This is a genomic window from Mesorhizobium sp. LNJC394B00 (genome assembly GCF_000502555.1).
In the GTDB taxonomy this organism is placed as follows: Bacteria; Pseudomonadota; Alphaproteobacteria; order Rhizobiales; family Rhizobiaceae; genus Mesorhizobium.
Genome location: NZ_AYWH01000007.1, coordinates 461373 through 518675 on the forward strand (window position 1 = coordinate 461373; position 57303 = coordinate 518675).

General features: G+C 63.0%; 49 protein-coding genes and 4 pseudogenes (2 of these 53 running past the window's edge). 23 read left to right on the top strand and 30 right to left on the bottom strand.

Annotated elements, in window-relative coordinates; genetic code table 11:
• From X751_RS141490 to X751_RS141465, 6 genes are all read left to right on the top strand, one after another.
• Positions 1 to 176, top strand: partial view of a substrate-binding domain-containing protein gene (locus X751_RS141490; RefSeq protein ID WP_023692318.1) — the 3' portion only. 904 nt of this gene lie to the left of the window's left edge; 176 of the gene's 1080 nt are visible here — the last part of the coding sequence; its start codon lies off the left edge, out of view; the stop codon is at positions 174 to 176.
• A gap of 363 nt (positions 177 to 539) precedes the next feature.
• Positions 540 to 1532, top strand: coding sequence for a substrate-binding domain-containing protein (locus tag X751_RS141485; RefSeq protein WP_023704355.1), 993 nt, complete (start codon positions 540 to 542; stop codon positions 1530 to 1532).
• An 80-nt stretch (positions 1533 to 1612) separates the two neighbouring features.
• Positions 1613 to 3127 (top strand): sugar ABC transporter ATP-binding protein, encoded by a 1515-nt coding sequence (locus tag X751_RS141480; RefSeq protein ID WP_023704356.1) that lies wholly within the window; start codon positions 1613 to 1615, stop codon positions 3125 to 3127.
• A complete protein-coding gene (locus X751_RS141475; RefSeq protein WP_023745694.1) occupies positions 3120 to 4127 on the top strand; it encodes an ABC transporter permease in 1008 nt (335 codons plus the stop codon). Before X751_RS141480 ends, X751_RS141475 begins: the two co-directional genes overlap by 8 nt.
• Positions 4124 to 5149, top strand: a complete 1026-nt coding sequence (locus tag X751_RS141470) for an ABC transporter permease (RefSeq protein ID WP_023667740.1) — start codon at positions 4124 to 4126, stop codon at positions 5147 to 5149. The genes X751_RS141475 and X751_RS141470 overlap by 4 nt, the downstream gene beginning before the upstream one ends.
• Positions 5146 to 5997 carry a sugar phosphate isomerase/epimerase family protein gene (locus X751_RS141465; RefSeq protein ID WP_023704358.1) on the top strand — a complete coding sequence of 284 codons (852 nt, stop codon included), beginning with the start codon at positions 5146 to 5148 and terminating at the stop codon, positions 5995 to 5997. Before X751_RS141470 ends, X751_RS141465 begins: the two co-directional genes overlap by 4 nt.
• A gap of 204 nt (positions 5998 to 6201) precedes the next feature.
• Here the strand turns inward: X751_RS141465 and X751_RS141460 are convergent.
• Positions 6202 to 6483 (bottom strand): annotated as a pseudogene (locus tag X751_RS141460) (ABC transporter permease); the annotation flags it as partial.
• Between the two features lie 246 nt (positions 6484 to 6729).
• On the opposite strand from X751_RS141460, the gene X751_RS141455 reads away from it, so the two are divergent.
• Complete coding sequence (locus X751_RS141455; RefSeq protein ID WP_023745696.1) at positions 6730 to 8076, top strand: family 1 glycosylhydrolase; 1347 nt, start codon at positions 6730 to 6732, stop codon at positions 8074 to 8076.
• Positions 8077 to 8530: 454 nt separating this feature from the next.
• A pseudogene (locus X751_RS1000000165985) lies at positions 8531 to 8656 on the top strand (MucR family transcriptional regulator); the annotation flags it as partial.
• Between the two features lie 172 nt (positions 8657 to 8828).
• Here X751_RS1000000165985 and X751_RS141450 read toward each other — a convergent pair.
• From X751_RS141450 to X751_RS141425, 7 genes and pseudogenes are all read right to left on the bottom strand, one after another.
• The gene (locus tag X751_RS141450) at positions 8829 to 9377 is read right to left on the bottom strand and encodes a hypothetical protein (protein ID WP_023667727.1); all 549 of its coding nucleotides are present in this window, start codon (positions 9375 to 9377) and stop codon (positions 8829 to 8831) included.
• 234 nt (positions 9378 to 9611) lie between these two features.
• Positions 9612 to 9882: pseudogene (locus X751_RS1000000168055) on the bottom strand (Arm DNA-binding domain-containing protein); the annotation flags it as partial.
• Positions 9883 to 10106: 224 nt separating this feature from the next.
• Positions 10107 to 11669 (bottom strand): glutamine-hydrolyzing GMP synthase, encoded by a 1563-nt coding sequence (gene guaA, locus X751_RS141445; RefSeq protein ID WP_023732330.1) that lies wholly within the window; start codon positions 11667 to 11669, stop codon positions 10107 to 10109.
• A 55-nt stretch (positions 11670 to 11724) separates the two neighbouring features.
• Positions 11725 to 12390 carry a 5'-methylthioadenosine/S-adenosylhomocysteine nucleosidase gene (locus tag X751_RS141440; RefSeq protein WP_023745697.1) on the bottom strand — a complete coding sequence of 222 codons (666 nt, stop codon included), beginning with the start codon at positions 12388 to 12390 and terminating at the stop codon, positions 11725 to 11727.
• Positions 12390 to 12848, bottom strand: coding sequence for a PaaI family thioesterase (locus X751_RS141435; RefSeq protein ID WP_023686843.1), 459 nt, complete (start codon positions 12846 to 12848; stop codon positions 12390 to 12392). The genes X751_RS141440 and X751_RS141435 overlap by 1 nt, the downstream gene beginning before the upstream one ends.
• Positions 12849 to 12932: 84 nt before the next feature.
• Entirely contained in the window at positions 12933 to 13385 is a 453-nt protein-coding gene (locus X751_RS141430; RefSeq protein ID WP_023704461.1) for a TspO/MBR family protein, read from the bottom strand.
• A 72-nt stretch (positions 13386 to 13457) separates the two neighbouring features.
• Entirely contained in the window at positions 13458 to 14747 is a 1290-nt protein-coding gene (locus X751_RS141425; RefSeq protein ID WP_023745699.1) for an RsmB/NOP family class I SAM-dependent RNA methyltransferase, read from the bottom strand.
• A gap of 319 nt (positions 14748 to 15066) precedes the next feature.
• Between X751_RS141425 and X751_RS141420 the strand changes: the two genes are divergently transcribed.
• Positions 15067 to 15744, top strand: a complete 678-nt coding sequence (locus X751_RS141420) for an MIP family channel protein (protein ID WP_031247209.1) — start codon at positions 15067 to 15069, stop codon at positions 15742 to 15744.
• Positions 15745 to 15808: 64 nt separating this feature from the next.
• On the opposite strand, the gene katG is transcribed toward X751_RS141420, so the two are convergent.
• Entirely contained in the window at positions 15809 to 18004 is a 2196-nt protein-coding gene (gene katG, locus X751_RS141415) for a catalase/peroxidase HPI (protein ID WP_023745701.1), read from the bottom strand.
• Between the two features lie 140 nt (positions 18005 to 18144).
• Between katG and X751_RS141410 the strand changes: the two genes are divergently transcribed.
• A complete protein-coding gene (locus tag X751_RS141410; RefSeq protein ID WP_023667719.1) occupies positions 18145 to 19053 on the top strand; it encodes a hydrogen peroxide-inducible genes activator in 909 nt (302 codons plus the stop codon).
• Between the two features lie 107 nt (positions 19054 to 19160).
• Here X751_RS141410 and X751_RS141405 read toward each other — a convergent pair whose 3' ends face one another.
• From X751_RS141405 to hisS, 5 genes are all read right to left on the bottom strand, one after another.
• Positions 19161 to 20264 carry a calcium:proton antiporter gene (locus X751_RS141405; protein WP_031247210.1) on the bottom strand — a complete coding sequence of 368 codons (1104 nt, stop codon included), beginning with the start codon at positions 20262 to 20264 and terminating at the stop codon, positions 19161 to 19163.
• A 90-nt stretch (positions 20265 to 20354) separates the two neighbouring features.
• On the bottom strand, positions 20355 to 22115 hold the full coding sequence (locus X751_RS141400) for an AMP-binding protein (RefSeq protein ID WP_023745703.1): 1761 nt from the start codon (positions 22113 to 22115) through the stop codon (positions 20355 to 20357).
• A gap of 230 nt (positions 22116 to 22345) precedes the next feature.
• A complete protein-coding gene (gene hisG, locus X751_RS141395; RefSeq protein ID WP_023695113.1) occupies positions 22346 to 23047 on the bottom strand; it encodes an ATP phosphoribosyltransferase in 702 nt (233 codons plus the stop codon).
• Positions 23044 to 24165, bottom strand: coding sequence for an ATP phosphoribosyltransferase regulatory subunit (locus X751_RS141390; protein WP_023745704.1), 1122 nt, complete (start codon positions 24163 to 24165; stop codon positions 23044 to 23046). The genes hisG and X751_RS141390 overlap by 4 nt, the downstream gene beginning before the upstream one ends.
• Positions 24162 to 25682: a histidine--tRNA ligase gene (hisS, locus tag X751_RS141385; protein ID WP_023745705.1), complete on the bottom strand. Its 1521-nt coding sequence runs from the start codon at positions 25680 to 25682 to the stop codon at positions 24162 to 24164. The genes X751_RS141390 and hisS overlap by 4 nt, the downstream gene beginning before the upstream one ends.
• Before the next feature lie 203 nt (positions 25683 to 25885).
• On the opposite strand from hisS, the gene X751_RS141380 reads away from it, so the two are divergent.
• Complete coding sequence (locus X751_RS141380; RefSeq protein WP_023681830.1) at positions 25886 to 26128, top strand: hypothetical protein; 243 nt, start codon at positions 25886 to 25888, stop codon at positions 26126 to 26128.
• Between the two features lie 126 nt (positions 26129 to 26254).
• On the opposite strand, the gene X751_RS141375 is transcribed toward X751_RS141380, so the two are convergent.
• On the bottom strand, positions 26255 to 26893 hold the full coding sequence (locus X751_RS141375) for a DNA-3-methyladenine glycosylase I (RefSeq protein ID WP_023686832.1): 639 nt from the start codon (positions 26891 to 26893) through the stop codon (positions 26255 to 26257).
• Positions 26894 to 27102: 209 nt separating this feature from the next.
• On the opposite strand from X751_RS141375, the gene X751_RS141370 reads away from it, so the two are divergent.
• Together X751_RS141370 and X751_RS141365 are read left to right on the top strand one after the other, a co-directional pair.
• Positions 27103 to 27846 carry a L,D-transpeptidase gene (locus X751_RS141370; RefSeq protein WP_023686831.1) on the top strand — a complete coding sequence of 248 codons (744 nt, stop codon included), beginning with the start codon at positions 27103 to 27105 and terminating at the stop codon, positions 27844 to 27846.
• Positions 27847 to 28117: 271 nt separating this feature from the next.
• Positions 28118 to 29038, top strand: a complete 921-nt coding sequence (locus tag X751_RS141365; protein WP_023670547.1) for a bifunctional 5,10-methylenetetrahydrofolate dehydrogenase/5,10-methenyltetrahydrofolate cyclohydrolase — start codon at positions 28118 to 28120, stop codon at positions 29036 to 29038.
• Positions 29039 to 29042: 4 nt separating this feature from the next.
• On the opposite strand, the gene glcF is transcribed toward X751_RS141365, so the two are convergent.
• The 4 genes and pseudogenes from glcF to X751_RS01000000164090 form a co-directional block, all read right to left on the bottom strand.
• Complete coding sequence (gene glcF, locus X751_RS141360) at positions 29043 to 30368, bottom strand: glycolate oxidase subunit GlcF (protein ID WP_023745707.1); 1326 nt, start codon at positions 30366 to 30368, stop codon at positions 29043 to 29045.
• 4 nt (positions 30369 to 30372) lie between these two features.
• Positions 30373 to 31584 (bottom strand): FAD-binding protein, encoded by a 1212-nt coding sequence (locus X751_RS141355; RefSeq protein WP_023732344.1) that lies wholly within the window; start codon positions 31582 to 31584, stop codon positions 30373 to 30375.
• A gap of 235 nt (positions 31585 to 31819) precedes the next feature.
• Positions 31820 to 33316, bottom strand: coding sequence for an FAD-linked oxidase C-terminal domain-containing protein (locus X751_RS141350; RefSeq protein ID WP_023686828.1), 1497 nt, complete (start codon positions 33314 to 33316; stop codon positions 31820 to 31822).
• A 212-nt stretch (positions 33317 to 33528) separates the two neighbouring features.
• Positions 33529 to 34857 (bottom strand): annotated as a pseudogene (locus X751_RS01000000164090) (DUF3422 family protein).
• Positions 34858 to 34978: 121 nt separating this feature from the next.
• Between X751_RS01000000164090 and X751_RS141345 the strand changes: the two are divergent.
• From X751_RS141345 to X751_RS141335, 3 genes are read left to right on the top strand one after another with little or no spacing between them, the layout of a single operon-like run.
• On the top strand, positions 34979 to 35776 hold the full coding sequence (locus X751_RS141345; RefSeq protein ID WP_023692349.1) for an FCD domain-containing protein: 798 nt from the start codon (positions 34979 to 34981) through the stop codon (positions 35774 to 35776).
• Positions 35777 to 35788: 12 nt separating this feature from the next.
• Entirely contained in the window at positions 35789 to 36925 is a 1137-nt protein-coding gene (locus tag X751_RS141340; protein ID WP_023745710.1) for an alpha-hydroxy acid oxidase, read from the top strand.
• A 55-nt stretch (positions 36926 to 36980) separates the two neighbouring features.
• Complete coding sequence (locus tag X751_RS141335; RefSeq protein WP_023681837.1) at positions 36981 to 37748, top strand: metallophosphoesterase family protein; 768 nt, start codon at positions 36981 to 36983, stop codon at positions 37746 to 37748.
• On the opposite strand, the gene X751_RS1000000165995 is transcribed toward X751_RS141335, so the two are convergent.
• The gene (locus X751_RS1000000165995) at positions 37745 to 37885 is read right to left on the bottom strand and encodes a hypothetical protein (RefSeq protein WP_006206855.1); all 141 of its coding nucleotides are present in this window, start codon (positions 37883 to 37885) and stop codon (positions 37745 to 37747) included. The two genes, X751_RS141335 and X751_RS1000000165995, sit on opposite strands and share 4 nt — an antisense overlap.
• A gap of 371 nt (positions 37886 to 38256) precedes the next feature.
• Positions 38257 to 38955: a type 1 glutamine amidotransferase gene (locus tag X751_RS141330; RefSeq protein WP_023681838.1), complete on the bottom strand. Its 699-nt coding sequence runs from the start codon at positions 38953 to 38955 to the stop codon at positions 38257 to 38259.
• 86 nt (positions 38956 to 39041) lie between these two features.
• Between X751_RS141330 and X751_RS141325 the strand changes: the two genes are divergently transcribed.
• From X751_RS141325 to X751_RS141310, 4 genes are all read left to right on the top strand, one after another.
• Complete coding sequence (locus X751_RS141325) at positions 39042 to 39689, top strand: hypothetical protein (RefSeq protein WP_023692351.1); 648 nt, start codon at positions 39042 to 39044, stop codon at positions 39687 to 39689.
• Positions 39690 to 39720: 31 nt separating this feature from the next.
• Entirely contained in the window at positions 39721 to 40455 is a 735-nt protein-coding gene (locus X751_RS141320; protein ID WP_023745711.1) for a 16S rRNA (uracil(1498)-N(3))-methyltransferase, read from the top strand.
• Between the two features lie 114 nt (positions 40456 to 40569).
• Positions 40570 to 41943, top strand: coding sequence for a glutamate--cysteine ligase (locus X751_RS141315; RefSeq protein ID WP_023692353.1), 1374 nt, complete (start codon positions 40570 to 40572; stop codon positions 41941 to 41943).
• Between the two features lie 90 nt (positions 41944 to 42033).
• The gene (locus X751_RS141310; protein WP_023692354.1) at positions 42034 to 43095 is read left to right on the top strand and encodes a DUF937 domain-containing protein; all 1062 of its coding nucleotides are present in this window, start codon (positions 42034 to 42036) and stop codon (positions 43093 to 43095) included.
• Positions 43096 to 43327: 232 nt separating this feature from the next.
• On the opposite strand, the gene X751_RS141305 is transcribed toward X751_RS141310, so the two are convergent.
• Positions 43328 to 43618, bottom strand: coding sequence for a DUF1127 domain-containing protein (locus tag X751_RS141305; protein ID WP_023745712.1), 291 nt, complete (start codon positions 43616 to 43618; stop codon positions 43328 to 43330).
• A gap of 178 nt (positions 43619 to 43796) precedes the next feature.
• Here X751_RS141305 and X751_RS141300 point away from each other — a divergent pair, with 178 nt between their 5' ends.
• Positions 43797 to 44753 (top strand): LysR substrate-binding domain-containing protein, encoded by a 957-nt coding sequence (locus tag X751_RS141300; protein WP_023692356.1) that lies wholly within the window; start codon positions 43797 to 43799, stop codon positions 44751 to 44753.
• Positions 44754 to 44759: 6 nt separating this feature from the next.
• Here the strand turns inward: X751_RS141300 and X751_RS141295 are convergent, their stop codons facing one another.
• Positions 44760 to 46958, bottom strand: coding sequence for an EAL domain-containing protein (locus X751_RS141295; protein WP_023692357.1), 2199 nt, complete (start codon positions 46956 to 46958; stop codon positions 44760 to 44762).
• 91 nt (positions 46959 to 47049) lie between these two features.
• On the opposite strand from X751_RS141295, the gene xseA reads away from it, so the two are divergent.
• Both xseA and X751_RS141285 read left to right on the top strand, forming a co-directional pair.
• The gene (xseA, locus tag X751_RS141290) at positions 47050 to 48723 is read left to right on the top strand and encodes an exodeoxyribonuclease VII large subunit (protein ID WP_023715633.1); all 1674 of its coding nucleotides are present in this window, start codon (positions 47050 to 47052) and stop codon (positions 48721 to 48723) included.
• Between the two features lie 8 nt (positions 48724 to 48731).
• On the top strand, positions 48732 to 49850 hold the full coding sequence (locus X751_RS141285; RefSeq protein WP_023715632.1) for a P1 family peptidase: 1119 nt from the start codon (positions 48732 to 48734) through the stop codon (positions 49848 to 49850).
• 33 nt (positions 49851 to 49883) lie between these two features.
• On the opposite strand, the gene X751_RS141280 is transcribed toward X751_RS141285, so the two are convergent.
• From X751_RS141280 to X751_RS141250, 7 genes are all read right to left on the bottom strand, one after another.
• Complete coding sequence (locus X751_RS141280; protein ID WP_023670565.1) at positions 49884 to 50126, bottom strand: DUF768 domain-containing protein; 243 nt, start codon at positions 50124 to 50126, stop codon at positions 49884 to 49886.
• Positions 50127 to 50747: 621 nt separating this feature from the next.
• On the bottom strand, positions 50748 to 51641 hold the full coding sequence (locus X751_RS141275; RefSeq protein ID WP_023681847.1) for a sugar phosphate isomerase/epimerase: 894 nt from the start codon (positions 51639 to 51641) through the stop codon (positions 50748 to 50750).
• Positions 51642 to 51707: 66 nt separating this feature from the next.
• The gene (locus X751_RS141270) at positions 51708 to 52646 is read right to left on the bottom strand and encodes an ABC transporter substrate-binding protein (RefSeq protein WP_023670567.1); all 939 of its coding nucleotides are present in this window, start codon (positions 52644 to 52646) and stop codon (positions 51708 to 51710) included.
• Positions 52647 to 52722: 76 nt separating this feature from the next.
• Positions 52723 to 53715 carry a ribose ABC transporter permease gene (locus tag X751_RS141265; RefSeq protein ID WP_023745714.1) on the bottom strand — a complete coding sequence of 331 codons (993 nt, stop codon included), beginning with the start codon at positions 53713 to 53715 and terminating at the stop codon, positions 52723 to 52725.
• Complete coding sequence (locus tag X751_RS141260; RefSeq protein WP_050592391.1) at positions 53712 to 55208, bottom strand: sugar ABC transporter ATP-binding protein; 1497 nt, start codon at positions 55206 to 55208, stop codon at positions 53712 to 53714. Before X751_RS141260 ends, X751_RS141265 begins: the two co-directional genes overlap by 4 nt.
• Before the next feature lie 44 nt (positions 55209 to 55252).
• Positions 55253 to 56632, bottom strand: a complete 1380-nt coding sequence (locus X751_RS141255; RefSeq protein WP_023745716.1) for an FGGY-family carbohydrate kinase — start codon at positions 56630 to 56632, stop codon at positions 55253 to 55255.
• On the bottom strand, positions 56629 to 57303 hold the 3' portion of the coding sequence (locus tag X751_RS141250; protein WP_023701285.1) for a DeoR/GlpR family DNA-binding transcription regulator. Its footprint extends 108 nt past the window's final position; the window shows 675 of its 783 coding nt (coding positions 109-783); the start codon falls outside the window, past its right edge; its stop codon occupies positions 56629 to 56631. Before X751_RS141250 ends, X751_RS141255 begins: the two co-directional genes overlap by 4 nt.

A 57303-nucleotide genomic window follows, 5' to 3' on the forward strand; every position in this document is an offset into this window, starting at 1 on the left:
CCATGGTCCGACAGAATGTCGAGGTGATGATTGCTGAAGGATTTTCGCTTCTCGAGAATTATTCGATAGACCACTTTCCGCTGGTGACCGTACCGACCAGCTTTGGGCGAACCGGAGAGCATGACGGCGCCCAAGAAGATTGGGATTCGGCATCCAAATCGAGCATCGACCACTAGCAATTCTTTGTCACGAGACATCGTTGCAGAAGTTCAACTCCGTTCATCAGCACCTCGGATCTGGGTAGCACCGCCTCCACCCAAGGCTCGCGGGCGATCGCATGTCGTTCTACGGGTGCAGCCTGAGTGCGAAGGGCGGATCGTTTACATCAATCGAGAAATGTTTTTAGACGCTGGTGGCGTGACCGCCTTGCTAAATCTATTTAGCACCTTGACCGGCCGGCATTCAAAGTCTTTTATGGCGCGTTCTGGGAGTAATGCGGCGCCGAGTGCGTCAATGCCGTCGGGCACAAAGGGGTGGGCCAAACAAAGCCGACATGGGCAATAGGCAACTGAAAAACTCGTCAATCAGGGAGGAATTAAATGTTAGCAAAAACTATACTCGCGGCAGCGTTCGGCGCAGCCCTTTCGGTCGCCACAATGAATGCTGCGCTGGCAAAGGACGTCAAGGTTGGAGTTGTCGTGAAGATCGGCGGCATTCCCTGGTTCAATGCCATGGAAACGGGAATAAAGGAAAAGTCGAAAGAGCTTGGCGACGACGGCTTCATGGTCGGGCCGACCAGCGCCGACCCGGCACTTCAGGTCCGCGCGATCGAAGACCTGATAGCTCAGGGCGTCAGCGTAATTGGCGTCGTGCCGAATGATGCAAACGTTCTCGAGCCGGTTCTAAAAAAGGCGCGCGACACGGGCATCAAGGTCATAACCCATGAATCGCCAGACCAGGTGAACGCTGATTGGGACTTCGAAATGGTCTCGGCCGTTGGTTTCGGTGAGGCCCATGCCAAGCTATTTGCCGAGAAAATGGGCGGCAAAGGCAAGTACGTTGTGTACGTAGGTTCTCTTACTGTGCCCGCACACAATGCCTGGGCCGATGCTGCAATCGCCTACCTGAAGAAGAACTTTCCCGACATGCAGATGGTTGGCGACAGATATGGCGTCGCCGAGAGCGCCGATGACAGCCGAAAGACGGCTCTGGATGTGCTTGCCGCCAATCCTGACCTCGGCGGCTTCCTGACGTTCGGCAGTCAGGGACCGATCGGCGCCGGACGCGCGATCGAGGAGCAGAAGCTTGGTGACAAGGTGGTTCTTGTCGGTTCATTCTCGCCTAGCCAAGGCAGCGCAATGCTCAAATCCGGCATTATTGACGGCGGCTATATGTGGAATCCTCTGGAAGCGGGCAAAGTATTCGTAACGATGGCTGATTTTCTGGCGGGCGGCGGTGAAATCACCGACGGCATGACGATCGAAGGTCTGGGTGTCGTTCACCCTGACTTCAAAACCGGCACCATCATCGTGGACGCTGTGCAGCCTATCACGGTCGAAACGGTCGATGGTCTTGCAGCCCTAGGGCTTTAGATGGCGGACCATGGCTGGCGTGCCGGGGTGGCAAATCAATCCCGGCACGCCCCATCCTAGTCATTTCAGAAGGGCCCGCCGTGAACCTCGTCGCGTCTACGACGCAGGACCTCCCATCGGTTCTGTCGTTTAGCAACATAAGCGTCACATTTGGTGGCGTTAGAGCCCTCCAGGATGTCGCCTTCGAGGTTCTCCCGGGTGAAGTGCAATGCATCGCCGGTGAGAACGGCAGCGGCAAGAGCACCCTGATCAAGGTAATCACCGGCGTTTGTCAGCCGCTAGCCGGCGCAAACATGTCGATCGCCGGAAAGTCTGTCGACATCATGTCGCCGGCTGCGGCGCGCAGCGCCGGGGTGGAAGTCATCTGGCAGGACCTCGCACTGTTTCCTGAAATGACAGTCGCGGAAAATATCGGGATCAGAACTGTCCTCGGCAACATGCCTCGGCTCGTCGATCATTCGCGCATTCGCGAGGTGGCGCGAGGGCTGTTGGCGCGGCTTGGCGCCGACCTCGATGTCGACGCGCCTCTGCGTAGCTTTGCAATCGCCCAACGTCAGATCGTCGCCATCGCCCGGGCGCTCGCCGGCGATGCGAAGGTTATTTTCATGGACGAGCCCACATCGTCGCTTACTCAATCGGAAACAGACCGGTTGCTCGCGATCGTTCGAACACTCTCGAATGAAGGCATGGCCATCGTCTTCGTCAGCCATCGCCTTGCGGAAGTTCTGGAGATCTCAAGTCGCGTCACCGTTCTGCGCGACGGTAAGGTCGTTGGGGTGTTCCCGACCGCCGGAATGACCCAATCACGCCTCACCGAACTGATGACCGGCAAGACGTTCGACCAAACCGTGAGCACGAGAAACCTTAGTGGATCACCCGTCGTGTTGAAGATCGATCGATTGACCCGCGCAGGCGACTATGACGACGTTTCGCTGACAATACGGCGAGGTGAAACGCTTGGCCTGACCGGGCTACTCGGCGCCGGTCGCACAGAACTCGCGCTTTCTATTTTCGGCATGCTGCGCCCAGACCGCGGCAGCATCGCACTCAACGGGACGGTTCTTCATCTGAACTCCAACCGCGACGCAATCCGCGCGGGTATTGGATATCTCTCCGAAGACCGCTTGTCCCTTGGTCTCATACAAGCTCAGTCCATCGCCGACAACGCCGTTATCCCGGTGCTCGACAAGATCCTTGATCGAGGGCTGATCTCCTCGGAGAAGAAGGACGCGCTCGTCAATCATTGGATCGAGGAATTGGCGATAAAAGTCGGGCGGCAGACCGATGCGATTTCCACGCTCTCGGGCGGCAACCAGCAAAGGGTGGCCATCGCCAAATGGCTGGCGGTCGGCCTGAAACTGATCATTCTTGATTCGCCAACCGTGGGGGTGGACGTTGGCGCGCGGGCCGGCATCTTCGAGATTGTCGCCAAGCTCGCTGCCGAAGGCCTGGCGATTCTGCTGATATCCGATGAAGTGCCGGAAGTCTATTTCAACGCCGATCGTATCCTTCATATGGCTGCGGGCAAGATAGTCGCCGAATACGATCCGCACGCCATCCCGCTCGGCGACCTGGAAGCTGCCGTCTATGCGTAACCGCGGCAAGCTCTTCCGGGCTCATCCCACCGAGACATGGCTCGTTGTGGTTCTTCTCATCATGAGCGCAGGTCTCTCCGTTGCGAGCGACAAATTCTTCACCATTGCCAATCTCTTCAATCTGCTCAACACAAGCTCGACAAATCTGATCTTCGCGGTTGGGCTGCTGGTGGTGTTGATCGCTGGGGGCATCGACATCTCCTTCGCTGTGGCCGCGTCAGTGGTTCAATACGTTGTGGCGCTGGCTCTAGCCCAAATGGGAGGTGGTGATTGGTTCATCGGCCTCACCTTGGCGGCAATTGTCGGGATCGCCCTGGGTGCGGTGAACGCCGGCCTCATCTACTATTTCCAGATCATTTCAATCGTTGTCACCATCGCCACCTTCAATATTTTTTTCGGCCTTCTGATGTTCTTCACGCACGGTGTATCGATCTACAATCTGCCTGCATGGTGGACGCATCGCACTGTGCTTTTCGAGTTCCAACAGGCGAATGGCAATTGGGCCGAGCTAACACTGCCGGTTGCGATCATGGCGGTCTGCGTCGCCGCCACCTGGGGGCTTATCCGGTATACCACCACGGGACGGCAGCTATACGCTTTTGGCGATAACCCGGAGGGCGCCCGTCGCCTCGGTATCAACATCGCGGCGATGCACTTCATTGCCTTCGGCTGGCTTGGTTTGATGGCCGGGATCGCGGGACTTGTGCAGGTGCACTATTCCCAGGAAATCGTGCCCAACGCATTGGTGGGGCGCGAGCTGGACGTGCTGGCGGCTGTAGTGCTTGGCGGTGCCAGACTGGGTGGCGGGCGCGGCACCGTGCTCGGTTGCATCCTTGGCGTGTTTCTTGTGTCGGTGACGCAAAACGGGCTGAACCTCCTCGGCATCTCTCCCTATGCTTTCAAGATGATCGTCGGGGCGATCATCTTGATTGCCATCACGCTGTCCAACGCGCCGCTCGGGCATATCCTCGCGGGCTTGCGGCAGAGGCTGGGTACATGACGCAGCGCGTGCTCGAAACTGGAGCGCTACGGCACGGATTCTTGCGCCGTCTTGCCGGCACGTTGGGCGCCGAGAATATCGGGCTTTTGCTGGCATTGATTTTGGTGATTGCATTCTTCGGGTCCCTCTCGCCGCGGTTCCTGTCCAAAGCTACCTTTGAATCGGTGGCCTTCCAGTTGCCTGAACTTGGACTGCTTACGCTTGCGATGTTGATGCCGATCATCTCGGGCGGCATCAATCTCGCCGTGACGTTCACGGCCAATCTCTGTGGCCTCACGCTCGCCTGGGTTCTTCAGGCCAACGGAGGACCGGACGCAAGCATCTATGCCTTTCTACTCGGTTCCGTTCTTGCGGTCGGCGTTGGCACGGCAAGCGGCTTGGTCATGGGCCCGGTGATAGCCTATACCGGCGCGCACCCCATCCTCGTTTCGCTCTCGGTGATGATTTTCCTGCGCGGCCTTGGCGAGTTTCTGACCCGCGGCGCCGACATTTCGGGCTTTCCCGAATTCATCCAGCCCCTGGGCCACGGCAGCATCGTCGGCATTCCTGTCCCGCTGCTGATACTGCTCGGCGCAGTCATCGTCTGGCATGTCTTGATGACCCGAACCAGGCTTGGCTTTTCAAACTATATGGTCGGCTCCAACATCGAGGCGACGCGCTATTCCGGCATCTCGACGCGACGCGTGATCATTCTGATCTACGCGCTGTCTGGCGCCATGTGTGCGTTGGCCGGCATTATCATGATGGCACGATTCAATTCCGTCCGTGTCGGCCATGGCGAGTCCTATGTGCTGATTACGGTGCTTGCCTGCTTTTTGGGCGGGGTGAATCCGTTTGGCGGCTTCGGCAAGGTCGTTTCGGTCTTCCTAGCCCTCATCGTTTTGCAGTTGCTTTCTTCGGGACTGAATCTCTTGGGCGCCAGCCAGCACCTGGCCACAGCCATTTGGGGCATCATGCTGATCGGCGTCATGATCTTGCGGTGGGCTGCCGGGCAGCTCAATTTCATGAGGATAACACGATGAAGGGTTTTGGCGTTCATACGAGCATGTGGACGAGTGGTTGGTCCGTAGAGGGCGCCGAGCACACTGTAGCGGCGGTGAAAAAATACGATCTCGATTTCATTGAAATTTCGCTGGCCGATCCATTTTCTTGCGATGCCGATCACACCCGCAAGCTGCTGGCGGCAAATGGCATGCAGGCGGTGTGCTCGCTAGGGTTGCCCGAATATGCGTGGGCATCGCGCCACCCACAGGAGGCGATTGACTTTCTCAAGGTGGCTATCGACAAGACGGCCGACATCGGAGCCCAGGCGCTATGCGGCGTAATCTATGGCGGCATCGGCGAGCGTACTGGCGTGCCACCTACGCAGGACGAACTTGATAACATTGCGAAAGTGATGACGTCCGCCGCCGCGCAAGCCAAGTCTCGCGGCATCGAACTCGGTGTTGAAGCCGTGAACCGCTACGAGAACCACATCATCAACACCGCGGCTCAGGCGGTGGCACTAATCGAGAGAGTCGGCGCCGACAATATGTTCGTGCACCTTGATACCTATCACATGAACATAGAGGAGAAAGGTATGGGCAACGGTATTATCGTCGCCCGCGATTACCTCAAATATATCCACCTCTCCGAGTCTGATCGCGGCACCCCAGGCGAGGGCAATTGCAATTGGGATGAGACGTTCGCAACGCTGGCCGCGATCGGCTTCAAGGGCGGGCTCGCGATGGAGAGCTTCATCAACATGGATCCGCGTCTGGCGTTTGGCCTCAGCGTGTGGCGTCCGGTGGCCGAGAGTGAAGCGGTTGTAATGGGCAACGGTCTGCCGTTCTTGCGCAACAAGGCACGGCAGTACGGGCTGATCGCATAAGTTACATCGCCATGCGAGATCGAAACTCGGCACATCATGAGCCGACTGCATCGACATTGCGGCGACTGCCTTCGAAGCAGGAGCCGCTTGAGAGGCAATATTGCGGCGTTTTAGATCCCGGCCTTCGGCTGCCCCCCGGGCGCAAGCAGCCAACCGGTCGGCGATCGCAACTGCCGTGAACAATCTATTTCACCGGCTCGGGCATCACAGCCTACCTTCGGCGGTTGCGAGCCGGCCCCGCATCAATTCGCGGCGCTTTCGAAACTCTGTGTATTCCTGGTCGGCCAGTACCCCGATCAGGATCACCGATCCACTCACGGCAAAGTTGAGTGAGGAGGGAATGCCTAGAAGATTGACAAGGTTCTGAAGCACCTGCAGCAAGATCGTTCCAAGCACCACACCAATGATTGAGCCTTCCCCGCCCCGCAACGAGAACCCTCCAAGGACGGCGGCGGCGATCGCGTAGAGCTCGTAGAAATTGCCGTACCGCTTTCACTCGCAAAGACCCGTTTGACGCCAACTGGTCTGGCCCGAAGCCGACATCTCCGTCCAGCATAGTCCGACCATGTTCGGCGCAAGCTGCTCGCTTGAACCGTGGGATAGAATTCCGCCAATTTCAGGCACGTGGTTGTCAGGCGCCTACCGAACTTGACAAGCAGTCTTGCAGGAACTGCGTCGAGCACTGAACGTTTGACCAAGCGCGGGCATCTCCGCCTTGGCTAAGGACGATCAATGTTCACGTTCATGTTTGCCACCGGCATCGAGAACAGCACCCCCACCATTCGACAAGGCCGGGAGCGCGTCGACAAAATGGAAAAATGCCGCTTCTACGAACGATGGCGCACCGACTTCGAACTGGTCCAGGATCTCGGGGTGCATTTCCTCCGCTACGGACCTCCCATCCACAAAACATGGCTGGGTGACGGACGTTATGATTGGGCATTCGCCGATGAGACCTTCGCGGACCTGAAGGCGAAAGACATTCTTCCGATCGTCGACCTTTGCCATTTTGGCATGCCGGACTGGATTGGCAACTTCCAGAACCCGGACTTTCCGACACTATTCGAGCACTACGCCAGGGATTTCGCGATGCGCTATCCGTGGATCCAGCTCTTCACCCCAATAAATGAGATGTTCATCTGCGCCACCTTTTCGGCCCGCTGGGGATGGTGGAACGAACAACTGAGCAGCGACACTGCTTTCGTCACCGCCCTCAAGCACATCGTGAAGGCGAACGTGCTTGCCATGCGGGCGATTCTCGAGGTGCGGCCGGACGCCATCTTCATTCAGAGCGAATCCTCGGAATACTTCCACGCCGATTCTCCCGAGGCGGTCGGCAGAGCGGAACGGTTCAACAGCGAGCGTTTCCTGTCGCTTGACCTCAACTACGGTCATGACGTCGACGCGCACACCTATCGCTATCTTCTCGAAAACGGGATGACGGCCGAAGAATACAGTTTCTTCCTGGAAAGCCATCTGCGCAGGCATTGCGTGATGGGCACCGACTATTACCAGACCAACGAACATCGGGTTTGGGCAGACGGAACGACGTCCGGGTCCGGCGAGGTGTTTGGCTATGACGAGATCACGCGGCAGTACTTCAACCGCTACCGGCTTCCCGTAATGCATACGGAGACCAACATCAGCGAAGGCCCCAATGGAGACGAGGCCGTCTATTGGCTGTGGAAAGAGTGGGCCAACGTGCTGCGGATCCGCAACGATGGCATCCCCATCGTAGGCTTCACCTGGTACTCGCTGACGGATCAGGTGGACTGGGACAGTGCGCTTCGGGAGAACAACGGACGGATCAATCCGCTCGGCCTCTATGACCTCGACCGAAATCCGAGGGCGGTGGGGCGCGCTTTCAAGGCGCTGATCGCGAACTGGAACAAGCTGTTGGCCACACAAAGTGTCTGCCTTGCTTTGCCGGTCTTTCTTCCCTCACAGCAAGACGATGCCATTGTTCGCGCGCAACAGGATTATGCGCGCAGCCTGCTGAGCGTGGATCGGGTCGCTGAAGGCTGGACTGAACCACTTGCTGCTCCCCAGAAAGAGGTCGAACCCGATGCGCCTGGATAACAAGACTGCATTGTAACCGGTGCTGCAAGCGGCATTGGACTGGCCATCGCCATGCGGTTGGGCACCGAAGGTGCACGGGTGAGCCGACGTGGGTGGAGGCAAGGTCGAGAAGGCGCGCATCGGTTCGACAAGGGGCGCGCCGGGGAGGCCGCTATCACGGTGCTGTCGACTTGCGCTCACGCGTTCGGCAGGTTGGTAATAATCGTCAACAACGCGCCGGCCTGATAATCTTTAACCATTGAGGCATTCACTAGAGCGGGCTGGCTGAAGGTGCTGAGCGTCGACCTGCTGGGAGCAATTTATTTCGCCGGAAAGGCATTCGCTCATATGACATCTGGGGGGCGTCATCGTAAAACATATTGAGTGTGCGCGGTCGAGACGAGCTCCGCATGTCGAGCTATACGCCGCGGCAAAGGCCACCCTCCTGTCTCTAACCGAGACCCGACGCAGTTCGCACCTTGGCCGACTGGGCATGAATCCGGACGATTACCGAACCAAATGGAACCTGCCTCGCAATTACCCGATGGTGGCACCCAACTATTCGCGAAGCGTTCCGCATATCGCCTCTAACACCCAGTAGCGGACAGCTCTCGCCTGAGGCGTCAGTCGTCGTTGAAGCGCTCCGGCATCGCATTCGAGGCCAAGGCTGGTGCACAAGGATCATGACATCGAATTCCACTCTTTACAGGAACAAGTGCCTTTCCTCGGGATTAGGATTCGACGCCGCAACGGCGTCGAACCCCAAAGGAGACTCACATGAAACGTAAGATTTTGACAGCTACAGCGATCTCTCTCTGTCTCGCCACCGCGGCCTTGGCGCAGTCGTCGGGAACATCCAGCGGCACGAACGGAACGTCCGGCTCATCGGCCGGGTCCAGTATGAGCTCTACGTCCGGCTCCGGCCAAAGCGGTATCCCGAGCGGCTGGGACAGCAAGCTCTCCGGCTCATTCTTCAGCGACGCCAATTCGGGAAGACTTCTGTCGCAGGATGAGATCCGCAAGAACTGGTCGTCCCTGAGCTCTGAACAGCAGGCACAGGTTCGCTCCGACTGCTCGAGGATGACGGCCAGTAACGGCACTGGCTCTGGCACAATGACCGGCACGTCAGGTAGCTCGGCTTCGACCGGCAGTGATACAACGGCGAGTATCGGCACCGGCTCTGGCACAGCCACCGGCACTTCAGGCAGCTCTGGTTCGACCGGCAGTAACACCACGGCCAGCAACAGCACTGGTTCGGGTACAACCACCGGCACGTCGGGATCCTCGAATACAGCTGGCGATACGACCGCCAGCACCAGCACGGGTTCGGGCGCGAACTCGGCTGCTCAAATGGCTTCGATGCGGCAACTCTGCACTCAGGTTCAAGGGATGTGAGTGAATGCGGCGCTCCGGGCCGGCTTGGCCGGAATAAGAAGAGGCCTTGGAGGCCCGGGCATCGCTTTGGTTTGGTAGCCATTTCGGCGCTGAAGTCGGCCGGAGACCGGGGTGACAACTCGGCGCTTGTCGCGCTGCTTTTCTATCGCCGGCGACCGTCACTCGCCAATAGCGCGCTTCGCGTCGAGACACTTCTCCCGGCTGAGGCAAGCGAGATTCCGTCCCGTCCATACCTGCCAAGATAGACCGTCTCCTGGCGTCCGTTGAGCCTGTAGTCCAGCCGAACCAGATCGCACCACTGGGCATCGCGCGGACATACATGCCGTCACGGGCTGCAATCCTATAGATTTTCTCTTTTGGTTTCAGCGCCTTAAGGGCGGCATCCGTCTGAAAAGTACCGTCAGTACAATTTCGAGGCTCTTCGGCAGAAATTTTGTTTTATCTTCAATTCCTTAAGGCATAAAAAAGTACCGTCAGAGCCTCATTGGATCTGACGGTACTTCGAAAAATCTGAGCTAGCAATATGCGGAAGGTCCGTCAGCCGGTCCGTCAATCCAATCTCTGCGCACCGATTGTCGCCGAATGGGTTTATATGTGTTGTCAAATAGTTATGGCGTACAATGGCGTGTTTTCGGCGGCGTTTGAGTGGGCCTGAATCACTCCCACTCGATGGTGCCTGGCGGCTTTGACGTCACGTCGTAGACGACGCGGTTGATGCCGCGGACTTCGTTGATGATGCGGGTGGCCGCCGCGCCGAGGAAAGCCATGTCGTAGTGGTAGAAGTCGGCGGTCATGCCGTCGACGGACGTCACGGCGCGCAGGGCGCAGACGAATTCGTAGGTGCGGCCGTCGCCCATCACACCGACGGTCTGCACCGGAAGCAGCACGGCGAAAGCCTGCCAGATGGCGTCGTAGAGGCCGGCCTTGCGGATCTCGTCGAGATAGATGGCGTCGGCCTCGCGCAGGATTTCGAGCTTTTCGCGGGTGATACCGCCGGGGCAGCGGATGGCAAGGCCTGGTCCAGGGAACGGATGGCGGCCAATAAAACTTTCGGGCAGGCCGAGTTCCTTGCCCAGTGCCCTCACCTCGTCCTTGAACAGTTCGCGCAGCGGCTCGACCAGCTGCATGTTCATGCGCGCCGGCAGGCCGCCGACATTGTGGTGCGACTTGATGGTCACCGACGGGCCGCCGGTGAAGGAGACGCTCTCGATGACGTCGGGATAGAGCGTGCCTTGCGCCAGGAAATCGGCGCCGCCGAGTTTCTTGGCCTCTTCCTCGAACACTTCGATGAACAGCCGGCCGATGGTCTTGCGCTTCTTCTCGGGGTCGGACTCGCCTTCCAGCGCCGAGATGAATTTTTCCGACGCGTCGACCAGGATCAGCGGCAGATTGTAGTGCTGGCGGAACATCGCCACCACGCCGGCGGCCTCGTCCTTGCGCATCAGGCCATGGTCGACGAGGATGCAGGTCAGCTGGTCGCCGACCGCTTCGTGGATCAGCAAGGCAGCGACCGATGAATCCACGCCGCCCGACAGCGCGCAGATCACCTTGCCCTTGCCGACCTGTTTGCGAATTGTCTCGACCGCATGCTCGCGATAGGCGCGCATCGTCCAGTCGCCTTCGATGCCGGCGATGTTGTGCACGAAGTTTCTCAGCAGCCTGGCGCCATCCGGCGTATGCACAACTTCCGGGTGGAACATGATGCCGTACATCTTGCGCGCGACGTTGCCGAAGATGGCGAAAGGCGAGCCTTCCGACTTGCCGAAGACTTCGAACCCCTTGGGCAGCGAGATGACGCGGTCGCCATGGCTCATCCACACCTGGTGGCGCTGGCCTGGCGCCCACAGGCCCTCGAACAGCGGGCTGTCCTTTTCGATCTCGACGAAGGCGCGGCCGAATTCGCGATGGTTCGAGCTTTCGGCGACGCCGCCCATCTGCACGCACATGGCCATCTGGCCGTAGCAGATACCGAGCACAGGTACGCCGGCATCGAAGACGATCTGCGGCGCGCGCGGGCTGCCGATGTCCGATGTCGAGGCGGGACCGCCCGACAGGATCACGGCTTTCGGATTGATGCGCTTGAAGGCAGCTTCGGCCGATTGGAACGGCACGATCTCGGAAAACACGCCAGCCTCGCGGATGCGGCGGGCGATGAGTTGCGTAAACTGGCTGCCGAAATCGACAATCAGGACTGTATCGGGATGATTGGCTGTCGTCATGGCGAGCCTTTAGAGAAAGAAACGAGTCGGCGCAATGGGGTGCGCAACCCGACTTTCAGAGCGGCGCCGACTCTTGCCCAGGCTGCTCCTTGTGTAGCGTGCCGGAGCCGATGGCCTGTTCGAGCCGAGCGACCGCATCCGCCAGCTTCTCGTCGATGACATGCAGATATTCGGTCCAGTCGCCAACGTGGCGCAGATCGGCTGCACCGTCTGAAATGCCGCGCAGGCCGATAAGCGGGACATCGAACAACTGGCAGGCGCGCAGGCAGGCGAAGGTTTCCATGTCGACCATATCGGCGGCGATGGCGTCGTAGGCGGCGCCGGTGATGATGGCGCCGCCGGTCGACAGGCTGGCTTCTTTAATGCCCGGTATCCTGAATGATAGCGGGACGGTCACCGGCAGGTCGAGGAACGGCGTCGCGCCTTTTTCGAAGCCTAGCGGCGAAGCGTCGATGTCGCGATAGCTGACCGAGACCGCCTGGTAGATTTCCGTCTGCTCTAGTGTGCGGCTGCCGGCGGAGCCGAGCGAGACGACGAGATCGGGCAACGCCTTCTCGGATTTCAGCCATGACAGTTCGGCGCCGAGCCGCACACCTGCCTCTACCGGGCCGACGCCCGTCATCAGCGGCGTGAACAGTTTTTGCAGATGCGGACCGTACTCGGCCTGCGCCGCCATGACGAAGAGGACGTCCTTGCCACCAATTCGCGTAATTTTGGCCATCAGCCTGCTATCCCGTCACGGCCAACCACCGTCATCATCGTGCCGGTCATGGTCGCGATCAGCTTGGCCTCGCCATCGGCGGCAAAGGCGTAGGCCTGGCCGTCGGCGACGATGATGGTGCGGCCGGGCTTGGTCACCGAGCCGCGGAACAGGAAGCGTTCGCCCCGGCCGGGCGCCAGGAGATTGACCTTGAACTCGATGGTCAGCACGCCGGAATTTTCCGGCATCAGCGAGAACGCGGCGTAGCCGCAAGCCGAGTCCAGTGCGGTCGAAATCACGCCGGCATGCAGGAAACCATGCTGCTGCGTGAGTGCGGCCGAATAGGGCATTTCGATCTCGATGATGCCCGGCGTCACAAGCGTCAGTTCGGCGCCGATGGTCGCCATCGCCTGCTGGCGCGCGAACGACGCCCTGACGCGGTCCTCATAATCGGGTGCGGGTACGATCTTTGCTGCCATGGCCATCGCCCTGATTTATCTGCAAAGCTTATCGCAGACGCCTGAACGCCACGCAAATGCTTTTGCTGCACTGCAGCAAAGCACTCAGTTCAACAGGAGCAGCGACGCGTTGAGCAAGGTGGCGAAGGCTACCCACGCGGCATAGGGCGCAAACAGCCAGCCGGAAACCCGGTCGCGGTTCCACACCGTGGCTATGAACAGCGCAATGCTGGCGAGAAGAGCCAGGATCACGACCAGTGCCGGCCCCATCTGTTTGGCGCCGAAGAAAGTCGGCGACCACGCGAAGTTCAGAACAAGCTGGAGGGCCCAGATCTTCATCGCGGCGGCTGCTCGTTCCCGCTCCCATGTCCGCCAGCCGGCCACGGCGATCAGCACATAGAGGAGCGTCCAGGCCGGCGCGAAGACCCAGTTGGGCGGGTTGAAGGGCGGCTTGGCGAGCGAGGCATACCATTCACCCGGCAGCGTCGCATAGCCGATCAACAGGCCGCCGCCGAGCACCAGAAGGAGGAAAAGCAGAAGCGACACATATCTTTGCAAGAATTCTACCCCGTCTGGCGGCCGACGCCGCGCATCTGCAACTGGCGCTATGTCAGCCTGTCAATCGCAGCGTCAATTCGCCCGACGCAGCGCACAGAAATGGAACCCGTCGGTGCCGCTCAGAGCCGGCGACAGCGAGATATCGCTTGTCTTGCCGATCCGGGCGGCCGCTGCGTGACCGGGGAAGCTGGCATCCCAGAGCGCGCGATGATCGACCGGAACGAAGCCCTTGTGCCGTTCGCGAAAGGCGGCGACCTGCTCGCCATTCTCCTCGTCGAACACCGAACAGGTGATGTAGACCAGCAGGCCGCCCGGTTTGACATAGGCCTTCGCCGCGTCGAGGATCGCCGACTGCTCGCCCTTGCGGGCATCGAGCTGTCTCTGCGTCAGCCGCCATTTGGCGTCTGGACGGCGCCGCCAGGTGCCGCTGCCGGTGCAGGGCGCATCGACCAGCACGATGTCCATGTGGCCTGCGAGGGGGCTGAGCTCAGCCGGCTTGGTGACAACCTGGACGTTGCGGTTTTCCGAACGGCGGAGGCGGTCGAAGATCGGCGCCAGCCGCGCTTTTTCGGCATCATGGGCGAAGACCTGGCCTTTGTTGGCCATCGCCGCCGACAACGCCAGCGTCTTGCCGCCGGCGCCGGCGCAGAAATCGAGCACCTGCATCCCGGCTTGCGCGCCGGCAAGGGCGGCAACGATCTGCGAGCCTTCGTCCTGGACCTCGAACCAGCCTTTCTGGAAGGCCGGCTCGGCCTGTACGTTCGGGTGCCTGCCGTCGCCGTCGATGGGCGGGATGCGAATGCCTTGTGGCGCGATAGCGGCTGCCGTGGCGCCGGTTTCGGCGAGTTCCGCCAGCACTTTGGCGCGGTCGGACTGCAGCGTATTGACCCTGATGTCGAGCGGCGGGCGGGTCGCCAAAGCCGCCCCTTCCGCAACCCAGTCTGCGCCAAAGGATCGTTCGAAGAGCGGCGCGCACCAGTCGGGTATGTCCGCCCGCACCGCCTCCGGCGCGTCTTCAGGCCGGCGCTCAGCCAGCGCCTGCAACTCGGCGGCGCTGAGCAGCGGCGGCGCGAACTTGTCACCCTGGAGCGCATCGTTAAGCGATTGCGGCGTCTGGCCCCATTCGATGAGCAGCGCGCCGAAGCCGATGGCGCGGGGCGTGTCTTCACCCAAAAGCCAGCCGGCGGAACGTTTGTGGCGTAGCGCGTCGTAGACGATGTTGCCGATCGCCGCGCGGTCGCCGCCGCCCGCAAAGCGATGCGACAGGCCCCAATCTTTCAGCGCATCGGCCACCGGCCGGTGGCGCCGGCCAATGTCGTCCAGCACTTCAATGGCTGCCGCCAGCCGTCCGCCCAGTCGCATTCGTCATTCCATCTATCGAGCACAGTATCTTTCGGCCTGCTCTTAGAGCGTTTCGCGTCGAGATTGAACCCCGCTTGAATTTCGCGGCGACGAGGCCTTCCGCTCGCGGCCGACGATTTTCCCCGCCGGCAAATGTCCGCCCGCCGGCGATAACAAATCTCAAATATATGCAAGGTCTCTAATGTTGGTAACTGGCCGCCGTAAGCACGATCTGTGGCGCAATTGCTCAGCTTTCCAAGCTTTTGCGTTGGGAATACTCTTTGCGCCATGATTCGCGGCGCGGAAAAGCGGACCGACGGATCGATACGAGGAGAGGGCAATGAAAACGTATCTTGCGGAAGTTCTAGGGACATTTCTATTGGTGTTTATCGGCACGGCGTCGGTGGCGACGGGTGGCTTTCTCGCCGACTTGCCGCTGGGCCAGGAAGCCATCGGCCTAGCGTTCGGCATCGGCCTGATTGCGGCGGCTTACGCGGTGGGTCCCATCTCAGGCGCACATCTCAACCCGGCCGTCACGCTCGGCGTCTTCCTTGCCGGCCGGCTGCCGGCCAAGGATGTCATTCCTTACTGGATCGCGCAGATCATCGGCGCCATTCTGGCCTCGCTGGCGCTGTGGATCATCGTCTCCGGCCAGACCGGCGGGCACACCACCGGTTTCGGCGCCAATGGCTGGGACGTGGCGAAATGGGGGACGAGTTCGGCCTTCCTGTGGGAGCTGATCGGCACCTTCACCTTCGTCACCGTCATCCTCGGCGTCACCGCCGAGAAGCACTCGACGACGTTCGCCGGCCTGGTCATCGGCCTGACGCTGGCCGGACTGCACTTCGCAATGATCCCGGTGACCGGCACCTCGCTCAATCCGGCGCGTTCGATCGGCCCGGCGCTGTTTACCGGCGGCGCAGCCCTCAGCCAGCTCTGGCTGTTCATCGTTGCGCCGCTGATCGGCGGCGCAATCGCTGGCGTCGTCGCCAAGGCACGCATCTTCGAAAAGGACTGATTTCGAAGCCTGCGAAAACGAAGGGCGCGGGCCTCGGCCCGCGCCCTTCGTTTGGGAGGTTGCATCAGGCAGCGATGTCGAAACGGTCGGCGTTCATCACCTTGGTCCACGCCTTGACGAAATCGCCAACGAATTTCTGCCCGGCATCCGCCGACCCGTAGACCTCGGCCAGCGCGCGCAGCTGCGCATGCGAGCCGAAGATCAGGTCGGCGCGTGTGGCGGTCCACCTGACTGCCCTGGTCTTGCGGTCGCGTGCTTCATAGACCTCATGCGAGCCCGGCTCGGAGGCCGGATCCCAGATGGTGCTCATCGAGAGCAGGTTGACGAAGAAGTCGTTCGTCAGCGTGCCCGGCCTGTCGGTCAACACACCATGCTTCGAGCCGCCGGTGTTGGCGCCGAGCACGCGCAGGCCACCAACCAGCACCGTCATCTCCGGCGCCGTCAGGCTGAGCAGTTGCGCCCGGTCGACCAGCATGGCTTCGACCGTCATCGGCGGTTTGCCCCTGACATAGTTGCGGAAGCCGTCAATTTTGGGCTCGAGCGCCGCAAAGGAATGGACGTCGGTCTGCGCCTGCGAGGCGTCGGTGCGGCCGGGCGTGAAGGGAACCTTCACCGCATTGCCGCCATCCGTTGCGGCTTTCTCGACCGCGGCGACGCCGCCGAGCACGATGAGGTCGGCCAGCGAGACCTTCTTGCCGCCTGCGTTGAACTCGTTCTGGATGGCTTCGAGCTTAGCCAGCACGGTGGCCAGTTCGACAGGCTGGTTGACCTCCCAGTCCTTCTGCGGCGCCAGGCGAATGCGCGCGCCATTGGCGCCGCCGCGCTTGTCGGAGTTGCGGAAGGTCGAGGCCGAGGCCCAGGCGGTCGAGACCAATTGCGAAACGCTGAGGCCCGAAGCCAGGATCTTGGCCTTCAGCAATGCGATGTCCTGGTCGCTGACCAGCTCATGGTCGACGGCCGGAACCGGATCCTGCCAGATCAGCTCTTCCTTCGGCACCAGCGGGCCGAGATACCGCACGACCGGCCCCATGTCGCGATGGGTGAGCTTGTACCAGGCACGGGCGAAGGCATCGGCGAACTGCTCCGGATGCTCATGGAAGCGGCGCGAGATCTTCTCATAGGCCGGGTCGGCCCGCAGCGCGAGGTCGGTGGTCAGCATTGCCGGCGCATGACGCTTCGAGGGATTGTGCGCGTCCGGCACCGTAACCGCGCCAGAGCCGCCCTTCGGCGTCCACTGATGGGCCCCGGCCGGGCTCTTGGTCAGCTCCCATTCGAAGTTGAAGAGATTGTCGAAGAAGTTGTTGCTCCACTTGGTCGGCGTCGTCGTCCAGGTAACTTCGAGGCCGGACGTGATCGCATCGCCGGCAATGCCGGTGGCATGCTTGCTCGACCAGCCGAGGCCCTGCGCCTCGATGCCCGCGCCTTCCGGCTCGGCGCCGACCAGTGTTGCATCACCGGCCCCATGGGTCTTGCCGAATGTGTGGCCGCCGGCGATCAGCGCCACGGTTTCCTCATCGTTCATTGCCATGCGCGCGAAGGTCTCGCGGATGTCGCGGGCCGAGGCCAGCGGATCCGGCTTGCCATTCGGCCCTTCCGGGTTGACGTAGATCAGGCCCATCTGCACCGCGCCGAGATGGCCGTGCAGCTCACGGTCGCCGGAATAGCGCTTGTCGTCGAGCCACTTGGTTTCCGAACCCCAGTCGACATCCTGCTCGGGCTCCCAGACATCGGCGCGGCCACCGGCAAAGCCAAAGGTCTTGAAGCCCATCGATTCCAGCGCGACGTTGCCGGTGAGAATCAACAGGTCGGCCCAGGAGATCTTGCGGCCGTATTTCTGCTTGACCGGCCACAAAAGCCGGCGCGCCTTGTCGAGATTGGCGTTGTCCGGCCAGCTGTTCAGCGGCGCGAAACGCTGCTGGCCCGCACCGGCACCACCCCGGCCGTCGCCGATGCGATAGGTGCCGGCGCTGTGCCAGGCCATGCGGATGAACAGCGGCCCGTAATGGCCGAAATCGGCCGGCCACCAATCCTGCGAATCCGTCATCACCTTGTGCAAATCCTCGATCACCGCGTCGAGGTCGAGCGTCTTGAACTCCGCGGCGTAGTCGAAAGCTTCGCCCATCGGGTCCGAAAGGCTCGACTGCTGGTGGAGAACGCCGATGTCGAGCTGGTTCGGCCACCAGTCGCGGTTGGTCCTGGCGGAGGTTCCATGCGCGACCGGGCATTTGCCGGCGCTGTTGTCGTCGGTCATCGCGTCCATCTTGGCCTCCGAATTGCTGATTTATGTGTTGGTTTTTCCGGGCCGGCCGGGAGCCGCGCCACTCTGGAATGGTTCCAGACTAAGCCGTCTCTTCGATAAAAACAAATTGCCTTTCCTGTTTGTTGCGATAGGCTTTCCTTATGATTGGCTTGACCGTGCGGCAGATGCAATATTTCGAGGCTTTGGCGCAAACGCTGCATTTCGGCCGCGCCGCAAAACTCGCCGGCGTCAGCCAGCCGGCGCTGTCCGCGCAGATCGCCGAGATGGAGCAAAGGCTGAACTGCCGGCTGTTCGAGCGCGGCGGCAAGACGGTGCGGATGACGGAAGAGGCGCAAGCGCTGCTGCCACGCATCGAGCGCATCCTGCGCGACATCAGTGATGTCGAGACGACGGCCCGGCGCGGCCGCCCGGCCATGGAAGGCCGCTTCCGGCTGGGCATCATCCCGACCGTGGCGCCGTATCTTTTGCCGCATGTGCTCCCGGAGCTGAAGCGGCATTTTCCGTCCCTGCAGCTCGAACTGCGCGAAGCAGTGACGGCATCACTGGTCGAGGACACGGCAACCGGACGGCTCGACGCCTTCATCGCCGCGCTGCCGCTCGAGCAGCCGGGCCTGGTCACCGAGGAACTGTTCGCCGACCGCTTCTTCCTCGCCGTGCCAGCCGGAGATCCAGCCTTCGCCTCGCCACCGGTGCCGCCGGAAAGCCCGGCGCTGGAGCGGTTGATGCTTTTGGAGGAAGGCCACTGCCTGCGCGAACAGGCGCTGGCCCTGTGCGGCAGCGTGCGCCCGGTGGCAATGGCAAGCTATGGCGCCACCAGCCTGACGACGCTCTTGCAGATGGTGGCGCATGGTCTCGGCGTCACGCTCATCCCCGAAATGGCGGCAAGGCCGGCCAGCGCCATGCCGGACCTCAAGATCGTGCCGTTCCAGGAGCCAATGCCGCAACGCACGATCTGCCTGGCCTGGCGCCGCAACAAGGTGCGGCATGACGAGTGCGTGGAACTGGCGAAGATCATTCGGGGGTTGGATGCGGCGGTGCTGGGGGTGTGAGTCGTTCGGGTCTTAGATGGCGCCTTGGGAACCCCGAAAAGAAACTCAAATCAGGCGCGTTCGAGAATACCCGCCTTGACGGCTGGTCGCCAGATCGCACCAAAGCCTCAAGGGATAAATACCAGAAATACATACGCGAAAAATACCACGGCATGGACGATTCCGGTCAGGAAGGTCGTCCTTTCGTTGCTAAAGCTTACGCCGCATATGAAAAGCGCTAAAACCAAAAGTACTGCGTCAGCTTCCGGGAGCCCCAGGGTCAACCCTCGTCCCGTAAGCAGGCTGGCTGCTGCGACCGCAGGTATCGTCAAACCAATCGTGGCGCAAGCCGAACCCATTGCGACATTCAGGCCGCGCTGCAGCTCATTGTTGAGTGAAGCGCGAACCGCCGAAATGGCTTCCGGCATCAAAACCAGACCCGCGATCATTGCCCCCACAATGCTGTCAGCCTGGGTCACCTGGTAAGCAACGAGCGCATTTTCAACACTTGCGGCGACCTGCTCGGCGAGCATGACAATTCCGATCAGTCCGGTTACCAGGAGCAGAGCGCTGGAAGAGATGCTTTTGTGAGGGGCGGTTCGCGCCGAAAGGTCGTGTGCCAGTCCTTCGATGAAGTCGTCCCGGTGCCGGACGGTTTGCGCGAACACAAAACTTGCATAGAGCAGCACGGAAAGTACGCTCACAAGGCCAAGCTGAGCTGCCGAAAATGTGCCGGGATCGGTGGTCCGCGTGTAGGTCGGCAGGATAAGCGTCATGACGGTCAGTGCGGCCAGAACCGCCAGATATGCGCTTGTCCCTTGCCGGACAATTGCCTGCTTGCGATGACGCCAGCCGCCAAACGTGAGACACGTCCCCACAACGCCGGTGGAGGCAATCATCACCGTCGAGAAGACGGACTCACGTGCAAGCGTGGGGTTGTTCTCTCCATGCAGCATCATGGAAACGATGATCGACACCTCGATTGCCGTTACGGCAAAAGTCAGCACCAATGTGCCGTAGGGTTCCCCCACACGGTGGGCCACCGCCTCGGCGTGATCGAGCACCACGAAAATAGTGATGAACATGATCGCACTCGAGAGCGCTCCGACGAGAATCCTGACGCTCGGCGAACCTTCGTCCACCGATAGCCCGCTGGCTCTGACCGCAACGGCCAGTGCCAGCGCGGCCAAAGGCATCGCATAGGAAGTCGCTGATCGTGCGAAACCAGTCATTCAAGCCCCAATGCGTTCGGCGAACCTTGCGGAAGCCTGTCGAGCACCCCAATGTCGAAGCGGGCAATCCCGTCCCCCGGCGTTCAACCCTCAAGCCGTCTTCTGCACCACCAGCCCCAGTTCCTCCACCATCGCCTCGCGCATCAGAAACTTCTGCGGTTTTCCCGTCACCGTCATGGGCAGTTCGGTGCGGAAGCGGATGTAGCGGGGGATTTTGTAGTGGGCGATCTGGCCGGCGCAGAAGTTCTTGATCTCCTGCTCGGTCGCGATCTGGTTGGGTTTCAGCACGATCCAGGCGCACAGCTCCTCGCCATATTTGGCGTCGGGAATACCGAACACCTGCACCTCCTTGACCTGGGGATGGCGATAGAGAAATTCCTCGACCTCTCTGGGATAGACGTTTTCGCCGCCGCGGATGACCATGTCCTTGACCCGGCCGACGATGTTGCAATAGCCCTCGGCGTCGATCGTGGCGAGGTCGCCGGTGTGCATCCAGCCATCGCTGTCGATCGCCTCGCGGGTCTTTTCCGCATCGTCCCAATAACCCTTCATCACGGAATAGCCGCGGGTGCACAGCTCGCCCGGCGCGCCGACCGCGACGGTGGCGCCGTCGGCGTCGATGGCCTTGACCTCGACATGCGGATGGATGCGGCCGACGGTGGAGACGCGCTTTTCCAGCGGGTCGTCGACACTGCTCTGAAAGGAGACGGGACTGGTCTCGGTCATGCCGTAGGCGATGGTCACCTCTTCCATATGCATCAGCGACACCACCTTCTTCATCACCTCGATCGGGCATGGCGAGCCCGCCATGATGCCGGTGCGCAGGCTGGAGAGATCGAAGCTGGTGAAGTCGGCGTGGTCGAGCATGGCGACGAACATGGTCGGCACGCCGTAGAGGCCGGTGCAGCGTTCCTGCGCCACCGCCTTCAGCGTCGCGCCGGCGTCAAAACCCTCGCCAGGAAACACCATGGTCGCGCCCTTGGTGACGCAGCCCATCGTGCCCATCGACATGCCGAAGCAGTGGTAGAGCGGCACCGGGATGCAGAGCCGGTCGTCGACGGTGAGCTTGATCGCAGCGGTGACGAAATTGCCATTGTTGACGATGTTGGTGTGGGTCAGCGTCGCGCCCTTGGGCGCGCCGGTCGTGCCTGATGTGAACTGGATGTTGATGGCCTCGCCCGGCTTCAGCCCTTCGGAGATGCGGTCGAGGCTGTCATGCTCGTCGCGGCCGGCCATCGACAGCACATCGGCGAAATTGAACATGCCGGGCGAGTTGTCGTCGCCCATGCGAATGACGATCTTCAGCGTCGGCAATTTCTGCGCCTTGAGCTTGCCGGGGGTGGCGTTGGCGAGCTCCGGCGCCAGCGTCTCGATCATGCCGAGATAGTCGGAGGTCTTGAAACTGGCGGCGGTGACCAGCGCCTTGCAGCCGACCTTGTTGAGGGCATATTCCAGCTCCGTCAGCCGGTAGGCCGGGTTGATGTTGACCAGGATCAGGCCGATGCGAGCGGTGGCGAATTGGGTGACCAGCCATTCCCAGCGGTTGGGCGACCAGATGCCGACACGGTCGCCTTTTTCGAGGCCGAGCGCCAGGAAGCCGGCGGCGAGCGTATCGACCGTGTCCGACAGTTCGCTCCAGGTGAAGCGCTTGTCCTGTCCGACGAAGACGGCAGCATCCTGCGTGGCGTATCTGCCGACCGTGTCGGAGAAAAGCTGAGGGATCGTCTTGTCGAGCAGCGGCACCGAACGGTCGCCCGACACATGTGCCCGGCCGTCGAGCGGAGCGATGAACGCCCTGCCGCGCCCGCGCAGATTGGTGGCGTTCTTGAGCTCGTCGAGATTAATCGCCATCGCCGTTTCCTCCCGATGAGTGAGCCTAGCAGCCTGATGGGGTGGTGGAAAGTACAGGCGGTTCCCCTCCCCTCGAGGGGAGGGTGCCTCGCGAAGCGAGGCGGGTGGGGTCCTCGGCGAAGTGCTCGACTTCCTTGGTCACGGTCGACCCGGCTTGGGTGGTCTCGCGTCGAGCACTGCCGGAGCGACCCCACCCGTCCATCCGCCTTTGGCGGCTGTCCACCCTCCCCTCAAGGGGGAGGGAGCGCGCTCATCTTCGCGGCTATTTCCCGCACTAGCGCCTCATCCGCAGCAGCACGATCTTTCCTGGCAGCCACGAGGCAGGCCTGCGACTTCAGCACAACCCCATCGGCCAGCACCTTGAGATGGTTGGCGCGCAGGGTCGAGCCGGTGGTGGTGATGTCGACGATGACGTCGGCGAGGCCTGCCGCCGGTGCGCCTTCGGTGGCCCCGAGGCTTTCGACGATGCGGTAGACCTGGATGCCGTGCTTTTGCGAGAAGAACTGCTGCGTGAGCCGCCAGTATTTGGTTGCGATCCTCAGTCGCCTGCCGTGGCGCTGGCGGAAATCGGCGGCGACATCGTCGAGATCGGCCATAGTATCGACGTCGAGCCAGATGCCGGGCACCGCGACCACGACATCGGCATGGCCGAAGCCGAGGCGAGCGACGATTTCGGCGCGCGCCTCCCAGTCGGCGAGGTTTTCGCGCAGCAGATCCTCGCCGGTAATGCCGAGGTCGACCGAACCTTGCCCAATCTCGCCGGCGATTTCGGACGCCGACAGGAACGCCACCTCGATGCCCTCGGCGCCGTCGATGCGGGCGCGGTACTGGCGCTCATCGCCGGGCAGGCTGACGGCAAGCCCGGCCCTGGCCAGTACCTCCAAGGCCTGCTCCTTGAGCCGGCCTTTCGATGGGATCGCCAGCGTGATCATTGCGGCTCTCCCCGCAGCGCTTCGATGCGGTCGAGCCAGACGGAGAAGCCGACGCCGGGGATCGGCGTCTTGGCGCCGAGCAGGGTCAGCAGCCGGTCGTAGCGACCGCCGCCGGCCAGCGGCCGCTCGCCACCAAGTGCTGCGATCTCGAAGACGATGCCGGTGTAGTAATCCAGCGGACGGCCGAAGGCAGCGTCGTAGCGGATCGTCTTTGCAGGCAGGCCATGTGCCTCGATGGCTTTGGCACGGGCGGCGAATTTTTCCAGCGCCGCGCCCAGCGAAAGCCCGGCAGAGGCCGCAAAGCTTTCGAGCGCAGCGCTGGCGCCGTCGAGCGGCACGTCGATGGCGAGAAAATCCCTGAGTGCTGCAAAGGCCTCGTTCGACAGCCGCACGCTGCGCAGTTCGGCCTTTTCGATCAGCCGTCGGGCAATGTCGACCGGCGCGCGTCCGCCGGATGCCAGCAGGCCGGCCTCTTCCATGCCGCCGGCAATGTGGGCGGAAAGCGCTTCGAGATCGCGATCGAGGACAAGGGCCGCGACTTCGCCGTCAAGCTGACCGTTGCGTGGCGGGTTGGCGAGATCGGACAACGCTGCCTGCAGCATCGGCGCCGAACCGAAGGCGCGCGCAAGTCGCATGCGCCAGCCGCGCGGCAGGCCGAGGGCCGCCAGCACCGCCTCGAAGATGGTCTGGTCGCCGAGCGTGATCGCAAGAGGTTGCGCCGGCAGCACCAGCTGCAGCAGCGCGTGCGCATCGGCCAGCGAACGCGCATCGGCCTCGGCCGTATCGCGGTCGCCGAGATCCTCGATGCCGGCCTGAAAGAACTCGTTGCCGCCCTCGCGGCGCTGGCGGAACACTTCGCCGAGATAGGAATAGCGGCGCGGCGTGCCGGCCTGCGAGGCGATGTGGTCGAGGCAGACGGGGATGGTGAATTCGGGCCGCAGACACAGCGTCTTGCCGGTCTCGCTTTCGGTGAGAAAGATGCGGCGGCGCAGATCCTCGCCGGCCATGTCGAGGAATGGGTCGGCCGGCTGCAGCACCGCGACCTCGACCGCATGGGTGTTGCGGGTGGCGAAGAGTTTGGTGATTTCGGATGCGATGGCGGGATAGCGGGAGGTCATGCGTGGCGCGAGGCACCCCCCTCTGGCCTGCCGGCCATCTCCCCCTCAAGGGGGGAGATTGGNCTCACCTCGGCGACCAGCTCTCCCTCCGCCACCGTCACCTGCGCCGGGCGGGCAGCCCGCCATTCAGCGTTGTCGGCGATTTCAGCGGACATGCGCGCGCCTTCGATCAGATCCTTGATCTGCAACTCGCCCTTGGCGCGCTCATCGCCGCCCTGGATGATCGCGACCGGGCTACCGCGGCGGTCGGCGTATTTCAGCTGCGCCTTCATGCCGGCGCCGCCGAGATACATCTCTGAGCGGATGCCGGCGGCGCGTAGCTCTGCGACCATCTTCTGGTAGCGGCCAAGGCTTTCCGTATCCTTGTCCATGACCAGCACGACGACCGGCGCGATGACATCGGTGGTGTCCAGCTTGCTGAGGTTCTTCAGCGCCGTCATCAGGCGGGAGACGCCGATCGAAAAGCCGGTCGCCGGCACCGGCTCGCCACGGAAGCGCGAGACCAGCCCGTCATAGCGGCCGCCACCACCGACCGAACCGAAGCGCACGATCTGGCCGTCTTCGTTGGGGATTTCGGCCAGAAGCTCGGCCTCGAAAACCGGGCCGGTGTAGTATTCGAGGCCACGCACGACGGAGCGGTCCATGGCGATACGATCTTCGCCGTACCCTGCCGCCCTGACCAAGGCTTCAATCGTGGAGAGCTCGCCAACGCCTTCCTGATAGATCGCGTTCGCATCGACATTGGAATCCTGGCGGGCCTGTTCCCTCGCTGTCGCGAGAAGAACGGCCTCGGCTTGCGCCTCATTCAGTCCGGCACCCTTGGCAAAGTCACCCTCGCCTTCCTTGCCGCCATCCCAGCGCCCCGGACCAAGCAGCAGTCTCACGCCTTCCGGTCCGAGCTTGTCCAGCTTGTCGATCGCGCGCAGCACCGTCAGCCGACGCCCTGCATTCTCATCGCCGCCAAGGCCGATCGCTTCCAGCACGCCATCGAGCACCTTGCGATTGTTGACGCGGATGACGTAGTCGCCGCGCTTGATGCCGAGCGCTTCCATCACGTCGGCCATCATCATCGCCATTTCAGCATCAGCCGCGACGCCCGGTGTGCCGATGGTGTCAGCGTCGAACTGCATGAACTGGCGGAAGCGGCCGGGGCCGGGCTTTTCGTTGCGGAACACCCAGCCGGAGCGGTAGCTGCGATAGGGCTTCGGCAGTCGCTCAAAATTCTCGGCGACATAACGCGCCGTCGGCGCGGTCAGGTCGTAGCGCAACGACAGCCACTGCTCGTCATCGTCCTGGAAAGAAAATACGCCCTCATTAGGCCGGTCCTGGTCGGGCAGGAATTTGCCCAGCGCATCGGTGTATTCGATCAGCGGCTGGTCGGCCGGCTCGAAACCATAGAGCTCATAGACCGAGCGGATCGTCGCCATCATCTTCTCGACGGCGCGGATGTCTTCCGCACTGCGGTCGGCAAAGCCGCGCGGCAGCCGCGCTTTCGTCTTTTCCGATTTGTCGGCCATGGGATGGGTCTTTTCGCTTAGTAATCGATGACTTGTTTGGAGTGGGCGTGTCCTAACCGAAGCGGCTTGGTGCGGCAAGGGTTTGCGCTTTTTCCTTCTCCTCCGAAACAAAACGCACCAAAAGGAAACAATTCCGCCATCGGCGCGGCATCGTGCCGACACAATCAGAGCCGATAAGCGCGCCGAAACAAAGGGTTGGGGCCATGACTGCGGCACACAAGTTCGACATCAGAGACGACGGCCTGCATGAAGTCCGGCTGCGGCCGGCCGAGAGCCGTGCGCAGGTGACGGCGAGCCTCGGTCCGTTTGAGGTCACCGCCGACGAGCGCAAGGGTTCCACCATGCGCGAGGCGCTGATGACCGGATTGCTGGTGATTTATCCGGCCTTTGCGGCACTGGCGGCGATTGTGGCGGGATTGTTCCTGACTGGCGCCAGCGGGACGTGAGTTCCTTACCCTCCCCTTGTGGGGAGGGTCGACGCGTAGCGTCGGGGTGGGGGTGCGGCGCCAAGATACCCCCACCCGCGCCTTCGGCGCGACCTCTCCACAAGGGGGAGGTAGGGGGACAGCGCCCTACTTCGGCCTCTTAAAGGCCTTGCGTTCCTTCTCCACCTGCTCCCGGCAAACACACCCCTCGAGATGGTCGTTGACCAGACCCATCGCTTGCATGAAGGCATAGACCGTCGTCGGTCCGACAAAGCTCCAGCCGCGCTTTTTCAACTCCTTCGAAATCCTGATCGAGACCGCTGTCGTCGGGTTGGCCCGCAGGTGGGCGAGGTCGACGATCTCCGGCCGCTCCTCCGACCCCGGCTCGAACTTCCAGAACCAGGCGGCCAGCGAGCCGAATTCATCCACCATTTCGCGCGCGCGTTTGGCGTTGTTGATGGTCGAGACGATCTTGCCGCGGTGGCGGATGATGCCGACATTGGCGACCAGGCGCTCGACATCCTCGTCGGTGAAGGCAGCGACCTTGTCGAAGTCGAAACCGGCGAAGGCCTCGCGGAAATTCTCGCGCTTGCGCAGAATGGTCAGCCAGGACAGGCCGGACTGAAAGCCTTCCAGGCAGATTTTTTCGAACAGCCTGCGGTCGTCGGCGACCGGCCGGCCCCATTCATGGTCGTGGTAGTGCAGATAGTCCGGCAGATTGCCGTGCCAGAAGCAGCGCGTGATCCCGTCGGAGCCGGTAAGCAGTCCGGTGTTGTCTTGCGCCATGGCCAATCCATCCGTTAACGCGCTTTCGCGCTGCATTTACCGCGGCTTTACCAGATTCCTGAACCCGGCGGTAACCACACCAAAAGGTTTACTGACAAAGCGGCATTTTACGCATTCCGATTCATGTTTCGGTTGCCGCTTCGCGCCAAGGATCGCGCAACCGGGGGCAAGTTCCGCCTCCGTCCGTTCGACGATCAAGGTGCGTTCCGATGAAGATCTTTTTGCGTTCCGTGCTCGGCGCCGTGGCCATTCTGGCCGCCGGCGTCACCTCCTCTGCCGCCAACGACCGCTATGCCGACAGGCCGCCGGTGATGGTGAGCCCCGACCTTTCCGCACCCTGGGTGCTGCAGCTTGGCCGGGCGCCCGGCATCGTGCGGCAGAGCCGACAGGTGGTCCAGCAGCCGCGACTTCGCTATGCGCAGCCGGCGCGACCCGATCGGGTGCGCACTGCTTCCGTGCAGGCGCCGGCCAAGCGCGTGGTGATGCGGCCGCAGATCAATCCGCTCTACCTGCCGCAGGAAGTCGCCTATGACGGCCCGCAGAAGCCGGGCACGATCGTCATCGATACGACGCAGAACTTCCTGTTCCTGGTCGAGAAGAACGGCAAGGCGCGGCGCTATGGCGTCGGCACAGGCAAGCCTGGCTTCGAATGGTCTGGCACGCACAAGATCACCAACAAGCGCGTCTGGCCGGACTGGCGCCCGCCAGCGGAGATGATCAAGCGCGAGGCCGCCAAGGGCCGCTACCTCCCGACCTATCTGGCCGGCGGCGAGGAAAACCCGCTTGGCGCCCGCGCGCTCTATCTCGGCACGACGGAATACCGCATCCACGGCACCAACCAGCCATGGACCATCGGCGGCTCGGTGTCTTCCGGCTGCATCCGCATGCGCAACGAGGACGTGGTTGACCTTTACGAGAGGGTCAATGTTGGAACGACCGTGGTCGTGATATAATCGGCTACCGAATCATCTGATCCAGAAGGTTAGACCTTCAGGATCGGGAAGAGTTTGCGGGGGACGGGCCGTGTGGGGATGCGGCCAGTCAGGAAAGGGCAGCCCGGGAAACCGCGCTGCCCTTTCTCTTTGCGGCTATAGCTGAGCCAGGCTGCGCCAGAACGTCGCGCCAGGGGGATGACGGTTCGCTTTCACGCTGCCTTGCCGCATTTCCCCTGCTATAGGGACGGCCAAACTCCCCTGCGCCAAACTCCGCTGCAAAGGTCCAGCCATGTCTCCGCCAGACGATAGCCGTTATCTCCGGGGCGGCCCGGTCGCCCAGCGCATCATGGCATCCGTGCGCGAGGATGCCGCCATCGCTACCGCCGAAGGTTTTCCGCCCAAGCTGGTGTCGATCACCGTCGGCGATACCGCTGCCGTAGATGTCTATGTGCGCAACCAGCGCGCCAAGGCCGCCCTTGCCGGCATCGGTTTCGAGGAGCGGCGGTTCCCCGCCGACATCAGCGCCGGCGAACTCGAGGCGGCGATCCACGGCCTGAACGCCGACCCGCGCGTCACCGGCATCATCATCCAGCGGCCGGTGCCGGCGCATATCCCGATCAAGACGCTGCAAGCGGCGGTGCATCCACTGAAGGACGTCGAGGGCATGCATCCGGCGTCGATCGGCAATATCGTCTACAATCAGCTCGACCTCGCGCCTTGCACGGCTGCGGCCTCGGTCGAGCTGCTCAAGGAAACCGGCCTCGACCTCAAGGGGCTCGAAGTCGTCGTCGTCGGCCATTCCGAGATCGTAGGCAAGCCGATTGCCTTCCTGCTGATGAGCGAAGGCGCGACGGTGACGGTGTGCCATCACATGACGCGCTCGGTGGCGGCACATGCGCGCCGCGCCGATGCGCTGTTCGTCGCCGTCGGCAAGCCGCGGCTGATCAAGGCCGACATGGTGAAGCCCGGTGCGGCCGTCATCGACATCGGCATCAATTCCGAGATCGGCCCGGACGGCACGAGCCGCATCGTCGGCGACGTCGACACCGAGAGCGTGAAGGAAGTCGCGTCCTGGATCACGCCGGTGCCGGGCGGCGTCGGCCCGATCACTGTGGCGATCCTCTTGCGCAACACAATGGTCGCGCTCAGCCGCCAGCGCGCGCGCTACCAGGCGACGTATGGCGTGGTGGACCGGCTGGCAGCGGAATAGCTGCTTACTCGGCGGCGACCAGGTTTCCTTCGGAGACGCCCTCCGGCTTCGGACCACCATAGGCCCAGTCGAGCAGCTTGATCGTGTGCACCACCGGCAGCTTTGCAGCCGAAGCGATCTGGGTGATGCAGCCGATATTGCCTGTGGCAACGATCTCCGCGCCGGTGGCCTCGATGTTTTTCACCTTTCGGTCGCGCAGCTTCTCCGAAATCTCCGGCTGCAGGATGTTGTAGGTGCCGGCCGAGCCGCAGCACAGATGGCCCTCGCGCGGCTCGCGCACGACGAAGCCGGCCTTGGCCAGCAACTCCTTCGGCTGGCGGGTGATCTTCTGGCCGTGCTGCATCGAACAGGCGGAGTGGTAGGCAACGACCGTGCCGGGCTTGCGCACCGGCTCCGGCAGGTCGAGGCTTGCGAGATATTCGGTGATGTCCCTGGCCAGCGCCGAGACCTTTGCAGCCTTGTCGGCATAGGCCGGATCGAGGCGCAGCATGAAGCCATAGTCCTTGATGGTGGTGCCGCAGCCGGACGCGGTGATGACGATGGCATCGAGCCCACCCTGGTCGATGGCGCGTGTCCAGGCATCGACATTCTGCCGGGCCGAGGCAAGGGCTGCTGCCTCGCGGCCCATATGATGGACCAGCGCGCCGCAGCAGGCCTCGCCCTCAGGCACCACGACCTCGACGCCGAGCCTGGTCAGCAATGCAATCGTCGTCACGTTGATGGCGGGATCGAGCACCGATTGGGCGCAGCCGGTGAGGATGGCGACGCGGCCCTTTTTCGCTCCCTGCCCGGCATGGACGCCAGGAGAGGCCATTGGCGAGGCGGCGGGAATAGAGGCCGGCGCCAGCTTCAGCATAGCACCGAGCGGCTTCAAGGCTGGGACCTTTTCGAACAGGCCGATGAACGGCTTGCCCAATCTCGCCAGCTTCAGCGCGGCGCGAAAGCGCGCGGGGTAAGGCAGCACTAGGGCCAGCAGGGCGCGGGTCAGCCGGTCGAGCAGCGGCCGCCTGTAAGTCTCCTCGATATGGGCGCGGGCATGGTCGACCAGATGCATGTAGTTGACGCCCGACGGGCAGGTCGTCATGCAGGCGAGGCAGGACAGGCAGCGGTCGATATGGGTGACGATCTCCTTGTCGGCGGGACGGCCGTTCTCCAGCATATCCTTGATCAGGTAGATGCGCCCGCGCGGTGAATCCAGCTCGTTGCCGAGTGTGACATAGGTCGGGCAGGTGGCGGTGCAGAAGCCGCAATGCACGCATTTGCGCAGGATCTTCTCCGATTCCGCGACATGCGGATCGGCGAGCTGGGCAAGGGAGAAATTGGTCTGCATCGCGTTAGCCCTGGGCCATGCGGCCGGGATTGAGGATGGCCTTGGGATCGAACTCGGCCTTGAGCCTAGCCGACAGGGCGGCCAGATGCGGCGCCTGTGGCTCGAACACCGGCACGGCGGCGCGATGCGCGGGCGCGGCGCGCACCAGCGTCGCGTGGCCGCCGCCATGTTTTCTGATCAGCCCGCGCAGCAGGGCGGCCTCGGGATCGCCCTCCTCCATGCGCAGCCAGACCAGCCCACCCTGCCAGTCGTAAAAGGCGCTGACGCCGATCTGCATGCGCAGCGTCAGTACCATCTGGTGGGCCTGGGACGGCGCCATCGAAACGCGCCAGACCGGCTTTTCACTGCCGTCGGCGAAGGGAGCGCAATCCCTGATATCACGCCAAAGGGCATGCGAGGCCTCGCCGGCAATGTCCTGCAACGGGCCGGCATTTTTCAGCAGGGTTTTCAGTGCCTCGATGCGATAGGCGACCGAAGGGCCGAACCCTTCGACGCGCAGCAGCGTCGCGGCGTCAGTGCCGAGCGCGCCGTCGGCGACACGCGCGGCGATCCGCTCCGGCAGATGCGCGGCGCTCGACACTTCGGCGCTGGAGCCGAGCGCCAGCGCCATGGCGGCGGCCGCCGCATCGTCGAGCAGGCCACGCACGGCAAGCGTGACCTCGGTCTCGGCCGCCGGCAACACCTTGAAGGTGACGTCGGTGAACACGGCCAGCGTCCCCCAGCTGTTGGCCATCAGCTTCGACAGGTCGTAGCCGGTGACATTCTTGACGACGCGGCCGCCGGACTTGAAAGCCTCGCCGCGGCCGGCAACGGCGTTGATGCCGAGGATGTGGTCGCGCGCGGCGCCCGCCTTCAGCCGGCGCGGGCCGGACAGGTTCGCGGCAAGCACACCGCCGATCGTGCCTCTTCCCTTGATGCCGCCGAACAATGGGCCGTAGTCCATCGGCTCGAAAGCAAGTTGCTGGCCGTTTTCGGCGAGTAGGCTTTCTATATCGGAAAGCGGTGTGCCGGCCTTCGCCGACAGCACCAGTTCGGCCGGCTCGTAGAGCGTGACGCCGGTGAGTTTTGAGAGATCGAGCGTGTGCTCGGTTTGCGATGGCCGACCGATGCCGCGCTTGGAGCCGTGGCCGATGGTCTCCAGCGGCGATTCCTCCGCAGCCGCCCATTGGACGGTGGAGAGGACTTCGGTGGACGAGGTGGGAGTGAAGGTGGTCATGGCGACGCGCCGCTTGCGAGTGCAGAGACGTCGAGTTCCTTCGTGCCCCCCTCTGTCCTGCCGGACATCTCCCCCACTTGGGGGGAGATTAGCAGCTTTGGCGACCGCGCCTCTCTAGCAACGTCGAAGATTGGCGAAGGCAGAGATGACTGGTGATCTCCCCCCTTGTGGGGGAGATGTCCGGCAGGACAGAGGGGGGCGCGAAGGATCGCCGACGTGAGATATTCCGCCCCCATCAAAACCTCGGAATATCCGGAAACGCGACCTGCCCGCGATGCACATGCATGCGTCCAAGCTCCGCGCAGCGGCGCAGTTGCGGGAACACTTTTCCCGGGTTGAGCAGATGGTTGGGATCGAAGGCGCATTTGACGCGCATTTGTTGGTCGAGGTCGATCTGGTTGAACATCTCCGGCATCAAATCGCGCTTCTCGACGCCGACGCCGTGCTCGCCGGTCAAGACGCCGCCGACCTTGACGCAGAGCCGCAAGATGTCGGCGCCAAAACTTTCCGCCTTGTCGAGTTCGCCCGGCACGTTGGCGTCATAGAGGATCAGCGGATGCAGATTGCCGTCGCCGGCGTGGAAGACATTGGCGACGCCGAGGCCGTATTTCTCCGACAGTTCGCGCATGCCGGCGAGCACACCCGGCAATTCCTTGCGCGGGATGGTGCCATCCATGCAGTAATAGTCGGGCGAGATGCGGCCGACCGCCGGGAAGGCCGCCTTGCGACCGGCCCAGAAGCTCAGCCGCTCCTGTTCGGATTGCGAGACGCGGCATGTGGTGGAGCCGTTCCTGTAGGCGATCGCTTCGACGAGACCGATCAGGTGATCGACCTCGACGCCCGGCCCGTCGAGTTCGACGATCAGCAGCGCCTCGACATCAAGGGGATAGCCGGCGTGGACGAAATCTTCCGCGGCATGGATCGCCGGCCGGTCCATCATCTCCATGCCGCCAGGGATAATGCCGGCGCCGATGATGTCGGCGACGCATTGGCCGCCCTGCTCGCTGGTCGGAAAGCCGATCAGCAGAGCACGGGCCGTCTCTGGCTTTTTCAGGATGCGCACGGTGACCTCGGTGACGACGCCGAGCAGGCCTTCGGACCCCGTCATGACGCCGAGGAGATCATAGCCTTCCGAGTCCAGATGATTGCCGCCAAGCCGCACCACCTCGCCGTTCATCAGCACCATCTCAATGCCCAGCACATTGTTGGCGGTCAGGCCGTATTTCAGGCAGTGCACGCCGCCGGAATTTTCAGCGACATTGCCGCCGATCGAGCAGGCGATCTGGGAGGATGGATCGGGCGCATAGTAGAAGCCCTCCTGCTCGACGGCGGTGGTGATGCCGAGATTGGTGACGCCGGGCTGAGCGACGACGACGCGATCGGGATAGTCGATGGCAAGGATGCGGTTGAAGCGGCTCATGACCAGCAGCACGGCATCCTCGAGCGGCAACGCGCCGCCGGAGAGCGAGGTGCCGGAGCCGCGCGGCACGACACGGATGTTGCGGTCGTTGCAGTATTTCAGCACCCGCGACACCTGCGCCACCGTTTCCGGCAGCACCACGACCAGCGGCAATTGCCGGTAGGCGGTGAGACCGTCGCTTTCGAAGGCGCGCATTTCGTTGGTGGCGTCGACGACGCCCTCGCCCGGCACGATGATGCGCATATCGGCGACGATCTCTGCGCGCCTTCGCATCGTGGCGTCGTCTGGCTTGGGCATGACAAGGCCGGACATTGGCGGCGTCCTCCGCTTGGCTGGTAAAAATCTTTTACCAGTTACATCCGGATGTTGCAAACACCGCGTCGGGCAAAGAGCGTACTGCCAGCCTTCCGCAGCGGCAATCTGCCGCTATTCACCCTCCCCCTTGTGGGGAGGGTCGCGAACGCAGTGAGCGGGGTGGGGGTCCGCGCGACGAAGCTCTTTACGAGCACCCTCACCCCGATCCGCTATGCGGATCGACCCTCCCCACAAGGGGGAGGGTAAAGTGCGCTCCTACTCCCCCGGATGTTTCGCCGGCTCGGAGTGCATCCGCCTGACTCGCCGCACGCCCCACCAGACCAGCAGGATGGCGACCGGCACCGCGACGGCCGTGACGACTTCCGGTGCAAAGGCATGGCCGAAGATCGAGGCGCCCTTGGCGAGATAGGAGATCAGGCCGACGACATAGTAGGACACTGCCGCCACCGACAGGCCTTCCACCGTCTGCTGCAGCCGCAGTTGCAGCCGGGCACGGTTGTTCATCGACGCCAGCAGATCGCGGTTCTGCTTCTCGACCTCGACATCGACCCAGGTGCGCAGCAGCGTGGTGGCGCGGGTTAGTTTGCGCGACAGGTTGGCCTGGCGCTCCTCGACCGAACGGCAGGTGCGCATGGCGGGTGCCNGGCGGCATCAGCCTCGAGTTCAGCGGCAAGCTCGGTCAGGTCGGCGAGCAGCGTCTGGCTGTCGCGGGTTTCAGCGACCTTCATTTCCAGCGTGGTCTGCGCCAGCCGGTCCTCGATGCGGCGGGCGCGGCCCGACAGCGTCAGCGCCAGCGGCAGGCCGAGCATGGCAAGCGTGCGATACGTCTCGACGTCGATCAGCCGCTGCGACAGCGCGCCGGTCCGCGCCGGCGTCAGGCCGCGATCAAGCACCAGGATGCGGGTCAGGCCGTCGCCGTCCTGGCGGAAATCGGTGACGATGGCCGCATTGCCGCGCTCGACCAGCGAATAGCAGAGGCTCGTCGGGTCGAAGGCCGCAATCAGCTTCTCGCTTGCCGGCGTCCATTTGCGGATCTCCAGCCTTATGCCTGAGATCACCGTTCCCGGCGGCGAGAACCCGTTGCCGAAAGGAGAATCCTCCTGCGCCCTGCCGCTTTCGGCAAGCGGCCCTTCCCAAAGATAGGTCGAGAATTCCGTATGCCGCTCCCAGCGCAGCGTACCCTTGCCCCACTTCATGGCGTGGTGGCGGGCATGACGGTCGGGCGCCGCGATGCCGAGGCGCCGCGACAGTTCGGAGAGCACGGCCATGTCGACGCTGGAGCCGCCCTCGGTCATGAAGGCGAGTTGCACAAGCACGCGCGGCTTCTCGATCAGCGGATGCGGCCGGGCATGGACCTCGCCGATCGCGCCGGGCCGTCCCTCATGCGCGGGAAAGCCCATCACGCTGCCCTGGGCGCGCGGCTGGAATTCGAGGTTGGACGTCTCGTCCGACACGGTGGTCCCCCTGTTCTCGACCCTTCGTGTGATGGCGTCCTCTAAAGGCAATCCATGAGGCGCGTAAACACCAAAGTCTAGCATCGTAGGTCCTGCCGGCGCGACGCGCAGACCGACCCGATTGGGCAAATTGGATAAATAATTTGACCAGTTGGCGACGCTGGCTTTATCTTGCGCGACGCCGGTTCAATTTCCCAGGCCCCCGTTGAGCGATATTTTCTCCAGGATCGAGCATTCGCGCACCGCCGACGAGGTGGTGCAGCAGATCGAAAGCCTGATCCTTGAAGGCGTGCTGCGCACCGGCGACCGGCTGCCGGGCGAGCGCGAGCTGGCGCGCCAGTTCGACGTGTCGCGGCCGATCCTGCGCGATGCGCTGAAGGCGCTGGAAGGGCGCGGGCTGCTGATCACCAAGGCCGGCGGCGGCACCCATGTCGCCGACGTCATCGGCCAGTTGTTCACCAAGCCGGTGACCGACCTCATCTCGATGCACCGCAAGGCGGTGACCGACTATCTGGAATACCGCCGCGAGATCGAAGGTGTTGCGGCCGAATATGCGGCGCGGCGCGCGACAGCGGACGACATTGCGCTGCTCGACCGCATCGTGGCGCGCATGGACGAGGCGCACCGCACCGGCGATTTCGACGACGAGGCGGAAATCGACGTCGAGTTCCACCATGCTGTGTGCGAATGCGCGCACAACATCATCCTCTTGCACACGCTGCGCTCCTGCTACCGGCTGCTGTCTGAAGGCGTGTTCCAGAACCGGCTTCTGGTGTTCAGCGTGCCCGGAGCGCGCGAGGCGCTGCTGGCCCAGCACGGCGCGATCTACAAAGCCGTGAAGGCCGGCGATCCCTCAGCTGCCCGCCAAGCGGCGATGGACCATATCTCCTATGTCGAGCGCTCGATGCTCGAGGCCGAACGCAGCGGCGACTGGCAGCGCGTGTCGCGGCTCAGGCTTAAGCAGCGCTCCGACGCCGACGACGGCTTCAAGACGACTGGCTAACGAGGAACCACCATGAGCGACATCCTCACCATTGCCGATCTCAAGGACCTGGCGCGCCGGCGGGTGCCGAAGATGTTCTTCGACTATGCCGATTCCGGCGCCTGGACCGAAAGCACCTACCGCGCCAACGAAGAGGACTTCCAGAAGATAAAATTCCGTCAGCGCGTACTGGTCGACATGAGCAACCGCTCGCTGGAATCGACCATGATCGGCGAGAAAGTGGCGATGCCGGTGGCGCTTGCCCCAACTGGAATGACCGGCATGCAGCATGCCGATGGCGAGATGCTGGCCGCGCAGGCGGCAGAGGAATTCGGCGTGCCGTTCACGCTGTCGACGATGAGCATCTGCTCGATCGAGGATGTCGCGTCGGTGACCAAGAAGCCGTTCTGGTTCCAGCTCTACGTGCTTCGCGACAAGGATTTCGTGCTCGACCTGATCGACAGGGCGAAGGCTGCAAAATGCTCGGCGCTGGTGTTGACGCTCGACCTGCAGATCTTGGGGCAGCGCCACAAGGATGTCCGCAACGGGCTGTCGGCGCCGCCCAAGATGACGCTGGCCAACATTGCCAACATCGCCATGCGGCCACGCTGGCTGATGGGCATTGCCGGCACCAAGCGCCGCACCTTCCGCAACATTGTCGGCCATGCCAAGGGCGTCGGCGACGTCGCTTCGCTGACATCGTGGACGACGGAGCAGTTCGACCCGCATCTGTCGTGGAAGGATGTCGCCTGGATCAAGGAACGTTGGGGCGGCAAGCTGATCCTGAAAGGCATTCTCGACAAGGAGGACGCGCTGATGGCGGTCGAGACCGGCGCCGACGCCATCATCGTTTCCAACCATGGCGGGCGCCAGCTCGACGGCGCATCGTCGTCAATCATGGCGCTGGAAGAGATCGCCGATGCCGTCGGCGACAGGATCGAGGTGCATATGGACGGCGGCATCCGCTCGGGCCAGGACGTGCTGAAGGCGCTTTGCCTCGGCGCCAAGGGCACCTATATCGGCCGCCCGTTCCTGTACGGATTGGGCGCTATGGGCAAGCAAGGCGTGACCCTGGCGCTGGACATCATCCGCAAGGAGATGGACATCACGCTGGCACTGTGCGGCAAGCGGCTGGTGACCGACATGGGCAAGGACCAGTTGCGGCGCTAGGGTCTTGTTCACCGATTAGACCCTAGCCTCGCTGGATCACGGAGACGAAGCCGCCTTGACCGAGACCGGCATCCACTACCTCGACGCGCGCGCACCCGATGGCATGCGCCTCTATGCGATCGGCGACGTGCATGGCCGGCTCGATCTGCTCGCCGCCATGCATCGCCGCATCGAGAGCGAACTCGAATACAAGCCGACCAGCGATTGGCGCGTCATCCACCTCGGCGACTATGTCGACCGCGGACCAGAGTCCAAGGGCGTCATAGACTTCCTGATCGAGGCACAGAAACGCGATCCGCGGCATCTGATGCTCGCCGGCAACCACGATATCGGCTTCCTCGACTTTCTCGACGAGCCTGACCCGGAAGGGCTGTTCATCCGTTATGGCGGCGTGCAGACGGCACAATCCTATGGTGTCGACTTAGCGGGACACGCAAGCTGGTTCGGCAAGGCCGAGGCGTTACGGCGGGGACACCAGGCACTGGTCAATGCTGTACCGCAAGCCCATGTCGACTTCCTGCGGTCGCTGCAATTGTCACTGATATCAGGTGATTTCTTCTTATGCCATGCCGGCGTCAGGCCTGACGTGCCGCTGGCGAGCCAGAGCCCGCAGGATCTGGTCTGGATCCGCGACGTCTTCCACAACCATCCAGGGCTTTACCCGAAGGTGATCGTGCACGGCCACACACCGGTGCCGCAGGCGGAGGTGATGCCGAACCGCGTCAATGTCGACACACTCGCCTGGCAGTCAGGCATGCTCAGCGCGCTCGCCGTGGACGGCGCGGACAAGCGTATCCTGACTGTGCAGGGAAAAGCGTTTTAGCGAAGCGCGGCGGTGACGCCGTAGCCGTCGACGGCCTGATGGTTGTTGGCTGCATCGGCGGAATAAATGCCGAGACCGCACAAAACGATGGCAGACAGCATGACAAAGGACAGAAGCGCTGCTTTCACGGACGTCATCTCTAGTTGAGCTTCCTGCATCTGGGCACGAGGCGGTTACCAATGGGTTGAAACCGAGAATTCGTCTCAAAGTTTCGACGATTTCGCGCTTGTAGGTCGATTCTGTATCGGCGGTGTGTCGCGCGGATCACACAGAAGGTTCATCGCGGTTGCATTGCCGTTGCATAGCGCGCGCCTTGTAGGATAGCGTTCGGCCACAAACCAAGGACGAAAGAAGTTGTCCCCGGCAGATTCCCCGCCGCGTGCCAATTATGCAACGGATAGAGCGGTTCGCCGCTACGGCGAACCGCTCTATCTTTTTATCTGACGCAATTCCGGACGGAAAACCGCTTCACACTTTTCCTGGAATTGCTGACTGCGCGCGGCCAGTCTCAGATCGTCGCCACCCAGGCGCGGGCAATGGCCAAGCCCGCGGCGTCGGCCTCGGGGCCGTTGCGTGCCATTTCGCTGTCGAGGCGATCCTGCCAGTCGGGATGGCGATCGGCAATCAGCGGCGCGAAGGATGTGCTCCAGTCCCTCACCATCGGCTGGTCGGCCTCGAAATGGAACTGGAAGCCGTAGACGGCGCGGCCGATACGGAACGCCTGGTTCTCGGCAATTTCGCTGCCGGCAAGCCGCACCGCATTTGACGGCAGCGCGAAAGTGTCGTCGTGCCATTCGAAGATGGGGAAATCCTGGGGAAGTGCGCCAAGCACCGGATCGGTTCTGGCGTCCGGCGTCAGCGATACCTTGTGCCAGCCGAATTCCGAGGCGCCGCCGATCTGGTTCTCACCGCCGAAAGAGCGGGCAACCAACTGGCTGCCCAGGCAGATACCGAGAACCGAGCGATCCTTGGCGGCGAAATCGCGGGTCAGTTCGAGCAGCACCGGGAAATACGGGTAGTCATCGTCGGCCAGCGCATTCTGGCCGCCGCCCAGCATCACCATGGCATCGTGTCCGGTCGCGTCGTCCGGCAGCGCATCGCCCTTGTAGGGCCGGCGCAGGTCGAGATCGGCGCCGGCTTCGGCGAGCGCGGCACCAACCTGGCCAAGGCCGGTGTTGTCGTAGTTCTGGACCACCAGCACCCGCATCGCAAAACCCTGCTGACATGAAATGACGCGACGAGCGATATCATGTCGCCAGCATTGCAGCCAAGATGCGTATTCGGGAGAGAGCTATGCCACTGCAGAACCGGGTCGATCCGTTCGGCGCCATCCATGCCATATCCGAGCGCGGCCTGTTCACCGGCAATCGCGGCATCATCCACGATCCTGAGACCAAGACGCTGCTGAAAAAGCGTTGGGCCTTGCCGGCCTGGATCATCTGCGTCTGCCAATTCCGCAATGTGCGGCGCGAGCCGATGGGCAGGAATCGGCCGGGCGGCAGGGCCGGCTGGACCGAGTTGTTCTTCCTCGACGAGGTGACGGCGCTGGCCGCCGGGCACCGTCCCTGTTTCTATTGCCGGCGTGAGCGAGCCACGGATTTTGTCGGGCGTTTCGGCAAAGTCTTCGGTGTAAACGAACCGCGCGCGCCAATGGTGGACAAGCGGCTGCACAAGGAGCGGCTGGCTTCGGGCGGCAAGCCACCTGATGTCACCATGGGAGAGCTTGCCGAATTGCCGGACGGAGCGATGATCGCGGATGGCGGCTCGGCCTATGCGCTGCGCGGCGGCAACGCGCTGCCCTGGTCGTTCGCAGGCTATGGCGATGCGGCGGCCTTCGACAGCCTTGCCGGCCGTTCGCTGCGCCTGCTCACACCGGCCACGACCGTTTCGGTGCTGCGGCACGGTTTTGAACCGGTGTGGCATCGTTCCGCCGAGACTTGACGCCAGGCACCGCCTCGCCCATTCCTCGGCGATGCGCGCCAATTACAAGATGCAGCGGCTGTTCTTGGCCGACGATCTCGCAGCCGACATCGAATTCGATGCCGGCCAGCAGCAAAGCCATTACCTCATGCATGTGCTGCGGCTGGGCGAAGGCGCCGAGATTCTGGTCTTCAACGGCCGCGACGGCGAGTGGTCGGCGGCGATCGCTTCGAAGTCGAAGAAGGCGGTGCGGCTGAGAGTGCTCAGCCAACAGCGGCCGCAACCGCCTTTGCCCGATCTAGTTTATTGCTTCGCGCCGCTGAAGCAGGGGCGGCTCGACTATCTCGTGCAGAAGGCGGTGGAGATGGGCGCCGGCATCCTGCAGCCGGTGATCACCCAGCACACGCAATTGGCAAAACCCTCCATCGACCGGCTGCGCGCCAATGTCGTCGAGGCGGCCGAGCAATGCGGCATACTGGCGGTGCCGGAAGTGCGCGAGGCCGAGAAATTCGAGCGCCTGCTCTCCGGCTGGGACAAGGAACGCCGGCTTATCTTCTGCGACGAGGATGCCTCGACCAACAATCCACTGCCAGCGCTGCAGGGGTTGAGGGAAAAGAAACTGGCGCTGATGGTCGGACCGGAAGGCGGCTTTTCCGACGAGGAACGCAAGATGCTGCGGGCGCTCCCCTTCGTCACCGCCATCCCGCTCGGACCGCGCATCCTGCGCGCCGATACGGCAGCGGTGGCGGCGCTTGCGGTGATGCAGGCGACGGTCGGAGACTGGTAAGAAGCGTAAAGATCAATTCCTGTTGACCTGTGGCTCAGGATTTTTCGCTTGATCGGCTGCTGACATTTCGTCCATTTAGCGCCGGCGGGCTCCGAGAGCCGCAGAGGGGGCCCCATGGCGCGCGACACAACCGATTTCCGGGCAATCGAAGGCATCGACGAACTGGTCGAGCATCTGGCCGAAGGCAACAAGCCGCGCGACAAGTGGCGCATCGGGACCGAGCACGAGAAGTTCCCCTTCTATGTCGACGGGAACGCGCCGGTGCCCTATGGCGGCGAGCGCGGCATCCGCGCCATCCTCGAAGGCATGCAGCAAAAGCTCGGCTGGGACCCGATCATCGATGACGGCCGCATCATCGGCCTGGTCGAGCCGACCGGACAGGGCGCGATCTCGCTGGAGCCTGGTGGCCAGTTCGAGCTGTCGGGCGCGCCGCTGGAAACGATCCACCAGACCTGTCGCGAGGGCAATGCGCATCTGGCGCAGGTCCGCGAGATCGCCGAGCCGATGGGCATCCGCTTTCTCGGCCTCGGCGGCAGCCCGAAATGGTCGCTGGCCGAGACGCCGAAAATGCCGAAATCGCGCTACGAAATCATGACCCGCTACATGCCCAAGGTCGGCACCAAGGGTCTCGACATGATGTATCGCACCTGCACCATCCAGGTGAACCTCGACTTCGAAAGCGAAGCCGACATGCGCCGCAAGATGCAGGTGTCGCTGAAGCTGCAGCCACTGTCGACGGCGCTGTTTGCCAACTCGCCCTTCACCGACAGCCGGCCGAACGGGCTGCAGAGCTGGCGCGGCGACATCTGGCGCGACACCGACAACCAGCGCTCGGGCCTGCTCGAATTCTGCTTCTCGCCCGAGTTCGGCTTTGCCGACTATGTCGAATGGGCGCTCGACGTGCCGATGTATTTCGTCATCCGCGACGGCCACTATCACGACATGACGCACATCACCTTCCGCCGGTTCATGGCCGGCGCTGCCCGCAATGAAGTACCAGACGGACTGCCGACCATGGGCGACTGGGCGAACCATCTGTCGACGCTGTTCCCCGACGTCAGGCTGAAGCGCTTCCTCGAAATGCGCGGCGCCGATGGCGGGCCGTGGCGCCGCATCTGCGCACTGCCGGCCTTCTGGGTCGGGCTGCTCTATGACGAGGCCGCGCTCGACGCCGCCGAGGCGCTGACTTCGAGCTGGACGTATGAAGAAACGCTGGCGATGCGCAATGCGGTGCCGGAACAAGGCATTTCCGCGCCGTTCCGCAACACGACGCTGCGTGAGATCGGCCGCGATGTAATGACGATTTCGCGCCTTGGGCTGAAAAATCGCGGCAGGAAGAACCGCGACGGCTATGACGAGACCTCGTTCCTCAACACGCTGGACGAAGTCGTGGCGCGCGGTACCACCAGTGCCGAGGAAATGCTGTCGGCCTACCACACGCGCTGGGGCGGCTCGATCGAGCCGGTGTTCATGGAATATGCGTATTAGCGTCGCGCCTTGAGCAGCGGCAAAAGCCGCTTCAATCGAACATCGAAACGAACTAGGTTCTCCCTCGAGGATTTCCCGGAGGAGAAACCGATGCCTACCTTGTTCGACATATTGGCGCAGGCGCAGAACGGCAACGGCATGCAGGCGCTTGCCCAGCAGTACGGGCTTTCCATGCAGCAGACGCAGGCGGCTGTCGCCGCTCTGCTGCCGGCCTTCTCGCAAGGGTTGCAACGCAACACCGCCGATCCCTATGGGCTAGGCGCCTTCATGACGGCGATGGCGAGCGGCCAGCACGCGAAATATTTCGAGGACGCGACCAGGGCTTTCTCACCGCAAGGCGTCAATGAGGGCAATGGCATTCTGGGTCATCTGTTCGGCTCGAAGGAGCTGTCGCGCGCGGTGGCCAGCCAGGCCGCGCAGGCGACCGGCGTCAGCCAGCAGATCCTGCAGCAGATGCTGCCGGCCATCGCTTCGATGGTGATGGGCGGATTGTTCAAGCAGACGACAAACCAGTTGACCGGGGGTCAGATGCAGGCCGCCGGTGGCTTCGGCGGCGGCAGCAATCCGCTCGGCGAGATCATCGAACAGATGATGCGGCAGGCGGGCGGCGGGGCACAGCCTCCGCCGCAGCCAGCACCCAATCCTTACGGTGAGAACCCGCTGGGCAAAGTGCTGCAGGACATGTTCGGCGGCGGCGCCCAACAGCCGCAAAGCCAGCCGCAACAGGCGCCCAACTCCTATGGCGACAATCCGCTGGGCAAGGTGCTGCAGGACATGTTCGGCGGTGGCGCGGCACAGCAACCGCAGGGCCGGCCGCAGCAGCCAACACAGCCGCAACAGACGCAGAGCCCTTACGGCGACAACCCGCTGGGCAAGATTTTTGAAGAGATGATGCGGCAAGGCGGTGGTGGCGGCTTCGGCCTGCCCGGTGGGCAGCCGGCGCCGCAGCAGCCGCAAGCACCCCAGCCGCGACAGGCACCGCAGGAGCGCGAGGCGCCGCAACCGCAGGCCAATCCGAGCGGCAGGCCACGCAATCCGTTCGACGATATTTTCGGCAAGATGTTCGAGACCGGCGCCCAGCAGCGCGACGACTATCAGAAGGGCGTGGAAACGATCTTCGACCAGTTCAAGCGGGACATGGACCGGCGGTAGTTGGCGGTAGTTGGGCGCTGACCTTCGCGGCTTCGGAGCAAGGAACGAAGCGAGCGGCGCAGACCGCACGATGACGACGGAGCTTTAAAAGAAAAGCCCGGTCCTGGAGGAGGACCGGGCCAGTGTGCAGGCTGGCCGGCGGGGAACCGGCAGGGAGTGGGGAGCCTGCTATACTCGTTGGTCGCAGCGAGCCTGAGAAAGGTTCACGGCAACCGAAACAATGCGCCCGATATCACGCTATCTGGCGGGCGAGATTTTCGATCGTATCGGCACGATCGCTCGCAATCGCACGCAGCTTCACGGTCGGATCGGCGCCGAACGGCACATCGATGGCGACATGGAGGTCCGAGCGCGTCAGGCCGATATCGGCGAGTTCGGCGTCCGACATCTCGCCAAGGCGATAGAAGGCGCGGCGATTTTTCCAGGCCTGGTAGGCGTTGAGAAGAGTGTTGGCCACGCGCGTCGCAACGGCCGGACGCGAGGTGATGCGCGAGGTCTCGGTGGCGAAATCAAACGTGGTCATGTCGGTCTCCTTCAGACTCGAACTGGACAAGACCAGGCGATCGGCGCTGGGGACAGCGGCCGTTCCGGTCTCGATTCACATGCTTTCATGTGGACAATGTGAATTTGCCACGCACCGATTGATTAATCCAACGAATGTTTCTAATCTTTAGCATCAACGCTAGTGATGGATTGGACCGATGAAAGCGCCACTCGATCTCGACCAGTTGCAGACCTTCATCTCGATTGCCGATACCGGCAGCTTCACCCGCGCGGCCGAGGAAGTGCTGCGCACGCAATCGGCGGTGTCGATGCAGATGCGCCGGCTGGAAGAGCGGATCGGCAAGCCGCTGTTCGAAAAGGACGGCCGCACCAACAGGCTGACCGAGGAAGGCGACAAGCTGCTCTCCTACGCGCGCCGCCTGCTCTATCTCAACCGCGAAACGCTGGCCGCCTTCGATGACCAGCGGCTCGAAGGCACCATCCGAATCGGCACCCCCGACGACTATGCCGACCGGTTCCTGCCCGAGATCATGGCGCGCTTCACGCGCTCCAACCCACGCGTCGAGCTGACCGTGATCTGCGAGCCGACACCAGGCTTGGTCGAGCATATCAAGCGCGGCAATCTCGATCTTGCGCTGGTGACGCACAACGATACGCGCGGCCAGTCGGAAGTGGTGCGGCGCGAGCCGCTGCTATGGGTGACCTCGGCCAACCATGCCACGCACGAACAGGAAGTGCTGCCGATGGCCTTCGGCCGGCCGAACTGCATCTGGCGGCGCGCCGCCGTCGATGTGCTCGACCGGCAAAACCGCGACTATCGAATCCTGTTCACCAGCTTCTCGGCCACCGTCATCACCGCCGCGGTGCTGTCGGGGCTGGCGATCTCGGTGCTGCCGGAATGCGCGCTGCGGCCCGGCATGCGAGTGCTGGGCGAAGCCGACGGTTTTGGCGCCCTGCCCGACTGCCGCATCGGCATCATGCGCGGCCAGACCTCGCGTCCCGAAATCGTCGACGCTCTGGCCCGGCACATCTCGGAAAGCCTCGACAATATTTCCGTGCCGCTCGGCGAAGAAACGGGAAGCTTCGATTTCGCCTCGCTCGCCTTCGCCAAGATGAAGCGGGGCAAGCCGAACCAGATCCTGCCTGGCTGGTAGGAACGATCAGGCCGACGCTGCCGCCTCCGTCGTTGCGTTGGCCGACGACAGGCCGGGCAGCGCCACCAATTGCGCCGGCTCCAGCGGCGGCGACAAGAGGTAGCCCTGCAGCTGCTGGCAGCCCATGGCGACCAGCAGCGCCTTTTGCACCTCGGTCTCTACGCCCTCGGCGGTGACCTCGACCTTGAGCGCGCCGGCGAGATCGATCAGCGCCTTGACGATGGCGCCCGAATTGCCGTCGCCGTCGAGAAGCCGCACGAAGGAGCGGTCGATCTTGAGCTTGTCGATGGCATGGCGGCGCAGATAGCTCAGCGACGAATAGCCGGTGCCGAAATCGTCGAGCACAATGCCGACGCCCGACTGGCGCAAGGCTGCCAGAGCCGCTCTGGTGGTGTCGTTGTTTTCCAGGAGAACGTTTTCGGTGATTTCGAGCTGCAGGCGCTTCGGCGCCAGTCCGGTTTCGGCGAGGATCGAGGCAACCTCTTCGGCAAAGCCGGCGTCGCGCAATTGCAGCGGCGAGACATTGACGGCGAGCCACGGCAGTTTGGTCTTCACGGCGAAGCGGCAGGCTTCCAGCAGGGCCCATGCGCCGAGCTGCCCGATCATGCCGCGTTCCTCGGCGATGGCGATGAACTGCGCCGCCGGCAGTGCGCCATGGACCTCATGCGCCCAGCGGATCAGCGCCTCGGCGCCGACAATGGTCTTGCCGTCGCTGGCAAAGACCGGCTGGTAGGCGAGCTTGATACCGGTGCCGCCATTCAGCGCGCTGCGCAGCTCGCTCTCGACCTTGCGCTTGCGCAGCAAAAGGTCGTCCATGTCGCCGGCGAAGACCTGGTAGCGGCCACGGCCGTTCTTCTTGGCTTCGTAGAGCGCGATGTCGGCCTTGCGCAGCAGATCGTCTGCGTCGGCATCAGGGCCTGTCGACAAGGCTATGCCGATGCTGGCGCTGATAAAGACCTGATCGTCCATCAGCTTGAACGGCTCCTGCAGTTTCTGCAGCACCCTCTCGGAAATATCCTCGGCGTTCCTTACGTCGCGGACATCGATCAGGATCACCGCGAATTCGTCGCCACCCAGTCTTGCCACCGTGTCGACGTCGCGAACCGTATGCTGAAGCCTGGCCGCCGTCTGGCGCACGAGTTCGTCGCCTGCCGGGTGACCAAGCGTGTCGTTGACATGCTTGAAGCGATCTAGATCGAGATAAAGCAGCGCGACCTTGCTTTCATTGCCGGAGGTAAGCAAGGCACGCCGCAGCCTGTCCTCGAACAGTGCCCGGTTGGGCAGGCCGGTGAGCGTGTCGTGAAAGGCGAGATATTGCGCCTGGGCCTGGCTGGTCTGCAGCGCCGATGACGCACGGCGCAGACGCCGGAGCAGAAAGGCGAGCACGCTCGCCGCAACCAGCGCGGCCAGAGCCAGGGCCGGGCTGGCCTTGCCCACCAGCGTCAGGCCGGGCCGTTCCTGGTCCCAAGCAATATAGCCGAGGATGACACCCTGTTTGTCGATAAGCGGAATGGCAGCCGAGCCAAGCGGCTGAGCCATCGGCAGGAGATGCGCCCCCGCCAGAAGATATTTCTGCGCGATCTTGCCGATCACCGCGTCGTTGATGAACTCTATGGAGACATGCAGATATTCGCTGCCGGATGCCTGGGTGACGCGATCCGAACTCGGCACCAGAGGCATGACGCTGAGTATGGCAGGCTGACCGCCAAGCGAGACCAGATCGTCGGCAACGAATTTTGCGCCGGCCTGGCTTGCGTCCTTGCTCATCATCTGGCGCAACCTGGCGATGGTCGGCCGCAAAGCGGGTTCGTCCTCGCCAAAGACGGCAGGCGACACGACCTTGCCTTCGCGCATGGCGTGGACCGGCCGGTTGGCGTCGTCCAGCACATAGACCCGGTTGTGGCCGTAATACGAGGACATCCAGACGCTGAGATTCTCTGCCATCCAGGTCTGGTTGCCGGCCTTGGCGTTGATAACGGAATCATCCCAGACGGCGACGCTTTCCTGCTCGCGCTTTACCGCGGCGATCTGGTCCTGCAGGCCGTTGGCCAGGAAAACCTTCTGCCGCTCGAGCGAGACCCGGTCGGCCTGCATGGTGGCGTAAAGGCCGAAGCCGACAACGATGGCCAGTGCAAAAACGGCAAGCGTCAGCACCGTCAGGGTGACCTGGAACGTCAACGGGCTGCGTTGTCTGCGGGCGCTCATGCGTCCTCCTTGGCCCAGAGTCAATCAGGACAGGCTTAAGATCAAGTTATGGAATCTTGACGCGGAGCGACAACAGCCGCTCAATCGGCCGATGAGCGACGCAGAATCCGAATCACGAACCAATGCCACCGAATACACGGTGAGCGAGATTTCCGGCGCGCTGAAGCGCACGGTCGAGGATGTCTTCGGCCATGTGCGGGTGCGCGGCGAAATTTCCGGCTATCGCGGGCCGCACTCTTCCGGCCATGCCTATTTCACACTGAAGGACGACCGCGCGCGGCTCGATGCCGTGGTCTGGAAAGGCACGATGAGCCGGCTGAAATTCCGCCCCGAAGAGGGGATGGAGGTGATCGCCACCGGCAAACTCACCACCTATCCCGGCAAATCCAACTACCAGATCGTCATCGACAATCTAGAACCCGCCGGCGCCGGGGCGCTGATGGCGCTTTTGGAAGAGCGCAAGCGGCGACTGCAGGCCGAAGGACTTTTCGATGCCGGCCGCAAGCGGCGGCTGCCGTTCATGCCGCGCACCATCGGCGTCGTCACCTCGCCGACCGGATCGGTGATCCGTGACATCATCCATCGCATCAAGGACCGCTTTCCGCTGCATGTGCTGGTCTGGCCGGTAAGAGTCCAGGGCGAGACGGCGGGGGCGGAAGTGACGGCCGCCGTCAACGGCTTCAACGCGCTGGCCTGGGATGGCGCGATTGCCCAGCCCGACCTTCTGATCGTGGCGCGCGGCGGCGGCAGCCTCGAGGACCTCTGGGGGTTCAACGATGAAGGGCTGGCGCGCGCCGTCGCCGCCTCGCGCATTCCGGTGATTTCGGCCGTCGGGCACGAGACCGACTGGACCTTGATCGACCTCGTCGCCGACATGCGCGCACCGACGCCGACAGGTGCGGCGGAGATCGCGGTGCCGGTGAAAGCGGACCTCGAAGCGACACTAGCCAGTCTTGGCGCACGTCTCAAAGCAGCCACCTTGCGCAATTTCGAACGCAAGCGGCAGGCCTCGCGTGCGGCGGCCCGGGCACTGCCCTCACCCGACCAGTTGCTGGCGCTGCCGCGACGGCGGCTGGACGAGGCGGCCAGCCGGCTTAGCCGGGGGCTGATGGTCTCCACCGAAAGAAAGCGAGCTCGGTTCTTCGCCGTGAAGCTCACTCCGGCAACGCTGTCGCGGCGGATTGCCGAGGCGCGACGAACCAACGACCGCAACCTTTTGCGCGCCCAGGGGGCGCTGCGCGCATTGGCGAGAGCCCGGCGCGCGGAACTCAATCGCGCAGCGGATCAGTTGCCAAAATGCGCAAAAGCATCCCTGCAACGGCACAGGCAGCAACTGGCTTTGCTGCAAGGCCGCATTACGATCGAGCCAACGGCACGGCGGCAAACCGTGCAGAGGGATCTGCTGACAGCTTTGACGAGACGCGGCACGCAAGCGGTACTGCTCAGGCTGGAGCGACTGCGCGGCCGCATTGTCCAATCCGAGAGGCTGATGGCAACGCTGTCGCACAAGGCTGTGCTGGCCCGCGGCTTCGCGCTGGTCAAGGATGCCGACGGCGCGGTGATCAAACTGGCAGTTGATGTGACGCCGGGCGCTGGCCTGCAGCTGGAGTTCGCCGACGGCATCGTAAATGCGGTCGCGACCGGCGACGCCGAGCGGGTGCAGGCCGTTGCCAAACCAGCGGCCACGCCGCCCGCCAGCAAACCCGCCGCAAAGCCGGCGGCCAGCAAACCGAAAGAACCGGGCAATCAGGGCTCGCTTTTTTAGAGGACCGCATGACCGGACATGACCCGCATCTTCAAACGCCGGCGGGCAAGCCGCGCGCCCGTGCTTTCGGCATTGCCTTCGAGGGCACGCCGGGCGGCTTCAACGCCATCACCGATGTGCCCGGCGTATCGGTCGGCTATGCGACGCTGATTTCCGGCGAGGGTCTGCTCGAGGTTGGCACGGGGCCGGTGCGCACCGGCGTCACCGCCATCCTGCCGCGGCCGTTGGCTGAGCTCGCCACGCCGGTGTTTGCCGGTGTCTTCAGCCAGAACGGCAATGGCGAGTTGACGGGGTCGCACATTATCGAGGAAGTCGGCGCCTTCAACCTGCCGGTCACGATCACCAACACGCATTCCTGCGGCGTTACCCGCGACGGCACGCTGCGTTGGATGCAACGCGTGCTGCCGCCGGCGCTCGACAGCGGCTGGGGCCTGCCGGTTGCGGCGGAGACCTATGATGGTTTCCTCAACGACATCAACGGTCATCACGTCGGCTTCGAAGATGTCGAAGCCGCGCTCGACGGTGCCGCCGGTGGAGCGATCGAGGAAGGCAGTGTCGGCGGCGGCACCGGCATGATTGCCTTTGGCTTCAAGGCCGGCTCGGGCACGGCATCGCGCATCGTCGAGTGGCAGGGCATCAGGCATACGGTCGGCGTATTCGTGCAGGCGAATTTCGGCAAGCGGCGCAATTTCACACTGCGCGGCGCCCGCGTCGGGCCTGATCTGGTAGAGCCGGCGATGCGCGAAGGCACGCCGCGTGCCGAAAAGGGCTCGATCATCGCCATCGTCGCCACCGATGCGCCATTTCTGCCGCACCAGATGAAGCGGCTGGCAAAGCGCGTGCCGCTCGGCATCGCCATGACAGGCGGCTTCGGCTACCACAGTTCGGGCGACATTTTTCTGGCCTTCACCACCGCCAATCCGCAAGCAGCACTTGCACCATCGGGACGAACCGCAAACGTCGCTTACATCCCGGACGTCGATATCGATCCGTTCTTCGATGCGGTGGCGCAAGGCGTAGAGGAGGCGATCCTCAATGCAATGGTCGCCAATGAGGATATGAGCGGACGCGACGGCAATTTCGTGCCGGCGCTGCCGAAGGCCTGGCTGAAAGATCGATTTGGATAGAGGACAAGGCCTGGCGGCGCCAGGCCTGTTGCGTCACGGCTTGGCCGCGTTGCTCTGGTCGGCCTCGGCCGCCTCTTCGAGCCGCGATGCGATCAGTTCCTGGATGTCGCCGACTTCTTCCTGGATATCTTCCAGCGGAATGCCGACCTCAGCGGCCTTGGCCGCGCACTCCTTGGCGAGGGTCTCGGCCTGCTTCTCGATCTTTACCGGCGAGTGCTGGCAGTGGACCTTTTCACCGATCCATCCGCGCAAGAACTCGATCGCATGTTCACTCATACTGCTTTTCCCTGGCGGCTATGCCGGTTGGTAACCGTAAACGTCCGCACCCGGTAAAGGATGCATGCTGCCATTCGAACCGAGTCGGCTTCGCCCGGCAAGTTGATCTTGTCGGAGGTCCGAAGAGCCGAATGAAGGGAAGGGTTCAATGAGCACGTTCTGATTGTTTGATAGAGTGGTACGTTGGCCGGGATCGGCTTCGGCTCTATGCTGTTGTTCTTACGATCTTTTCCTGCTGTCGACGGCCGATTTGTATCACAATAGGGATCACAACGCGTAACACATTTTCTGCTGCTTCGTGGTACACAGCCACAGCTACACGGTCGAAGCCGCCGCTATATAGTGACATCATTATGCGATGTCGACTCTATCAGCCATCCTGCTTCCTTCCGCCGCGCTGTGTCAAACGTCATCCCCGTCCAGTATGGAGATCGGATGGCCCCGGAGGGCGTATGAAGATGTTGATTTTATTGCGTTTCGTGAGCCAAAATCAGAAAGCTCTCGTCAGCGTCACCCCGCTCGACTGCCTCCGCCACACTCAGCGCCTCCGACGTCGATTCCTTGCACGTAACGCGCGGGCCGGATGAACGACAACATTGGCGCTTTGGCAGCGCGCTCCTGCTAAGGACGATGTCTCGATGCGACAAGCTCTGCCTTGCGCTGCGCCGTCTCCAGCCCGATTGAGATGAAGGCGCGCGCATGCCGGGCCAATTCCATATTGTCGGCCCACAGATTGCGCCAGATCGCGGTCTTCCGTGAGAGGTTCTCGTCGACGATCTTCGACGAGAAGGATTCAAAGCTGAGGTCGTCCCTATAGCCGATTGCGGTCAGCGCATCGAAGATGGCGGCAAAGTCGATATTGCCGGTGCCGAGGAAACCGCGATGGCTCTCGCCGATATGGACATAGCCGATCTTGTCAGCGGCATGGCGGATAGCCAGTCCGACATCGGCCTCCTCGATGTTCATGTGGAAGGTATCGAGATGCAGGAAGATGTTGTCGGAGCCGGTGTCCGCGATGAAGGCCAGGCCTTGTGAAGCGGTGTTGAGCAGATTGCTTTCGAAGCGGTTGACGATCTCCAGGTTGAGCGTGACGCCGGCGGCCTTGGCCGTCTCCGCAACCTTCGCAAGTGTCCCCGCGCTGCGGTTCCACTGATCGCGCGTCGGCGCCTGCGTCTGCAAGCCGTGGCTGGTGCTGAGGATGCCGCCAATCTTCTGGCCGCCGAGATCGCGGGTGAGCGCGATCGTCTCGTTGAGGATCTCGACGCCGCGCGCGGCAACCGCCTTGTCGGCACTCGAAATGTCGCCGTCGGCCGGCAGGCCGATGCTGATCGCGACGCCGAGCTTGAGGTCGGCGATGCGCCTGGCCAACCCGCCAACGTCGACATTGGCCGGGTCAAGATAGGAGAACTCGATCAGGTCGAAGCCGGCCTCTCTGGTGTTGGCCAGCGTGCGTTCGAGGTCGCCTTGCGCCGAACTCGCCGACCAGACGAAGGAATGAATACCGATGCGCGACATGATCGTCTCCCGTTTCTGGAATTGAGATGCGGCCGGGTTGCCCCGGCCGCATCGGCCTTGGGAGGCTTAGCGGGCTGCGGTCCAGCCCTTGTAGTCTTTCAGGTTCTCGGCCGTGATCAGCTTCGGGTCGAGCAGCACGGTCGGCTCCGCCGGCTTCTTGCCGGCAAGCAGCTCAGCCGCCATCGTCAGCGACTGGCCAGCCATCACGTAGGGATCCTGCGAAGCCGAGGCCTTGATCATCGAGGTGCCGGAAGCGAGTTCCTTCTCGATATCGGGAGCGCCATCCACTGCGGTGAAGATGAACTCCGAGCGATTGAGCTGCTTGGCCGCAAGCTGGGCGCCGATCGCCGTCGGATCGTTGATGGCAAACACCGCATCGATCTTGTCGAAGCGGGTGAGCAGCGACTGGAAGACCTTCAGGCCGCCGTCGCGCGAGCCTTCGGCATTCTGGTCGTCGGAGAGGATCTTGATGTCGGGGTGTTTTGCAAGGACGTCCTTGCAGCCCTTCACCCGCTCCAGGATCGACGACGACGCCGGGCCGTTGAGGATAACGTAGTCGCCCTTGCCGCCGGTGTGGTCGACCAGATACTGGCAGGCCTCTTCGCCGGCCTTGACGTTGTTGGTCATCACGGTGACGTCGGCGCCTGGCGCCGAGACGTCGAAGGCGGCAACGACGATGCCCGCTGCTTGCGCCTTCTTCACCGCCGGGCCGATCGCCTTGGCATCGACCGCATTGAGCATGATCACGTCGACCCCGGCGGCGATGAAGGAATCGACCTGAGAGACCTGCTTGTTGAGGTCGTAGTCGGCCGACACTGAGGTTACCTCGACCTTCGGGTTGATCTTCTTGGCTGCGTCCTCGATGCCCTTGATGGTGGCGACGAAGAAGGGGTTGCCGAGCAGGCCGACCGAGATGCCGACCTTGTTGAGGTCCTTGGCCGATGCGGGCGCGATGGCGGCGGCCGCGAGTGCGACGCCGCAGAGCAGTTTAGCGATGGTCTTCATTGCTTTCCTCCAATTGCCCCGCGCCTCTCACGGTGCGTTACACAAACCGGTCGTTTACGCCGGCGACCAAGGTCAATCACGTTCTCGCTCCTGCCTGGAGCCTGTAGCGGTCGAGGGCGACTGCCACGATGATGACCAATCCCTTGATGATGTACTGCCAGATGTCCGAGACACCGGCCAAGATGAGCCCGTTGGATAGCACCGCTATGATCAGGCCACCGATCAGCGTACCCCAGATCGAGCCGACGCCGCCGACGAAGCTGGTGCCGCCGAGAATGACCGCGGCAATGGCGTCGAGTTCGTAAGACTGCCCAAGCTGCAGCCCGTTGGCCGCATAGAGCCGGGCCGCTGACATGGCGCCGCCAAGGCCGGCCAGCAGGCCGGAAACGCCATAGACAAAGAGCAGCACCAGCGGCACCTTGATGCCGGTCAGCCGCGCCGCTTCGGCATTGCCGCCGACGGCATAGATCCAGGTGCCGAGCACGGTGCGCTTGAGCACCAGCCAGGACAGCACCACGACCGACAAGGCGATGATGACCAGCCAGGGAACGCCGAACAGCGCACCGTTGCCGATGAAGTCGAACGGCAGGTCCGAGTTGAACACCGTGGTGTCCTGGCCGAGCAGGCGGGCGACGCCGCGCACAGCGGTCAGCGACCCCAGCGTGACGATGAAGGGCGGCAGTCTGATATAGGCGATCAGCAGCCCGTTGATGACGCCGAAGCCGAGGCCGACGAGAATGGCCGCCGGCACGCCCAGCAGTCCCCAATCAGGCACCAGCGACACCATCACCGCCACCATCGCCGAGGCGGCAAGTATCGAGCCGACGGACAGGTCGATCCCGCCGGTCAGGATGACGAAGGTCATGCCCGCTGCCAGCACAATGTTGATCGACGATTGCTGCATGACGATCAGCAAATTGGTCTGGGTGAAGAAGCGCGCGTTCATCAACTGAAAGCCGACCGCCAGCAGGATCAGGATCGGCAGCATGCCAAGGGCGGCGAAGGCGGTGCGCAACCGCCGGCTCCTGCCGACAGCCTGGCCACTGATCTCGGTCGCCTTGTCGGTCATCCCTTGGCCGCTCCCGTTGCAAGTTCCATAATTGCTTCCTGGCGCAGCGGCTGGTCTTTGGACGCCGTAACCTCGCCGGCAATCGTGCCGTCGCGCATTACCAGCACGCGGTCGGCAACGCCGATCACCTCCGGCAGTTCGCTGGAGATCATCAGGATGGCGATGCCCTTTTTGGCGAGATTGTCGATCAGCCGGTAGATTTCCGACTTCGCTCCGACATCGACGCCGCGCGTCGGTTCATCCAGGATGACCACTTGCGGCTCGGTCTCGAGCAGGCGGGCAAGCAACACTTTCTGCTGGTTGCCGCCCGACAGCGAACCCGCATTGGCCTGTACCGACCTGGTGCGGATGGAGAGATCCGAAACGGCCGTGGCAGCACGTCTCTCGGCGGCTTTGAAATCCCGCAAGCCGCCGGGCCGCGCATCCCTGGCCAGCACGCCCATGCTGATGTTGTCGGATATCGACATGTCGAGGAACAGGCCGAGCTCCTTGCGGTCCTCGGTGAGATAGGCGATGCCGGCATTCAGTGCCTCGCTTGGCGAGCCGATGGTTACGGGCTTGCCGTCGAGTTCCAGCGTGCCGGCGATGCGTCTGTCGGCGCCGAAGATCAGTCGCGCGAGTTCGGTGCGGCCCGAGCCGACAAGGCCAGCCAGAGCCAGTACCTCGCCCTTGTGCAATTCGAAGGAGCAGTTCTTCAGGAGATTGCCGTCCGCCATGCCGCGCACCGACAAGGCGACCGCGCGCTTGCTGTCCGGCGGGCGATGATCCTTCCTGTAAAAAGCGGACAGGTCGCGGCCAACCATCATCGAGACGAGGCGCGAGGCGTTCAGCTCGGCGCGCTCGAGTGTGCCGACATAGCCGCTGTCGCGCAGCACGCTGACACGGTCGGCCAACTGGTAGACCTCTTCCATGCGGTGGCTGATGTAGATGATGGCGATGCCTTGCGACTTCAGCGTCGCGATGACCTCGAACAGACGGTCGGTCTCGCGCGAGGTCAGAGAGGTGGTTGGCTCGTCCATGACGATGATGCGCGCGCTGGTCGAAAGCGCGCGGGCGATTTCGACCAGCTGACGCTCGCCGAGCGACAGGCTGGAAACCTGGGCCCGTGCGGAGAAGGACACGCCGAGACGCTTGATGATCTCATTGCTGCGCCGGTAGCATTGGTCGCGGTCGACGATGCCGAAACGCCTCGGCTCATTGCCGAGGAAGATGTTCTGCGCGACCGTCAGGTTGGGCGCCAGCGACAGTTCCTGATAGATAACCGCAATGCCGTGAGCCCGCGCCTTGATCGGGTCGCCGGTGGCGACCGGCACGCCGTCGATCAGTATCTCGCCGCCGGCATCAGGCCGATAGGCGCCGGACAGCACCTTCATCAAAGTCGACTTGCCAGCACCGTTTTCACCCATCAGCGCATGGACTTCGCCGGCATGGACGGTCAGCGACACGTCCTGCAGGGCGCGGACTGGCCCGAACGTCTTCGAGATGTGCCGCATTTCCAGCACTGGCTGGCGCGTGACTTCGGCCTGAGCAGCGACGATCACCGTGCGCCTCCCGCTGCCGCGCGGGGGATGCCCTGCTCGCCGATGAGGCCACGCCATGTGTCGCGATATCGGGCAAGTCCGGTGAAGCTTGCGGCACGCACGGGCTCCGGCACTTCCGCGGCAAATTCGCGGCCGACGGTCTCGAAGGCCAGCGCCGCCGCCCCGGTGGCGCTGCCCTCCAGTGTGGCCCCTTGCAGGAAGGCCTGGCTGGGACGCAGTTGCGCCACTAGCCCGGCGAGCAGGCCGCCAGCGTTCAGTCCGCCATCGACGATCACGGTGTTATCCGAATGGATCTGGTCGAGGCAGAGGTCGACCATCAGCGCGACGTAGAGCAGCGCCACGGCTGCGCGTTCCTCGGCGCTTGGCATGCGGCCGACCAATTTGCCGGCGCGGCCGGGCATTGGGCCGCCCGGCGCGAAGCTCGGCAGCGCCATGCTGCCGGCGTTGATCACCCGCTGCACTGTCGCCGGCGCGATCGCGCCTTGCCAGCCGTCGCTGATCGTGGCGAATTCGCGCCCGCCCATAAAGCGGATGGTCGGCACAGGGCCGCCGTCGACATCGACATTGACCAGCATGTCGCGCTGGCCATCGAGCGCGTCGAGCAGGCAATCCGGATTAAGCACGACGACCCAGGTGCCGGTCGAGACGACGGTGACCGGGCCAAGCTCCTGCCGGCGATAGGCATGGAGCGCGGCATTGCTGTCATGGACACCATTGTGGATGGCGATCCGCCGCTTCGTATCGCCGAGGCGTTGCTCGCCGACAACCGAGCCCGCCCGCTCGAAAGCGGGCATCCGGTCGCGCCAGCCCTCAATATCGACCAGCGAACTGAAGTCGCGCTTGCGCGGCGCCCATAAATGCGAGTGGCAGCCGAGATAGGACACTTCCGAGACCGCCCGGCCGCCAAACCGCCAGCTCCAGTATTGTGGATAGCCGAGGATCGATTTCGCGGCCGTGAATGCACCGGGTTGCACCGCCTGTAGCCACAGCATGTGGCGACCGTAGTTGAAGCCGAGCGGCAATCGCGGCGAGAAGGTCTCGGTGAAATCCGGAACGAGGCGATCTATTTGCGCGGCAATATCAGCCGGCGGCTCTTGCTCGTAGTCGAGTATCGGATGCGTCAGCGCCGCCTCGTCGACCAGGGCAAAGGTGCAGCCATGGCCCGACACCATCACGCCCTCTACGCCATGGATGTCGGTGGCCTCGCTTACGGCGCGAACCGCCCAATTGTGAAGTGCTGCCTCATCAAGCACGCTGAAGCCATCTTTGCGCATCCAGTTCGGCCGGGTCCGGCGCTCGTCGACGATGCGCCCGTCCTGAGCGAAGACGAACAGCTTCGAATTGGTCTTGCCGAAATCGAGGACGGCCATCTTCACTGGATGGCTCCCGAAGCCGAAGCGATGCGCACCATGACGCCCGCGTCTTCCAGCATGCGCGCGTCGACGTCGGACAGGCCGTCATCGGTCACCAGCGTGCCGATGCGCGACAAGGGCAGCGCGATGTTACGGGCGTGGATCGACAGTTTGCGGCTGTCGGCCAGCACCACGATCTGGTCGGCACACAGGCTGAGATCGGCGATGGAGCGGACCAGCAGCGGGTGCGATTCCAGCACGCCCTCCTGGCCAAGGCCTTGCGCGCCGAGAAAGAACTTCGATGCGTAGAACGGCTCCGCCTGGGTCGGTGAATGGATGATGCCCGGCTCACGATGCAGATCGCCGCCGGCAACGGTCAGGCTGCAATGGCCGTGGTCGCTCAGATAGGCCGCGAGCGGCATCGAATTGGTATAGAGACGGATGCTGCGCTCAGCCAGCTTGACCCCAAGGTGGAAGCAGGTCGAACCGCCATGCACGATGACCGCATCGCCGTCGCGCACCATCGTGGCCGCGAGAGCGGCGATCTGCCGCTTGGCCTCGACCGCGAGGTCGCGGTTCTCGTCATAGGGCCTGGCATAGGCAACACCCGCCTGTGAAGCGCCGTCGAGCGCCGAGATGCCGCCATAGACCTTCCGTGCTTCACCGGCCTCGTCGATCTTGTCGATGTCGCGCCG

Bases quoted from the DNA above. Each gene is read 5' to 3' on its own strand.
- X751_RS141485 (WP_023704355.1), top strand. From the start codon at position 540: ATGTTAGCAAAAACTATACTCGCGGCAGCGTTCGGCGCAGCCCTTTCG.
- X751_RS141475 (WP_023745694.1), top strand. From the start codon at position 3,120: ATGCGTAACCGCGGCAAGCTCTTCCGGGCTCATCCCACCGAGACATGG.
- X751_RS141470 (WP_023667740.1), top strand. From the start codon at position 4,124: ATGACGCAGCGCGTGCTCGAAACTGGAGCGCTACGGCACGGATTCTTG.
- X751_RS141465 (WP_023704358.1), top strand. From the start codon at position 5,146: ATGAAGGGTTTTGGCGTTCATACGAGCATGTGGACGAGTGGTTGGTCC.
- X751_RS141455 (WP_023745696.1), top strand. From the start codon at position 6,730: ATGTTCACGTTCATGTTTGCCACCGGCATCGAGAACAGCACCCCCACC.
- guaA (WP_023732330.1), bottom strand. From the start codon at position 11,669: ATGACGACAGCCAATCATCCCGATACAGTCCTGATTGTCGATTTCGGC.
- X751_RS141440 (WP_023745697.1), bottom strand. From the start codon at position 12,390: ATGGCCAAAATTACGCGAATTGGTGGCAAGGACGTCCTCTTCGTCATG.
- X751_RS141435 (WP_023686843.1), bottom strand. From the start codon at position 12,848: ATGGCAGCAAAGATCGTACCCGCACCCGATTATGAGGACCGCGTCAGG.
- X751_RS141425 (WP_023745699.1), bottom strand. From the start codon at position 14,747: ATGCGACTGGGCGGACGGCTGGCGGCAGCCATTGAAGTGCTGGACGAC.
- X751_RS141420 (WP_031247209.1), top strand. From the start codon at position 15,067: ATGAAAACGTATCTTGCGGAAGTTCTAGGGACATTTCTATTGGTGTTT.
- katG (WP_023745701.1), bottom strand. From the start codon at position 18,004: ATGGACGCGATGACCGACGACAACAGCGCCGGCAAATGCCCGGTCGCG.
- X751_RS141410 (WP_023667719.1), top strand. From the start codon at position 18,145: ATGATTGGCTTGACCGTGCGGCAGATGCAATATTTCGAGGCTTTGGCG.
- X751_RS141405 (WP_031247210.1), bottom strand. From the start codon at position 20,264: ATGACTGGTTTCGCACGATCAGCGACTTCCTATGCGATGCCTTTGGCC.
- X751_RS141400 (WP_023745703.1), bottom strand. From the start codon at position 22,115: ATGGCGATTAATCTCGACGAGCTCAAGAACGCCACCAATCTGCGCGGG.
- hisG (WP_023695113.1), bottom strand. From the start codon at position 23,047: ATGATCACGCTGGCGATCCCATCGAAAGGCCGGCTCAAGGAGCAGGCC.
- X751_RS141390 (WP_023745704.1), bottom strand. From the start codon at position 24,165: ATGACCTCCCGCTATCCCGCCATCGCATCCGAAATCACCAAACTCTTC.
- X751_RS141380 (WP_023681830.1), top strand. From the start codon at position 25,886: ATGACTGCGGCACACAAGTTCGACATCAGAGACGACGGCCTGCATGAA.
- X751_RS141375 (WP_023686832.1), bottom strand. From the start codon at position 26,893: ATGGCGCAAGACAACACCGGACTGCTTACCGGCTCCGACGGGATCACG.
- X751_RS141370 (WP_023686831.1), top strand. From the start codon at position 27,103: ATGAAGATCTTTTTGCGTTCCGTGCTCGGCGCCGTGGCCATTCTGGCC.
- X751_RS141365 (WP_023670547.1), top strand. From the start codon at position 28,118: ATGTCTCCGCCAGACGATAGCCGTTATCTCCGGGGCGGCCCGGTCGCC.
- glcF (WP_023745707.1), bottom strand. From the start codon at position 30,368: ATGCAGACCAATTTCTCCCTTGCCCAGCTCGCCGATCCGCATGTCGCG.
- X751_RS141355 (WP_023732344.1), bottom strand. From the start codon at position 31,584: ATGACCACCTTCACTCCCACCTCGTCCACCGAAGTCCTCTCCACCGTC.
- X751_RS141350 (WP_023686828.1), bottom strand. From the start codon at position 33,316: ATGTCCGGCCTTGTCATGCCCAAGCCAGACGACGCCACGATGCGAAGG.
- X751_RS141340 (WP_023745710.1), top strand. From the start codon at position 35,789: ATGAGCGACATCCTCACCATTGCCGATCTCAAGGACCTGGCGCGCCGG.
- X751_RS1000000165995 (WP_006206855.1), bottom strand. From the start codon at position 37,885: ATGACGTCCGTGAAAGCAGCGCTTCTGTCCTTTGTCATGCTGTCTGCC.
- X751_RS141330 (WP_023681838.1), bottom strand. From the start codon at position 38,955: ATGCGGGTGCTGGTGGTCCAGAACTACGACAACACCGGCCTTGGCCAG.
- X751_RS141325 (WP_023692351.1), top strand. From the start codon at position 39,042: ATGCCACTGCAGAACCGGGTCGATCCGTTCGGCGCCATCCATGCCATA.
- X751_RS141320 (WP_023745711.1), top strand. From the start codon at position 39,721: ATGCGCGCCAATTACAAGATGCAGCGGCTGTTCTTGGCCGACGATCTC.
- X751_RS141315 (WP_023692353.1), top strand. From the start codon at position 40,570: ATGGCGCGCGACACAACCGATTTCCGGGCAATCGAAGGCATCGACGAA.
- X751_RS141310 (WP_023692354.1), top strand. From the start codon at position 42,034: ATGCCTACCTTGTTCGACATATTGGCGCAGGCGCAGAACGGCAACGGC.
- X751_RS141305 (WP_023745712.1), bottom strand. From the start codon at position 43,618: ATGACCACGTTTGATTTCGCCACCGAGACCTCGCGCATCACCTCGCGT.
- X751_RS141300 (WP_023692356.1), top strand. From the start codon at position 43,797: ATGAAAGCGCCACTCGATCTCGACCAGTTGCAGACCTTCATCTCGATT.
- X751_RS141295 (WP_023692357.1), bottom strand. From the start codon at position 46,958: ATGAGCGCCCGCAGACAACGCAGCCCGTTGACGTTCCAGGTCACCCTG.
- xseA (WP_023715633.1), top strand. From the start codon at position 47,050: ATGAGCGACGCAGAATCCGAATCACGAACCAATGCCACCGAATACACG.
- X751_RS141285 (WP_023715632.1), top strand. From the start codon at position 48,732: ATGACCGGACATGACCCGCATCTTCAAACGCCGGCGGGCAAGCCGCGC.
- X751_RS141280 (WP_023670565.1), bottom strand. From the start codon at position 50,126: ATGAGTGAACATGCGATCGAGTTCTTGCGCGGATGGATCGGTGAAAAG.
- X751_RS141275 (WP_023681847.1), bottom strand. From the start codon at position 51,641: ATGTCGCGCATCGGTATTCATTCCTTCGTCTGGTCGGCGAGTTCGGCG.
- X751_RS141270 (WP_023670567.1), bottom strand. From the start codon at position 52,646: ATGAAGACCATCGCTAAACTGCTCTGCGGCGTCGCACTCGCGGCCGCC.
- X751_RS141265 (WP_023745714.1), bottom strand. From the start codon at position 53,715: ATGACCGACAAGGCGACCGAGATCAGTGGCCAGGCTGTCGGCAGGAGC.
- X751_RS141260 (WP_050592391.1), bottom strand. From the start codon at position 55,208: ATGCGGCACATCTCGAAGACGTTCGGGCCAGTCCGCGCCCTGCAGGAC.